The following is a 55,683-nucleotide window of genomic DNA, read 5'->3' on the forward strand; positions in this document are numbered from 1 at the left end:
CCGACTTCACGGTCTCGCACAACCGCGCGGTGCTGAAGCTGCTCGACGCCATCCCCAAGTGATCGCCGGTTCCCTGGCGACCGGGCCCGTCCGCGTCGGCGGCCCCTGCGGTGTGACGTACCCTTGAGTGCCGTGAGCGCCGACGCAGCAGACCTCAAGGAACTGTCCACGACCCTCGAAGGCATCGAGGCCGTGATGGACGTGGAGGCTCTGCGCGCCCAGATCACCGAGTTGGAGACCGAGGCCGCTCGTCCGGACCTCTGGGACGACGTGGAGTACGCCCAGAAGGTCAGCAGTCGGCTCGTCCACCGGCAGTCCGAACTCCGCAAGGTCATGAGCCTGCGGCAGCGGCTCGAAGACCTCGAGGTGCTCTACGAGCTCGGCGCCGACGAGGACGACCCGGACAGCGTCGCCGAGGCCGACCAGGAGCGGGTCGCGCTCAAGAAGGAACTCGACGCGTTCGAGGTCCGCACGCTGCTCTCCGGCGAGTACGACGAGCGTGGCGCCGTCGTCACGGTCCGTGCCGAGGCGGGTGGGGTCGACGCCGCCGACTTCGCCGAGATGCTCATGCGGATGTATCTGCGCTGGGCCGAACGTCACGGCTACCCCACCGAGGTCTACGACACCTCCTACGCCGAGGAAGCGGGCGTGAAGTCCGCGACGTTCCGCGTGGACGCCCCCTACGCCTACGGCACGTTGTCGGTCGAACAGGGCACCCACCGACTCGTGCGGATCTCCCCGTTCGACAACCAGGGCAGGCGCCAGACTTCCTTCGCCGGCATCGAGGTGCTTCCCGTCACCGAGGAGACCGACCACATCGAGGTCTCCGAGAAGGACATGCGGATCGACGTGTTCCGCTCGTCCGGGCCGGGTGGGCAGAGCGTCAACACGACCGACTCGGCCGTGCGCATCACCCACGTGCCGACGGGAATCGTCGTCTCCTGCCAGAACGAGAAGTCGCAGCTGCAGAACAAGGCCGCGGCGATGCGCGTGCTGCAGGCCAAGCTGCTCGCCCGCCAGAAGGAGCAGGAGCAGGCGGAGCTGGACGCGCTCAAGGGCTCCGGGTCGAGCTGGGGCAACCAGATGCGTTCCTACGTGCTGCACCCGTACCAGATGGTCAAGGACCTCCGGACCGACTACGAGGTCGGCAACCCGGAAGCGGTCTTGGAGGGCCAGATCGACGGCTTCCTCGAGGCCGGCATCCGGTGGCGCCGTCAGCAGGACGCCGAGACGGCCTGAGCTGGGCGTGACGGCGGCGTGACCAGCGACGCCGCGACCAGCTGCGATCAAGCTCGGAACAAGGACGGGTGAGCTGACGTCCCCCGAACGGGCGCAGGTAAACTTCCCGCTCGTGATCCGGCTCGAACACGTGTCCAAGACGTACAAGACGTCGACCCGACCCGCCCTCGAGGACTGCTCGGTGTCCGTCGACAAGGGCGAGTTCGTGTTCCTCATCGGCCCCTCGGGGTCGGGTAAGTCGACGTTCCTGCGACTGCTGTTGCGTGAGGACGTGCCCAGCCGGGGACGAGTGTTCGTCGCCGACTGGAACGTCGCCAAGCTCCCGCGGCGCCGCGTCCCGAGGCTGCGCCAGCGCATCGGCTGCGTCTTCCAGGACTTCCGCCTGCTGACGAACAAGACCGTCGCCGAGAACGTCGCCTTCGCCCTCGAGGTCATCGGCAAGCCCCGGCACACCATTCAGAAGGTCGTGCCCGAGGTGCTGCAGCTCGTCGGCCTCGACGGTAAGGCCGACCGCATGCCGCACGAACTCTCCGGTGGTGAACAGCAGCGCGTCGCCATCGCCCGTGCCTTCGTCAACCGGCCGCTGGTGCTGCTCTGCGACGAGCCGACGGGCAACCTCGACCCCGACACCAGTCAAGACATCATGCTGCTGCTGGAGCGCATCAACCGCACCGGCACCACCGTCGTCATGGCCACCCACGACCACTCGATCGTCGACTCGATGCGTCGCCGCGTCGTCGAACTCAGCCTCGGGCGGGTCATCCGCGACGACGCGCGCGGTGTCTACGGCGTCGGCCGCTGACGACCTCCCCCGATCCCCGAAACCCCGCCAGGAAAGCTGACACAAGATGCGCGCGAGCTTCGTATTCAGCGAGGTCGTCAACGGCCTTCGTCGCAACGTCACCATGACGATCGCGATGATCCTGACGACCGCCATCTCGCTGGGCCTGCTCGGTGGCGGTCTGCTGGTCGTCCGCATGATCGACACGATGCAGGAGACCTACCAGGACCGGGTCGAGGTCGTCGTGTTCATGACCGACGACGTCAGCGCCAACGACCCCAACTGCGACCAGCAGCCCTGTTCCGACCTCAAGTCACAACTGGAGACCACCTCCGGTGTGCAGTCCGTGGAGTACGAGAACCGCCAGCAGGCGTTTGAGAACTTCAACAAGGTGTTCGAGTCGCAGCCCGAGCTGCGCGACGTCGCCCGCCTGGATGCCATGCCCGCCTCGTTGCGGATCAAGCTCGCCGACCCGGAGCGGTTCCCCGCGATCCAGGCGGAGTTCACGGGACAACCCGGTGTGGACAGCATCGTCGACCAGGCCGAATACCTGGACCGGCTCTTCGACGTCCTCAACGGTGTCCGAAACGCGACGTTCTCGATCGCGCTCGTGCAGGCGATGGCGGCGCTGTTGCTGATCTCCAACACGATCCAGCTGTCCGCGTTCACGAGACGGACCGAAACGGGGATCATGCGGCTCGTCGGGGCGACCCGGTGGTACACGCAGCTGCCGTTCCTCTTGGAAGCCGTCGTCTCCGGACTCATCGGTGCGGCGCTCGCCATCGGTGGCCTGCTCGTCGCGAAGGCGACGTTCATCGACTCGATCATGGCACCCGTGTTCGGTACCGGGATCATCCCCGAGATCGGCTACTCGGACATCGCGTTCGTGGCACCGATCCTGGTGCTGGTGGCGACGGCGATCTCGGCGGTGACGGGATACGTGACCCTCCGCCTCTACGTCAGACTGTAGAACCGGTGCGAACGGCACTCTCGCCTCGTCACGTGGGGTGAAAGTGCCGTTCGCCTCGTCGGCTGCGGGGGATATGCGCTGGCGTCAACGGTTAGGCTTTCGGACATGGTGAAGGAACGTGGGCGGAAAGTGATCGCGCAGAACCGCAAGGCGCGACACAACTGGACGGTGCTCGACACCTACGAGGCCGGCCTGTCCCTCACCGGCACCGAGGTGAAAAGCCTCCGCCAGGGCAGGGCTTCCCTCGTGGACGGCTTCGCGACCGTCGACCACGGCGAGGTTTGGCTGCGCAACATCCACATCCCCGAGTACACCGAGGGCACCTGGACCAACCACGAGCCGCGCCGCTCCCGCAAGCTCCTGATGCACAAGGGCGAAATTCTGCGCCTAGTCGGCAAGATCAAGGAGAGCGGCCTGAGTCTCGTGCCGCTGTCGCTTTACTTCTCCGACGGCAAGGCGAAGGTCGAACTCGCCCTCGCCAAAGGCAAGAAGGCGCACGACAAGCGCCGCGACCTCGCCGAGCGGGACTCGCAGCGCGAGATCGAGCGCGCGATCGGCCGGGCGCGCAAGGGGCATCGCTGACGTGACGTTGCCTGAGCCGCCCCGCGCCGATGCCGACGTGCCGCGATGGCTCGACCAGCTGGGGCTCGACCGGCTCGTCGACATCCACACGCATTTTCTGCCGGAGCGGATGCTGCACAAAGTGTGGGCGTACTTCGACCAGGCGGGCACTCATTACGGGAGACCGTGGCCGATTCAGTACCGCTCGGACGAACAGACGAGGCTGCGAGCGCTCTCCGATCTCGGCGTCGGGGTGTTCGCGCCACTGGTGTATCCGCACAAGCCCGGTATGGCCGCGTGGCTCAACGAGTGGGCGGTGGACTTCGGTACCCGCACTCCCGGCGCGGTGCCGACCGCGACGTTGTATCCGGAGCCCGGGATCGTCGACTCCCTGTCGACCGCGCTCGATCACGGCGCCCGGTGCATCAAGGTCCACGTCCAGGTGGGTGCGTTCGATCCGCGCGATCCGCTGCTCGCCAAGGCGTGGGGACTGATTGCAGAGGCACAGGTCCCCGTGGTGATCCACTGCGGACACGGCCCGTTGCGTGGCGACTACACCGGGCTCGACGTGTTCGAGTCCGTGCTGCGTGAACACCCGGCACTCGTCACGGTTCTCGCGCACTCGGGGATGCCGGAGTACGGCGCGGCGCTGCAGCTCGTCGAGCGGTATCCGAATGTCTACCTCGACACGACGATGGTCGGCGTCGCGTTCACCGAGGACCTCATGCCGCTGCCGGAGGACTGGTCGGAACGGCTCGCCGACGTTCCGGAACGGATCGTGTTGGGCAGCGATTTCCCCAACATTCCCTACGCCTACGCCGAACAGCTCGACGCGATCGCCGGATGGGCCGAGAACGAGCGGCTCGGAGTGCCGTTCTTGCGTCGCGTGCTGCACGACACTCCGGCGAGACTGCTGGCCGTGTAACACATATCACGCGCCGCGCTCCTGGCCAGTGGGAAACCGACTGGCCCCGGATCGCGGACGGCGAGCACGATGCCGACCGTGCCTGCACTGCTCCTTGCCTTCACCGCCGCGCTCGGGTACGGACTCAGCGATTTCGTGGGCGGCCTCGCCTCGCGACGGACCCACGTGCTGCACGTCGTGCTCGTGTCGTATCCGGTGAGCGTGGTGCTGGTCGCGCTTGTGGCGCCGTTGGCCGGTGGCAACGCGACTGCGGCGGCGATGGCGTGGGGCGCGGCGTCGGGCGTGGCCGGTGGTCTGGCCGTCCTGTGGTTCTACGCCGCGTTGGCAACCGGTCCGATGAGCGTGGTCTCCCCGGTGACGGCGGTGCTCACGTCGGCTCTGCCGATGCTGGGCGGGCTTGCGCTGGGGGAGCGGCCGGGGCCGTGGGCGCTGGTTGGTGCCGTGCTCGCCGTCGGTGCGGTCGTTTTGGTGAGCAAGGAGGAACGCAGCACCGTCGACGAGGGAGCCCCGGCGCGGTTCACCGCGAAGGTGATGTTGCTCACTGTCGGTTCGGGTGTCATGTTCGCGCTCTATTTCATGTTGCTGCACCGCATCGAGGCAGGTGCGGGCCTGTGGCCGGTGTTCGCTTCCCGCGTGGTGGCAAGCGTGACCGTTCTCGTGGCGGCGATCGCGTTCGGGCAGCTCCGGTTCGCCCGCGGTGTCCCCGCGACCTTGGCGCTCGCTGCAGGAGCCCTTGACGTGATCGCCAACATCACGATGCTCTACGCCCTGCAGATGGGCATGTTGTCACTGGTCAGCGTGATCGCATCGCTGTACCCGGCGGCCACGGTGCTGATGGCGCGGCTGGTGCTGGGTGAGCGCTCCGGCCGGGTGCAGCAGGTCGGTCTCGTGCTCGCAGCGGTCTCGGTTGCCCTGATCGCGGGAGCGTCGTGACCCGGTAGGGAATAGTGGAATGATCGCCGGAGCGGAACACGTTATGCTGGTACGACCGAACGGGCCGAAGGACGGTCCGGGACAAGGGGGTGAACGGTTTCGACTCCGTACGTTGATCCAAGAGAAGCGTGCCGGTGGAGGCGGACGGCCACCGAAAGCGTCGACCGCAAAAAAATAAGCGCCGACAAGAGTCAGCGCGAGTTCGCCCTCGCTGCCTGAGCGAGGAGCGACTCTGTCGGACCGGGAGCGCCTCCGACCCGGAATCCGGCATCAGCTAGGAGGCTTCACCACCAGGTTCGGCCGCGGAACCGAGTGGGACATCCTACAGCGGCTGGGCCCGTCACATCGGCTTGTTCGCGTGACCGGTGGGGCCGAGTAGAGGCGTAGCGAACTGCGCACGGAGAAGTCTTGGTGAACCGACGGAGGACCCGGGTTCGATTCCCGGCACCTCCACACCGTTCGGGCCCTGGTCGGCGACGTTCCGCCGACCAGGGCCCTTTTTGCCTCAGCAGGCTGCCGACGGGCCCCCACCAGCGCACGTGGCTGCGTGAGCCTTTTTGGTGGTCAGGGCAACCAAAAAGGCTCACGCTGTTGTGCCGGTGGTGCGCCGTGGTGCGCACCGCGTTGCGGAACAACGCCACGGCCTACGGGTTCTCCATCTCGATCACGGCTTCCTACGGTTTGGCGAGCAGCGCCAACGGCGGCCCGAGCGCCGACGAGACGATCGCGTGCGCGGTGGGAGCCGGCGTGGCGTTCGTCCTCATCGGAGCGGTGTTCCTCACCGGGTTCCCGCAGGGCAGTCCGCGCGAAGGTGGACAGCTCGCGACCATCAGCGGCGGTATCGACCTGCTGGCCGTGCTCAATAACCTCGGCAGGCGTATGCCTCCACCAGCGCACGTGGCAGCGTGAGTCTTTTTGGTGGTCATAGCCACCAAAAAGGCTCACGCGGCTTTATCGGGGTGCGGCGCGCCGGTCGGGATGGTCTTCGAGGGCGTCGCGGTCCCAGCCGGCGGCCTCGGCGACGGCGTCGTAGGTGGTCTGGAAGAAGTCCAGCAGGGTGGCGTCCGGGGCGCTACTGGTGCGCACTGCTTCGTACGGCAACAGGAATTCGTTGACGCCTGTGTCGTAGTAGGCGGACGTGGGCCGGACCGGATGCTCGCGGTACCCGTCCGGTTCGGGGTAGGCGTAGGCGTAGAAGGTGCCTTCGGCGCTGCCGCCGGGCCAGAAGCCGCAGCTGGCCAGCTCGTGCGAGTAGCCCTCGACCATGACCCAGTCGGCACAGTTCGGCACCCCGCCCGGGTGCGGCGGTGCCGTGTTGCCGGAGAACCGCGTGCAGGCCATGTCCAGCGCGCCCCAGAAGACATGCACCGGGCTCGACTTCGCGATGAAGCGCGCGCGGAACTCGTTCAGCACGCGGTCGGCGGCGAGCAGTTGTCCCCAGAAGCGCGTGACGTGGTCGGGATCGTACGAGGCGAGCTCGGTGTCGTCCGGGAACGGGACGGAACGTTCGACCTCGACGGGACTGGTCATGATCGACACGTCGAGATCCATGTCCGCGAGTGTGGCCATGACCTCCTGGTAGAAGGTGGCCACCGTCTTGGGTTCGAGCGCGATGTCACGCTGTTCGCCGCTGCTGGAACGCATCCGCAGCCGGTGGTCGACGAAGTCGAACTCCATGTCGAAAAGTTGGTCGCCGTGCGGAATCGACGAGGTCGTGAGCCCGCGCGGTGTGACGTACAACGGGACTTGCCACCAGTGGTTGAGCATCGGCGCTTGCGCCATGCGGATCTTTCCGACGATCTGGGTCCACATGTGCAGCGTGTCGCGCGTATCGGCCCAATCGTCGACTCGCAGCGCCGGCCAGGATTCGGTCATGAAGGCTCCTCGGTCCGAGTTCGCTTGTCACCGGGTTTTCATGATGTGCCCACGTGCGTCCGTCGGCATTGTGCGGCGGAGTCGCGCGTTCCGGCCGGAGATGGCTGTAGCGTGAGTCGTCGCAGGGCACGTGGAGTGCGCGGGTGGACGGAACGATCTGATCCGAGGTGGTCGGTGACCGGAACAGGATGGGTCGACGCGGTGATCGGCGTCGTCGGCGGGATCGTTCTGATGTGGTTCGTCCTGGTCGTGGCGCTGCTGATGTTGCGTCCTCAGCGAGAGAGCGTGCAGGAGGCGTTGCGTCTGCTGCCCGACCTGGTGCGGTTGCTGCGACGGTTGGCCGCCGACTCGGCGCTTCCTCGTGGCGTGCGGGTGCGGCTGGCGCTGCTGTTGGGGTACCTGGCGCTACCGGTCGACTTGATCCCCGACTTCGTGCCTGTGCTCGGGTGCGCCGACGATGCGATCGTCGTCGCCGTGGTGCTGCGATCCGTCGTGCGCCGAGCCGGCCTGGACGCGGTCCGTGCCCACTGGCCCGGAACCGAGGACGGGTTCGCCGCGGTCTGTCGGATCACCGGACTTCCGCGGTGATCGCGCCTGCGCCCGCGCTGTGGCAGCGTGAGCCTTTTTGGTGGCTATGACCACCACAAAGGCTCACGCGGGTGGGAGGTTCGCCGATGTTCAGTGTCACCGTCCGGGATCACGTGATGGTCGCCCACAGTTTTCACGGTGAGGTGTTCGGGCCGGCACAGCGGTTGCACGGCGCGACGTTCGTGGTGGATGCGACGTTCCGGCGCGCCGAGCTCGACGCGGACAACATCGTCGTCGACATCGGCAGGGCGACGCAGGAACTCGGCGCGGTGCTCGCGGAGCTGAACTATCGCAACCTCGACGAGGTTCCCGAGTTCGCCGGCGTCAACACGTCGACGGAGTTCCTCGCCCGTGTCGTTGCCGACCGGCTCGCCGGTCGGGTGCACGCGGGTGCGCTCGGCGAAGCGGCGCGGGGGCTCGACGGAATCGTCGTGAGCCTGCACGAGTCGCACGTGGCGTGGGCGAGTTACGAGCGCGCGGTGTGACCACCTTCTTCGTGGTGCCGTCCACGGTCGACGATCCGACCGTCCCCAGTGGAGGGAATCGTTACGACCGAGAACTGTTCGCGAGACTGCCGGACGCACGGAAAGTGCTCGTGCCTGGTTCGTGGCCGCACCCGAACGCGGATGCCCGCGACCGGTTGCGGCAGGAGCTTGCCCAGCTTCCGGACGCCGGGGTGGTGCTCGTGGACGGGCTGGTGGCGGGTTCGGTCCCGGAAGTCGTTGTGCCGCAGGCACAGCGGTTGCGGATCGTGGTACTCGTGCACCTGCCCCTCGCGGCGGAGACGGGTCTGACGCACGAGGTCGCGGTCGATCTCGACCGGCGGGAGCATCGGGTGCTGCACGCCGCCCGGGCGATCGTAGCCACGAGCGTCTGGTCGGCTGACGCGCTGGTCCGTCGTCATGGACTCGACGCCGAGCGCGTCCACGCTGTGCTGCCCGGCGTCGACACCGCGCCGCTGGCGGAAGGAACCGACGGCGTGTCCCGGCTGCTGTGCGTGGCCTCGGTAACCCCGCGCAAAGGTCACGACGTGCTCGTGGACGCGCTCGCCGGAGTCGCAGACCGGACATGGAGATGTCGGTTCGTCGGTCCGTGGCGCGCACCGGATTTCCTCGCCGTAGTCCGGGAAAAGATCGCTCGGCACGGTCTCGACCGGCGGGTGGAACTCGTCGGCGCCCAGTCGTCCGCCCGGCTCGCGGTCGAGTACGACGCAGCCGATCTCGTGGTCCTGCCGTCGCGATCCGAGACGTACGGGATGGTGGTCACGGAGGCCCTCGCTCGCGCCGTTCCGGTCGTCGCGAGCACTGTGGACGGTGTTCCGGAAGCACTCGGCGTCACCCCGGACGGCGCGATCCCGGGGCTACTCGTAGCCCCCGGTGACGCGGTGGCGTGGTCGGCAGCACTGAACAGCTGGTTCTCCGATCCCGCTCTGCGGGAACGTCTGCGCGGTGCCGCGCGGCGACGTCGTGCCATGCTGGAATCGTGGGACGCGACGTCGGGACGGCTAGCAGCTCTGCTCGACCGGATGCACGCACCGTGAGTGCGTTCTCGGCCGAGTGGCTGTCGCTGCGGGAGGACGCGGACGCGGCGGCTCGAGCCGTAGAGCTCCTCGAACCGCTGCGGGAGCATCTCGGACGTGGGTCGATCGTCGTCCGCGACCTGGGATCCGGCACGGGTGGGATGGCGCGGTGGCTCGCCGGCAGGCTCTCCGGGCCACAGCACTGGATCCTGCACGACCACGACCCCGAGCTGCTCGCCGCCACGACCGTTCCGGACACCGCCGCCGACGGTGCGGCCGTGACAGTGGAGACCTCTCTTGTGGAGGTCTCCGACCTCGGAGACCTCCACGGCACGTCCTTGCTGACCGCCTCCGCACTGCTGGACCTGCTCACGGCGAACGAGGTCGACGCTCTCGCCGAGTCCTGTGCCGACGCGCGGTGTCCGGCGTTGCTGTCTCTGAGCGTCGTCGGCAGGGTCGTGCTCGAACCGGTCGACCCGCTGGACGCCGAGGTCGCCGAGGCGTTCGACGCGCATCAGCGACGCCGCACGGACAGCAGGCAGCTGCTCGGCCCGGATGCTGTCTCCGTCGCGACCGACTCCTTCGCGCGGGAGGGGCTGGAGGTGCGCACCGCACCCAGCGTCTGGCGGCTCGATCGCAGCGCGCAGAAGCTGACGGAGCAGTGGTTGCGCGGGTGGGTCGATGCTGCGAGTGAGCAGCGACCTGCCCTCGATCTCGACGCCTACCTGCGCCGACGACTCGACGACCTCGCCGCCGGAGCCCTGCGGGTCGAGGTGCACCACGCCGACCTGCTCGCCCTGCCGTCGCGGTGAGTCCGATGCTGTGGCGGTGGCTTCGTGCGGGTGCGGCGGTGGTGATCCTGGCCGCGCTCGCGTGGCGGCTCGGCACCGATGCGTTCGTGGACGGGATCCGCGCGGTCGATCTCTCCACCGTGTTGGCGGCGCTGGGGATCGGTGCGGTGACGACCGTGTTGAGCGCCGTGCGCTGGTGCCTCGTGTGTCGTGCGCTCGGTCTGCCGTTGGCTTTCTCGGTAGCCGTTGCGGACTACTATCGGGCGCTGCTGCTCAACGCCGTCCTGCCTGCGGGGGTTCTCGGAGACGTCCATCGCGCGGTGAGTCACGGCCAGGAGACGGGGGAGAGCGGACGAGCCGCACGCTCCGTGGTGCTCGAACGCACCGCCGGGCAGCTCGTGCTCACCGTCGTGGGCGCGTTCGTGCTGCTCGCGCACGGTGCCTCCGGACGTCTCCTGCCTGACGTGGGCGTCGGGCTCGCGGTGGTCGGGGTGCTCGTCTCGGCGGTAGTGGTTGCGGTCCGGAGGCTGCCGCCGTGGTCTCGGCCGCGCCGCACGCTCGCAGCGACCGGGGCGGACGTGCGGCGCGTACTGGCCGGGGACGTCGCCCCGGGTGTGCTGGCCCTGTCGGTCGCGGTGCTCGCCGGTCATGTCGCGTTGTTCCTGGTGGCAGCGGACGCAGCCGGGGTTACCGCTTCTGCCGTCGAGCTGGTGCCGCTGCTGCTCGTCGCTCTGTGCGCGATGGGCCTGCCGATCAACGTCGGCGGTTTCGGTCCGCGTGAGGCCGCCGCCGCGTGGGCGTTCGGCCTCGCCGGGCTCGGCGCGGCCGAAGGGCTGACGACGGCCGTCGTGTACGGCGTCCTGGCGCTGCTGGCGAGTGCGCCCGGGGTGGTGGTGCTGCTTTCCCGACTACACGGGCGTACTCAGCCCGCCCAGGCCGGATAGTCGGTCCACGCCTGCAACGTGGTGTCTGCCTCGAATCGCCGGTTCAGGCCGCTGCGGGGGTCGCGGAACTCGAGCACCGCCGACCGCAGCTGCAACGGCCGCGTGAAATCGTCCAGCGCGCGTTCGTACACCTGCGGGTAGAACGTGTCTCCGAGGATCGGCACTCCGAGGCTGTTCAGATGCACACGGAGCTGGTGGGTGCGCCCGGTCCGGGGGAGGAGCCGGTATCGACCCAAGCCGTCGCGTTGTTCCAGCAGTTCCACGTAGGTCTCGCTGTTGGGTTCGCCGGGAACTTCTTCGGCGGTGAGCACGCCGCGTTCCTTGACGATGCGGCTGCGCACCGTGCGCGGCAGTTCGAGTTTCGGGTCCACCGACGCCACGGCCTCGTACTCCTTGTGAACCCGCCGTCGCGCGAACAGTGTCTGGTACGCGCCGCGCAGTTCGGGCCGCACGACGAACATCAGCAGACCCGAGGTCATCCGGTCGAGCCGGTGCGCCGGGCTCAGGTCGGGTAGGCCGAGTTCGTGGCGCAGCCGCACCAGCGCGGTCTGCAGCACGTGCTTGCCGCGCGGGATCGTGGACAGGAACGGCGGCTTGTCCACCACGAGCAGGTCCTCGTCACGGTGCACGATCGGAATCTCGAACGGCACCGGCACCTCGTGCGGCAGGTCGCGGTGGAACCACACCGCCGAGTGCGGCACGAACGGTGCGTCCGCGGTGACCGGGCCGTGGAGGTCGACGATCTCGCCGTTGCGGAACATCGCGTCGAGCCGCTCCGGGGCGATCATCGGTAGCCGCTCCCGAAGGTGTTCACCGAGCGTGGCCCACGGCCCGTGGCCAGGCAGGCGTATCCGCGCCGGGTCGAGGCCGTGGCGCTGCGCCAACGGCGGCCGCTGTCTCCGTCGCATGCCCGCAGCGTAGGCCGACCGGCGTGCCCTTCCCTCTTCCCGGTCGGTGACGCGGCGGCACCATTCGGGTGCAGCTGAAAAGTGTTGGCGGGTGCGGCGGCCGAGCGCGAAGCTGAAGGAGTCCTCGCCCAGACGACCCGGGCACGACCGAACGCACTGTGGCAAGGGGGCGGGCTCGCCCGGGCGGGGACAGCGAACGCTGGGTTCGGCACATGCCGGCTCAGTGACTGGGGGGCGGGGCGGCGGGTGCATGCAGCAGCCGCCGCCCCATCACCGTGAGTTCGTGGCGCACGCGTTGCCCGCGTCGGCTCGTGTGCACGAGTCCGGCGGCACGGAGCAACCCGACCTGTTCGCTGGCCGAGGCGGCGGAGCGTTCCACGCGGGTGGCGAGGACACCCGTCGAACACGGGTCGTCGAGCGCGGCGAGGATCTGCGCGCGCGTCGTACCGACGACCTCCGCCAGCGCCCGCATCCGCGGGTCGCCGGGCGTGACTGTCGCGGGCCGGATGTCGACGCCGGTCACCGGATAGACCAGTACCGGTTCGAGATCGGGGTCGGCGAGCGTGACGGGCACACCTGCGCAGAAGAACGACGGGATCAGCGTGAGGCCGCGTCCCCGCAAGTCGATCTCGTGGTCCACGGGATAGTCGGCTTCGAGCACCGGCCAGTCCCAGCGGATCCGGGACGACAGACGCGCCAGCAGCGCGCCCGTCCCGCCGGCGGCGAGGTGGCCGCTGCGCGTGGTGAAGTCCGCGGCGACGTGACGTTGGATGCCCGGCCAGTACGGCTGGACGTAGCGTCGGAAGTAGTCTCGCAACGCGCTGTCGACGAGCATCCTGCTCGACCGGCCCGGGCTGGTCAGGTCCGGCGCCCAGTCCGGCAGTGCGGTGTGGCTCTCCAGCGCGCCGCTGAGCTCCTGCTGCCACTGGCGCGCGGGCGTGTCGAGCACGGCGTCCAGCGCCGCCTCGAATCCGTCGCGCGAGTCGGCGGGGGTGAGGAAGTCCGGGAAGTTGCCCTGCGGCGGGATGAGCAGCGACAGCAGGTCCCGGCTGGGGGACTCGGTGCCGGTGACGGCCTCGATCTGCCTGCTCCACGAGTTCTGCGCCGCGCTGTTGGGCTGGCCGGGACGCAGGCGGTGCACACTCAGGGTGAGCTCCCACATCGGGTCCGGGCGCGGCATCACCCGGATCCGGTGGAGGTCGTCCGGTGCGAACGTCATCCTCAGCACGGCCGCGGCTCCTCGACGGCGGGACTCGGTGGAGGCCGCGCTGTCTGCGCGACGAAGTCCAGTGTCCCAAGCCCCGCCACTCGATAAACGGGTTTCACCGGATCGAGCCGTTCGGCGCCCGAGTGTCACCGCTGCTCACGGTCGGTGATCACCACGCGCATCCGGGAACACGACAGCGCGGAGCGCGTCACGGTGGACGCACTCCGCGCTTGTTCGTGCTGAGGATCAGAATCCGTCGACGTTGAGCAGTGGCTCCTGCGTTCCGTCAGGGTCCTCGGACGGGAAGATCCAGTCGTTCGTCCCGGCCGCCTGCAGCGCGGACTGCACCTGCGCGGGCGTGTCGCCCGGGTTGGTCGCCTTGTGCAGTGCCGCCGCGCCCGCGACGTGCGGGCTGGCCATCGACGTTCCGGAGATCGTGTTCCGGCCGCCGTTCATCCACGTCGAGTCGATGCACGTGCCGGGTGCGATCAGGTCGATGTCCGGGCCGAAGTTGGAGAAGTCAGCGAAGGTGTCGTCGACGTCCTCCCGGCACGTCGCGGCCGCACCGCCGCCGGGCTGACCGTTGAAGTCGGCCAGTGCGCTGGTGGTGATGACCTCGTCGTAGGCCGCGGGTGTGGAGTTCGCGGCGTCGGCGGAGTCGTTGCCCGCCGCGACGACGAACGTGACGCCCGCGCCGACGGCGTTGCAGATCGCCTCGTGTTGCGCGTCGCCGTTGGTCCGGCCGCAGTTGCCGTCATCGGTGCCTTGGCCGCCGAGGCTCATGTTGGCGACCTCGATCTTGTCGGCGTTCGCGGCGACGTAGTCGATCCCGCAGATCACGTCGGAGGTGCTGCCCGCGCCGAGCGCGTTGAGGACCTTCACCGGCCAGATCCGCGCCCCGGGAGCCATGCCGACGACGCCGTCACCGTTGTCGAGGGCGCCGACCGTGCCCGCGACGTGACTGCCGTGCCCGTTCATGTCGTCCGGCGTGAGGCCGAGCAGCGAGCAGTTCTTCGCGCCTTCCTGATTCACGTTGAGGTCCGGGTGGTCGAGGTCGACACCGGTGTCGATGACGGCCACGTCGACGTCCACACGGTCGTCGTTGCCGTCGATGGCCGCGGTCGGGCTCTGGTCGGCCTCGGAGCGGTCGATGCCGGTCGGCGTCACCTGAGCCTGCGGGCTCGGTTGGGCGAACGCGCGGACTTCCTTGTCCTCCTGCACGTACGCGACGTTCGGGTCCGCTTCGAGGCGGTCTTTCGCCTCGCGGGTCAGCGTCGCGGAGTAGCCGTTGACCGCGGTCCGGAAGACGTTGGTGACCTCGGCGCCGAGGCCTTGCACGGCCTGCTGGGCCAATGCGGGCGCGTCGGCACCCTGCTCGAGCACGACGATGTAGTCGCCCGTCTGCTGGCTCGCGTCGTCGGCGGGCGCTGCGTACGCGGGCATCATCCCCACGCTCAGCGCGGCGCAGGCCGCGAACGCGACTGCTGCACTCTTTCTCATCGGACCTCCCGTTGCCTGCCGCCCGCGGACGGCCGTCGCGGGATCACGAGCCCTCGCCCTCTCGCATCCCCGGATTGTGGGAAGTAAACGCACCATGTGAAAGAACGGGAAGGGCGCGTGGGAACGTTACTCCGAATGCCGTGAAGATCGGTATTGTGCTGGTCCGAATGGACTAATCACGTTGGTCCTGTGTGGTCGTCACCACCGGAAGATCACCTCGTTTGCCGCGAGCCACTCGGGTTCTGCGTGTGGATCTCGAAATGGGCCGGCGGTTCTCGGAAAACGGACATTCGTTATCGGCAACCCCGTGACGAGATTCGCCTCCGCGGGAGAAGTCGGACCGTCCTCATCGGAATGGTGAACATCCGGTGGTTACCGTGCCGGAGCGAGATCGTGTCGTGCTGTTGCCGGGAGAAGCTGTCGCGAGGCCTGCCGATGATCAGTGCCTGATCGGGCGTCGGTGCAGCGTGCACGAGCAGGGAGAATGGCGGGTATGGACCCGCTGCACGACCCGGACGACGAAGAGCTCCTGCACCCTCGGCAGGCGCGGGAGCTCGCAGGCCGCGTCGAGGTGGCCCGGCTGTCCTCGGGCGCGATCCGTTACGGCAGGACCGGGCAGGTCGCGGCGGCCAGCGTGGTCCTCAACCCGGACGATCCGCTGCCTGGGGGCAACCACGCCTGCGGCCTGTGGGGAACCGGAGCGGAGGTCGCGGGAACACTGCTGCGGTTGGAGCGGACCTTCGCCGACAGCGACCGCGCCGAGGCCGTCGTCTACGCGTCCCCGACGACGGTTGGCGAGATCGAGGGCATCGCCGACGACGCCGGGTGGCGGGCAGTCGAGGAGAACGTGGCTCTCGTACACCGCACTCCGCAGGCACCCGGTACCCGCGCGCGGCTCGCCACCGGTGCGGACGCGCCCGGGATCGCCGAGCTCGTCGCCGACGACGCCGGGCTGTCCGGTGGGGCCGAGGCCCGGCTGGTGCGACTGCTCGGGCACCGGCTCGACGACCCGCGCTGTCTGCTCCTGGTCGTCGACGACGCCGACGCCGACCCGCCACGCGTCGCCGGGTTCGCGCAGGGATTCGCCGAACACGGCGTCGGCCTCGTCGAGCACGTCGTGGTGCGCCCTGGCCGTCGCCGGCGCGGAATCGGATCAACGCTGGTCGGCGCGGTCGTGGCCGCTGCGCGGGACCGCGGCGCGACACTCGTCGCCGCCCAGACGGAAGAAGGCGGGGGCGCGCAGCGTTTCGCCGAGGAGTGCGGGTTCGAGGTGACCTATCCCGTCACCACGTTCGCCCGGCGGATCGACGAACTTCTCGACTGAACGGTCGGCAGGTTCGCGACCCGCGACGCGATTGACCAGACGTCCTACCTTTGGTTGGCTGGCGTGGGTCTCGTCGTGCCGCTGACGGAGTCGCGACGTCGGGAACGGCGTCACCACTGGGGATGTGCACCGCGCTGCCGGGCCAAGACGGGGTGCGACGCGAGCGCCCCACCAGGAACGGAGGTTCGGTGTCCGACCAGCAAACCCCGGAACGCTCGAATGCGGGCTCCCGGCTGCCACGGGAGATCTGGATTCTCGCCGCGGGCAGTTTCATCGTGGCGGTCGGGATGGGCATCGTCTCTCCCGCGTTGCCTGCGTTCGCCGCGAGCTTCGACGTCGGCGTGACGCTGATCTCGTTCGTCATCAGCGCGTTCGCGTTCATGCGGCTGGCGTTCGCCCCGGTCAGCGGTCGGTTGGTCTCCCGGTTCGGGGAACGCCCGATCTACGTATGGGGCATCGCGATCGTCGGGTTGAGCACGGCGGCGTGTGCGTTCGCCGAGTCCTACTGGCAGCTGCTGGTGTTCCGCGCCCTCGGGGGAACCGGCTCGACGATGTTCACCGTCTCCGCGATCGCGCTGCTGGTGCGGCTCGCGCCGCCGGACCGCCGGGGTCGCGCTTCGGGCGTGTGGGCGACGAGTTTCCTGCTCGGCAACATCTCGGGCCCGATCGTCGGCGGCGTCATGGTGGGCTACTCGCTCCGGCTCCCGTTCGTCAGTTACGCGGTCGCGCTGTTCCTCGCCGCGTTCGTCGGCTGGATCATGCTGCGCAAGTCGACGCTCGCGGCCCGGGCAGAGGACGACGGCTCGCCCGCGATGACGGTGCGCGAGGCGCTCGGCCACCTCAGCTACCGGGCTGTCCTGTTGTCGAACTTCAGCCTCGGCTGGGGCGTGTTCGGGGTCCGGATGGCGCTGCTGCCGCTGTTCGTCGTCGAGGTCGTGCGGACCACGGAAGGCATGGCGGGTGTCGCGCTGTCCGTCTTCGCCGCCGGGAACGCCGCCGTGCTCATGGTGGCGGGGAAACTCTCGGACCAGTACGGCCGCAAACCGATGATCCTGGCCGGGTTGGCCGTGACGGCGGTCGCCACGATCGGGTTAGGATACACCACCACAGTGCCGCTGATGCTCACGGCATCACTGTTCTCCGGGGTCGGCGCCGGCCTGATGAACCCCGCCCAGAGCGCCGCCGTCGCCGACGTCATCGGATCGAAGGCACGCGGCGGCACCGTGCTGGCCACGTTCCAAATGGCCGCGGACGTCGGCGCCATCGTCGGCCCGCTGATCGCAGGAGCACTCGCCGACGCGATCTCGTTCGAGGCAGCGTTCCTCGCGACCGGCATGACCGCCGTGATCGCGCTGGCCGTCTGGGTCTTCGCACCGGAGACGATGGCCAAGCGCGAACCCGAAGGCGACGAACACACCTGCCAGGACCTCGCGCCCGAGGTCGGGCATCTCGACGACGCTCCGGAGGTCCCGAACACGGAGCGTATCGCTGGGAACCGCTCCGAGACCTGACCCGGCAGCGCGTGCGGACGGGTGATCAGCATGCCTACTGCCGCGTCCGTCTCTACGGTGACGGGACACCGGCTCGGTGCACCGAGTACCGCATGGAGGCGACATGAGCAGTGGCGGAATCGATCCGACGGCACTGTCCGAACAAGACCTGAACCGCGAACTCGCACACCTGCACGCCACCCGGCACGAGACGTTCCTGCACGGCTCGTCCGACGCGCTCCGCGAGCACACCGCTCGCACGTTCGACCTGGAGAAGGAGTACATGCGGCGCCATCCCGACCGGGCCGTCGATCCTCGGCGGACCCGGGAAGGAGCTCGAGCCGCCAGTGCGCGCGCCTGAACGCCGCACTCCCCGTGTCGTCGTCCTCGGTGGTGGGCACGTCGGTCTCACCGCTGCCTTGCGGTTGCGGTCGAAGCTGCGCTGCGGAGAAGCGCACGTCACCCTCGTCGACCGGCAACCGCACATGACGTACCAGCCGTTCCTCGCGGAGGTCGCGGCCGGGTTGCTGCGTCCGGGGAACGTCGTCGTCCCGCTGCGTGCGGCTCTCCCCGGCTGTGACGTCCGGACCGGGCACGTCACGCGTGTCGACACCTCGGCGCGGCGCGTCGATCTGGAACTCCCGGTGGGCACGCCGGAACACCTTCACTACGACGTCCTGGTCGTGGCTGTCGGCTCGATCTCGCGTGCGTCGCCGATTCCCGGACTCGCCGAGCAGGGGATCGGCTTCCGGAGCCTCGGCGAGGCGGTGTACCTGCGTCACCACGTGTTGTCCCGGTTGGACGCGGCCGCGAGCACGACGGACGCGGACCTGCGGGAGCCGCTGTTGACGTTCGTGTTCGTCGTCGGCGGCGGCTACGCCGGGGTCGAAGCCGTCGCCGAACTCGAATCCATGGCCCGTGAGGCGAGCAGGAACCATCCGACGCTGCGAACGCAGGACATGCGCTGGGTGCTGGTCGACGTCGCGGACCGGATCTTGCCGGAGGTCAGTGCTGCGATGGGCGACTACGCCCGGCAACGACTCCACGAGCGCGGAGTCGACGTCAAGCTCGGCACCCGCGTCCTGACGGTCGAGGACGGGAAGGTGGAGTTCTCCGACGGGGACACCGCGGAGGCGGACACCATCGTCTGGACTACCGGGGTCATTCCGCATCCGCTGGTGGAGACGATCGGTCTCACCCGCGACGACAGCGGGCGCCTGGCCACGACGACGAAGCTGCAGGTGCGCGGCACACACGAGGTGTTCGCCGCCGGTGACTGCGCCGCCGTGCCCGACCCGGCCGCCGACGATCCGGACGCGACGTGCGGTCCGTCGGCGCGGCACGCGGTTCGGCAGGCTCGCACGCTCGCCGACAACGTCGTCGCACTCCTGCGCGGCAGGCAGCTCACCGACTACGAGCCCACGCACGTGGGGTCGGTCGCGGGCCTCGGCCTGCATCACGGGATCGCGGAGGTCCACGGGATCACGCTCAAGGGTGTCCCCGCTTGGGCGCTGCGCCGTGCTCACCACGTGGCGAAGATGCCGACCGCGCTCGCGAAGCTGCGGGTCGTCGCCGAGTGGTTCACCCGGCCCCTGTTCCGTCGTCAGGTGACGTCGCTGGAAGGTCTGCAGGACCCGCATCGGGAGTTCCTCGTCGCGACCGGTCGGGCCGGGTGAGTCACTCCAGCCCAGGGAGCGGCGCGACGCCGTGTTCCCAGCGCACGAGCCGGAGCGGTTTGCCGTTTCCGGCGCGGGCGATCAGCGTCGGTTCGAGCACCCGCACTTCGCAGGCCACTCCGAGTCGTTCGAACAGTGCCCGGCCGAGGTCGCTTTCCAAGGCCGCGGCATCGACGTCGTCGTCACGGGGTTCGACCGCGACGCGCAGGACCGGCCGGGACAGGTCGCGCCGGTCGTCGACCACCGTGTAGTGCGGTGCGACGCGGGTGTCGGCGAGCAGTGCGGCTTCGATCTCCGTGGGGAACACGTTGATCCCGTCGATGACGAGCATGTCGTCGCGGCGGCCGACGATGCGGCTCATCCGGCGCAGCGTCCGCGCCGAACCCTCGGCGGGCCCGGACATTGCCGCGAGGTCGCCAGTCCGGTACCGCAGCAGCGGCAGCCCCGTTTTGGTCAGCGTCGTGAACACGAGTTCGCCGACGTGGCCGTCCGGTACGGGTTCACCGTCGGGGCCGATGACTTCCGGATAGAAGTGGTCCTCGGCGAGGATGAGCCCGCCTTCGGAGTCCAGCGACTCACATGCCACGCCGGGGCCCATCACTTCGGTGAGACCGTAGATGTTCAATGCGCGCAACCCGAGGAGTTCCTCGATCTGTTCGCGCATCGCGTCGGTCCACGGCTCGGCCCCGAACAGACCGACGCGCAGGGGAAGCTGTTCCGCGGTGATCCCGGCCGAGCGGAGCGCTTCGCCGAGGTAGATCGCGTACGACGGGGTGCAGCACAACACGTCCGGCCGCAGGTCGAGCAACAGCCGGAGCTGCCGGTCGGTCGAGGTCCCCGACATCGGCACCACGGCAGCGCCGAGCCGCATCGCACCCTGGTGCAGGCCCAGCCCGCCGGTGAACAGCCCGTACTGGTAGGCGCAGTGCACGACGCTCCGCGAACCGGCACCGGCGCCGCCGAGCGCCCGCGCCACGACCCGCGCCCACACGTCGAGGTCGTGCGCCGTGTACGGGGCGAGAACGGGGCGTGACCGCGTGCCGGACGAGCCGTGCACGCAGACGATGTCCTCCTCCGAGGCGGCGCGGAGCCCGAACGGGTAATACTCCTCGAAGTCCTGCTTGCTCAGCATCGGAAGCTGCGACACCGTGTCCAGGCCGACGTCCGCGCCACGGGTGACCCCACAGTCGCGCAGCCGCGCCGCCTGCACACCACCCGCAGCGAGCAGCCGATCCACCAGCCGAACGAAACGGCGTTCCTGCAGCTCACGAAGGCGCTCCGGCGCGAGCCCCTCGGCATCGGGCTCGACCAACGGGGGCGGGACCTGCTCAGCGGAGATCACCCGTACTGGTGTAGCAGCCCCACGGACACGCTGGGTAGGTCCGATAAGGCGTTACCCGACCCCCTGCGGATGCGCGCTCGGCGGCTGTTGTACGGTATTCACGCACGCGATGAACGGCACGCCGAGATCGCGACAACCGCATACGGGGCTGTGGCGCAGCTGGTAGCGCACTTGACTGGCAGTCAAGGGGTCACGGGTTCGAATCCCGTCAGCTCCACCAGCGAAAACGGGCCGTCGGAACACTCCGGCGGCCCGTTTGACATCTACGATTGACATCAGTCCTCGCTCAGCAGCCGGTTCATGCGGTTCGACATCTCGCGCTTGGAGTCATCCAGGACGTGGGCGTAGATGTTCATCGTGATCCCGATCGAGCTGTGCCCGAGCTGCTCCATCACCTCACGGTCGGTCGCCCCTTCCATCATGAGGAAAGTCGCGCAGGTATGACGCAGGTCATGCACCCGGATCCGCTCAATCTCAGCTCGCTTCAACAGCGTGTCGAAGGCCCGGTTGATGCTTCGCGGGTCAATGACGCGGTTACGGCTGGTCACGAAGATCAGATCTCGCGGTTGCTTCGGATGTGGATTGGCCTGGGCAGGCAGAGCCCGGTCGGCGACCACCTGGCGGTGCTGTTTCAAGGCTTCGATGCAGACCGCCGGCAGGTGCAGCGTGCGTCGTGAACGGCTGGTCTTAGGATCACCGAACACGATGTCGCCGTTGATCCGCTGCACGGTGCGACGGACCCGCAGTTCTCCGGTGGCCAGGTTGATGTCAGACCACGCCAGTCCGAGGGCTTCACCCCGGCGGAGGCCGGTCGCGAGGTAGATCAGCCAGAGCGCGGCCAGCCAGTGTTCGTTGGCGTGCTCGATGAACCGACGCGCGTGGCGAGGTTCCATCGGGGTGACCTCGTGTTCCTCGCTGCTGGGCGCGGTGACGAGCTTGGCGACATTGCGGCCGATGAGCTCGTCTCGTACGGCATGCTGCAAGGCCGTCCGCAACACGGCATGGATGAACTGGACCGTGCGCTTGGACAACGGTCGGCCCTTACGTCCGTTCTGCTTGGACACCTTCGCCAAGAACGTCCGCACGTCCTGGACGCCGAGCTTGTTCAGCCGCTTGGATGCCAGGTGAGGGCGGACGTAATGCGTCGTCAACGTCTCGTACGTTGCGAACGTCGACGGGCGTAGCTCATGGCGGGCGACCTCGTAGAGCCAGTAGTCCAGGTACGGGCCGAGCTTCATCGACGAGGTCACCGAGGGGATGCCCTTGCGGTTGTTGTCCAACAGCTCGATTCGGCGATCGTTGACCTCCTGCCAGCTCTTGCCGTAGACGTACTTCCGCACGCGCTCACCGGTGGCGGTGTAGACGTAAACGGCTGCGTGGTAGCGGCCGTCTTTGCGCTGGACGATGGTGCCCATGCCGTTGGCTTGCTTGCGGGGCATCAGGCCACCTCCTCGATCAACGACGCCACGTAGGCATCCAGGGCGGACCGAGGCACTCGGCGCGAACCGAACACCTTCACCGAGACGAGTTCCCCGGTTCGGATCAGGTCGTAAACTCGGGTGCGACCGATGTTGAGCAACTGCGCGACCTCCGGCACGCGCAGAAGCACCGGTTCCATAGTGGACATTTCTAGCTCCTTGCTTTCGGTGTTGGACAAGGGACTCACTGACATTCCTCCTTGGCGGTGTGTCGGTGTTCGCGGGCTTTGGCGGCGGCGGTGTTGGCCAGCTGGGCATCGGCGGTGGTGTGCCAGCCGATGCCGGCGTAGCTGAGGTGGCCGATGGTGAGGATGTCGGGTTCTTCGCCGGGTTCGATGGTGTCGTCGGGGTAGTCCTCGGTGTGGGCGTATTCGCGTTTCCAGTTGCGGCGGGCGGCGCGGAGGGTGGCGAGGGTGGTGGAGTAGCGGCGGGACTTCGTGGAGAAGTGGCCGCCGAAGCCGAGTTGGTGTGCCCATCGGTGTAGGCCTGCCCAGGCTTTTTGGAAGGCGATGCGTTCCCATACGTCTTCGTCGAGGCGTGCGATGCCATCCGGTAACTGGCCGAGGTACCAGGCGGCGGCGATGAGCCGGCCGGGGTGGGTGGTGGCATCGGCGTAGTAGCCGACGGTGTCGTGGGTCAGCCGGCGGGAGAGGTGCCCGGTGGTCTCGGTGGCTTTCGTGGCGTACTTCGCCAGATATCCGGCGACGGCGGTGTCGGTGAGGGCGCCGGTGTCGTCGAGGTCGCGGACGGTCAGCCGCACCTGCCGGGTATCGATCGAGCGCTCGCCCCACGCGAGCAGCCATCCCTCGGGTTTCTCCGGGTGGGCCGGGGTGCGATAGGTCGTGGTCTCCGCAGCTTGGCGCAGAGCGTGTTCGAAGAACGCCACGTGCACCCGGGGGGCGGGCGGGGTGATGGTGTCCGGCTCGAGGGGATCAACGCCGTCGAGGCGGATGAGGGTGTGGAAGTGCACGACGCCGCGTGCTTGGAATTCGGCGACTTTGGCGTAGGAGACGCGCAGTTTGACGCCGTAGCGTTTCCCGAGGCGTTCGACTTCGCGTCGCATGTTTTGGCTGGTGTAGCGCCACAGTTCCCCGGCGTAGGCGTTGAACACCACTTGGGCTTGGTGGTCGTAGCAGTCCAGACAGAACGGGCGGCCCGCGTAGTCGTCGCCGGTGTCGTGTCGGCGCAAGCAGGTGAACGTGACGCCGTGCTCGCAGACGTGTGGGTCTCGGCGTGGGTGGCAGGGTTTGCCGGTTTTGTGGGCGGTGTGCACGGCCCCAAAGGAGGGGGCGGCGAGGGTCAGGAAGACGGTGGGGTGTTCGGTGACGGTGTCGGGGACGCCTTTGCCGCCGAGTAGGCCGGCGTGCACGAGGTGGTAGGTGTCGGCCCGGTAGGTCTCGGCACAGTGCGGACACACGCTGGCGCGGCGGTTGCCGCAGGCGGTGTAGAGCACCCCATCCGGCATGTGCGTGGTGTCCACGTCAGTGGTGACCTCACCGGTGGCCGGGTCGGCACTCGTCGAGCGGCCGGCGAGGCGGATGGGATAGCGGCAGCCGGCGGCCGGGGCGATGTGTCGGAGCCACTTCTCGTAGCCGGGTTGCGAGGCCCGGTGCACTAAGCCGGCGACGTCGGTGTTGGGGGGTGTCTCGGCAGCGGCTCCCACCCCCAGGACCGAGCGGGTGTGCCCGGTGCTGGGGGTGAAGGTCGGCGTCGAGGCGGTCACTGGTGCTGGTTCTCCTGGATCTGGGTTCCGGTCAGGTACAGCCCGCACGAGGGGCACAACCACCGGTGTGCGGCTATGTCGGTGTGTTCGGGCGGGTAGGCGTCCACTCGGGACAGTTCGGACTCGTCGCAGTGCCAGCGGTGGGTCATTGCGATCTGGGCTTCATTCGCCACCTGCACCGCACTCACCCCCGGTCACGGGTGGTGTCGTGATGACCGGGAAACGCGGGATTGGCCTCCAGATCCCGGGTGGTGGCCCAGACGAATCCGGGAACCGGTTCGCCCTGGGTGCGGAGGACGGGGATCAGCCCGTCGGTGTGGATGCATTCGGGGGCGAAGGCGGCGTATTGGCCGGTGCGGGTCTCGACACCGAGGCGGAAGCAGTCGACCTCATTGGTGTCGGGGTATTCGGTGAACAGCCACAGTTCATCGGTGGCTACAGCGAGTGGGTAGGTGACGTACATCGGACACACTCCTCCTGCGAGTAGAAAGCACGGAATCTGTTGCGAGAGAGGAAAACGGCTAGTAGGCGATGGTGGTGCGGAGTTGGTGGGCGTAGTCCACGAGCGCGTAAATGTCGGCATCGGAAAGGTAGGCGGATTTCATCCGACGCGGCATGCCACCTTCGGCCAGCAGCAGGCCGATGCCTCGGTCTTCGGGTGCGATGTGGGTCGCGGATTGGCCCTGTTTGGCCCAGCCGTGCCCGAGAATGATGTCCGAGGAAGCTTCGGTGGTGCACCGGAACGCGCACCGGAACCCGAACAAGTCCCGCAGGCTGGTGGGGATGATGTCCGCAGACGGTCGTTGGGTGGCGGCGACGACGATGACGCCGGCGGCACGCCCCCGCGCAACCAGGTCGCGCACGAGGCGCACGAACTTCTCCTGTTGTTCCTTGCTGCCGATCGTCGCCGAGTAGTAGGCGATCTCATCGATCACCGCGACGATCACGTCGACCGGGTCGGTTTGGGTGACCTTGCGGCGGCGCACACGGTCCAACTCGTCGTAGCGCCAATCCATGACGCGCTGCAGTTCCTGAAGCCGTTGAAGGCCGGCGTCGATGTCGGGTCCGACGAACACGTCGGAGACGGACTTCCACAGGCCGAGTTCGACTTGTTTGCCGTCGAAGAGCCACAGGCGGGTGTCGGTGCACATCGCGGCGTGGGCGACGATGTTGTTCAGCGCCACAGATTTGCCGGAGCCGGGTTCGCCGCCGAGCAGAATGTTGCGGTAGATCAACTCGATGTCCACGCCATAGCCCCGCTCGTCGATACCGAGGTGCACGGGGTCGTAGATCGACAGCCCCGAGACGGGCACTGGCTTGTCCAGGGGTTGGGTGTCAGTCGACATAGTCACTCAGGTCCTCTCCGTTCACGACCACCGCAGCCACAGGCTTACGAGCGGTCTCAGACGATTGCGAATCAGCAGCCGATGCGGCCCTCGAGCCGTTGTCGGTCGTGGTCTCCGAGCTGGTCGTAGGGGCCGGCGGAGTGGGTTTGATCGGCGTCACCGTCGCCGCACCGGGATCGGCCGGTGCGTGGTGTTTGGTGAACCGCGACAGGGGTGAGCCCACGGCGGAGGCGGCGAGGGGGTCGCGGCGGATCACATCGATCGCACACACCGTCGAGAGTTTCCGGATGGTGTGTAGGCGGGCGTCGCGGGCCATGCAGGCCGGGGCGATGTAGTCCAGGGCGTCTTCGACGTCCCGAGCGGCCGAACCGGCGGGGAGCCAGACCCAGACCCGTTCCCCGGTCTTGGTGGGACGAGCCCAAAACAACAGGGGATAGTCACCGTCGCGGGTGACCGTGCGGATCTTCGTCTGCCGCAGACTCGACCGGATCCGATGCCGATCAACCACACACCACACCCGAGACACCACCATCCGACGGGTGTAGGGCACGGCGAACACGAGTAGCGGGAGTCCGATGAAGACACCACTGGTGATCCAAGGGTTGCCGACCGAATCCAGCCAGACATACAGCACCAGCCCGATCACGAGGGTCGTGATTTCGGCGCGCCAGCGCACCAGGGTTCCGAGGATGACGAATCCGACCCACTGTTTCGGTCGGGGCATCATCTCCACCACGTCCACGGTCGCGCCGCGACGGGTGCTACGAGTAGCCTTAGCCATGCTCAACGCCCTCCCAGGCAAAAGTTGAGAAACACGAAAGTGAGTGGGGAGACGGGGCCGGAGGGTGGACCACCACAGAACACCCATCCGGTCCCGTTTCACCCCGTTCGTCAGCGGTGTGCGAGTCCGAAGGCGGACTCGGCCTGCTGGATCGACTCCACACAGCCGATCAACACATCGATCACATCGAGCATCTGATCCATCGTGTGAAACCGGACCAACTGCTCACCATCAGCACCGTGCAGAATCAGCTCGCTGGTGCCGTCGGCGAACTGGACTTCGCGGACGTCGCACTGCATCAGAATCGTCCTTCCGTCTCGGGTGCGGACAGGTGCGCGGCCTCGAATCCGGCCTCCGCGAAGGCGATCTTCGCCATCAGCAGCGACGCCACACCGTCCAGATAGGCACGAAAGCGTGCCAACTCCCGGATTCCATCAAGGTCGGGCCAACTATCGGTCTCATTCATCCGGTAGGCCCGGTTCATCGAGAACACGTGCCAGGAGTGCTTCTCGGCGCACACCGCGCGCCACTGGCACCACAACTGCTCAGTCACTTCACTACGAAGCTGCGTCATCACAAGAAACCTTCCGGTGCGTTCACACAACGGGTGTTCAGGAGGCGGCAGCGCCCGACGACTTACCCGTACTGGTCGAGACTGGTGTGATCGACTTCGCGCGATACGCAGTGCCGTTGCGCCCGTTCTGCGCCCACGGAATCGCCTGAAGCTCTGCCGGGGACACCGGTTGACCCTTCGCGACCTTGGGCGGGACAGCTCCCGCGACGGTCACGTTGATCACCTCGGCCCCGCCTTCATCCACGGCAACCAGCTGCACAGCAAACAACGGCTCCTTGGTGTTGCGGTCCATCCGCTGCACACCATTCTGATCATTCTTCGGCTCCGCCTCACGCGAGACCGTGAACGACACCTGCGACACATCAATCAACAGACGCATAACAAAGCCCTCCCAGGCTTGCTCTCTTGGTTGTCGACACCCCTTCCGGGTGCGCAACACAAGGAAACCGCCGAGGAGGGCTTGGAACCCGGACAAACTGTCCGGGTGGGTTCAGGACGGGTCTGGACGGCCCGCGTATGCGTCGTTAACGGCCTGCAAAAGCGCAGGCCACGGCAGGTCTTTACTGGGTGGCGCGTTCCGCGGTTCGTGCAGTGGCCAGACGTCGTCACCGTAGACAAGATGGACGCCGGCCTTCCGGAGAGCCGCCAGATGCTGGTCCCACATGGGTTGCCGCGCGTGCGCGGCGTTGACTCGCGGGAACACGACCACCGGCACAGCCTGGGCGCCGATGGCTTCACAGGCTGCCGTCAGGAGCTGGTTGTCCGCGAGGCCAAGGGCGAGCTTGGCGACCGTGTTCGCACTCGCAGGAACGACCGCGTAAACGTCGATCGCCGGATGCGGGCTTCCTTCACCGGGCGTACGTGGCTGCGAGCGCACGACGTTCCCGGTGACTTCTTCGAGATTGCTGAGTTCGTCGTCGGCAAGCCAGGTCGCCGTCGTCGGACTCAGGGTCACGGCAACGTCCCAACCGGACTCGATGGCTGGCTCGACGAGCATCGTGCGTACACGCTCAGCACCGCCGGCGGCCGACACGAGCAGGCCGAGGGCGGGGCGGGTCACTGGATGGCCCTGCAACGTTCGGCAAGCCCGGAAAGGGGCGAGGACTTCGCGCCACCCGCGACCGGCGACCGCCGATGCATCGCCTTAACGGTCTCGCGAACCATCGGACTGTGTCGCACGAGCTGGGGAGCTGCCTGCTCGGCAGTGAGAAGCGACTGCAACGCCGGTTCATCTTCGGCCAGCATGCTTTGTGCTCGAGCCACGTCGATCATGTGTGTCACGCGTCGTTCGACCGGAAGATGCTCGACCACAATGGACGGACCGTGTTCGACGACGAACGGCACGTCCCCCAGGTCGAGCGCAGCCGACATGCGGTGAAGCTCCACGTTGGTCGGCCCGAAGCCCGTCTGCCAGTAGTTGCCGTCCTCGTCGAGGTCATGAGCGGCAGCGAAGGCCCGGTTGAGCAGCTCGGTCGCTGTCGGGCGGTCTTGGCGACGTGCCGCCGCGATGGCCGTACGAAGGTGCAGCATCCCGAATAGGCTCAACGCGGACGGGTCGCCCTGCGCCATCTGCGGAGCAAGCCACTCAGAGGCACGGTTGCCGAGCGAGAGCGCGTCATCGAAGCGCCCGACCGCCAGCAGTGCATGTGTGCCGGCGCGAGCGGCAGACGCCAACACGAGCGGATCGTCCGAGGAATCCGCGGCCTGCATCGAGCGTTCAGCAGCGATCCAGGCAAGATCCGCCTCACCCACTTTGCTCAGCGCAGTCGCCGCCAGGTGATGAGTTCGAGCCGAGACAGCCCAGCAGTGCCGCGCGTTCGCCTCTCCTGACGAGGCGGCATCCTCCAGCTGTTGTGCTACTTCGATGAGCCCGGGAAGCGCCTTGATGACGCGGCCCAGTCGACCCGCCTGGTAGTCATCCCACGCCTCCTCAACGAACCGAGTGGACGATTCGGGGTCAGCGGTGACGACTGGCGAACCGGAGCCAAACAGCGTCCGGGACAGCCGCCGAGGCGTCATGAGCGCATCACGTACGGCAGGAACGTTGTCGTTCTCCTCGTCGTCCTCCATGAGAACCGGCTGTCCAAACAAGTCGGCCAGTGTGACCCGCAGAGCCCGTGCCACGTCCGAGAGAACGTCCAGACGCCGGACGTCGCGCTCCCCGCGCTCGATCTTGCTGAGCCAGTCGACCTTCCGGCCCACCAGGTTCGCCAGAACCTCTTGGGTGAGACCACGTCGACGCCGGTAGAACTTGATGCGTTCCCCGACTGTCATCTGGTCACCAGCTCCGCGCATGAGTCCAGTTTACCGGGAGTGCCACGTGCAATCCATAGCAACGCGCGAGTCGATTCGCCTCAATTGAGCCCGAACCTGAGTTCGTTGCGTTAACCATAGTTCGCGAAACTCACGAAGGTCTTCCCAAGCGCTCACGGACAACATCCACAGGGCCGATCAGAATGAATGGAGAAAGGAGGACCAAAGTCCCTATTGGCCCCGGTGGTAGGATAGTAAATACTGCAACGAATAGCGACGCGGCAGCAAGGAAAGCGGAAAGCCACGAAGGAGTACTCGTATAAGCGCTGAGCAGCCGTAGCGCTACTCTGATTGTCATACCGCTGGGTGAACCGTTAAGCCTGGCTCTCCTGCGATGCTCTGCAGTTTTGCGAACATCTTTCCTGTACTGAGACATCCACCTTTCACTGCGTTGTTTGCAGCGGAGATGGTGGGACCGTAGAGCCCGCTCCTTGGCGATCATCGACGGCGTAAGACTGTCCGATAGAGTAGTACTTTTAAACTTGTCGATACGAACGGGAGCACGAAGGACAACCTCGTACGAAAGGAAGCAGAAAAAGATAGTAAATCCGGTCACAATCAGAAATAGTTTCGCACCCGCGTATCCATCTGAAAAGACCTGTAGCCAACCTATAAAGGTGAGCGGCGCGAAGTATGCAAAGCTGACCCAATCCGACGTTCCCAAAGAAGACCAGCTGGGCTGCTGACGGGATTCTACGCTCCAGATGAACCACAAACACACACCGATCACTACTACGCCGTGAGGGGCCGGCCTGTTTTCGGACGGCTTGTTAGTGGGTTATTTTATGCCGCGTTCGCATGGTTGTAGTACTCGGCATGGGCTTCGTTCGGGGCCTTGTATCCGATAGCGGAATGGAGCCTGCGGTGATTGTATCGAAGCTCGATATAGGAAGCAATGTCAGCCTTGGCGTGGTCTTTGGTGAGGTAGGTAACTCGATGAACGCGTTCATTTTTCAGGGTGGCGAAGAAGGATTCGGCCATGGCGTTATCGAAGCATATCCCGGTGCGTCCGACGGATTGTCGGATGCCGAGCGAGCGTAGCGTCATCGCGAAGTCGGCGGACGTGTAGTTGCTGCCCCTGTCTGAATGGAAAATCGCGCGGGCGGGAAGGGTGTGGTTGCGGGCAGCCATGTGGATCGCCTTCTCGATAAGTGGTGTGCGGTAGTGGTCGTCGATGGCCCATCCGACGACGGCTTTCGAATAACAGTCGATGACCGTGGCCAGATACACCCATCCCTGTCCGGTCGGGATATAGGTGATGTCGCCAACCAATTTCTCGCCCGGCTCACGGGCGGTGAAGTCACGTTTGAGCAGGTCCGGCAGCACGTGCGTGCTCGCCTGGGTCAGGCTCGGGCGCCAGGGCCGAGGCTGGCAGGGGACGAGCTGCTGATCCCGCATGATGCTGCGCACGAGCTCCGGCGTGGCCGGCTCTCCGCAGCGGGCCAGCCACGCGTGGATGCGCCGGTGGCCGTAGGTGCCATCGGAGTCGTCGAAACACTTCTTGATCAACGTGCCCAGGTAGCGACGGCGCCGGTCGGTGTCCGACTCGGGTCGCGACAGCCAGTCGTAGAATCCAGATTTCGACACGTTGAGCCAGGCACACATGTTCTCCACGGTGTAGCTCTTCACGCCGTGTTCGTCCGTGGTGTCCTTCTCTGCAGCGATGAACGCGTACCGCTGGCTCACCGATACTCGCTGGCAAAGAAGGCGGCTGCTTTTCCCAGAAATTCCGTCTTCATGCGCAGCTGACGATTCTCTTCTTCCAGCTCACGCAGTCGCGCACGCTCGGACACGCTCAACGACGGCTCCGGAGCATCGTGCGCGGCCTCGTACGCGTTCACCCAGTTCCGCAGGGTCTGCTGATTCAACCCGAGCTCGCGAGCAACCTCGGCCACCGTACGACCGGTCTCGGTCACCATCTTCGCCGCTTCATCCCGAAACTCGGGAGAATACGACCGACGCTTCGTTCCAGACACAGACAACCTTCCCTCGAAGGAGCGATTTTAGTTGGCTGCCTGTCCGAAAACGCCACGGCCCTCTACCGAGAATCAGCCAGTTATGCGAGTCGTTACTCAGCCAGTTTGTTCGTCTGGCGGTGGATACCAAGGCGATAGACGCGCTCCACCAAAGAACCGTAATCAAGGCGGCACTCACTTGTCTTCTCCAGAATCGACGCCAAGTATTACTTACCGAGCAGCGGCACGCAAGTAGCAACTGAGTCCCCTATTGATAAGCGTTATGGTGACACATAAGTAGGTTTTTCGAAGCTAGACAGAATCGGTAAATCCCAGGCTGATTTCCGAGGTTAACGCGAAGATACTTTGTCAGGACACGGGATCCGTAGCGCTGATCAACGCGCGCAGATAATTATGGAAGTGTGATATTTATGACTCGGTATTTGCTAGCCCATCGGTTTCCGAACCTGGCTTGGGCGGCAACTCAGAAGCCCGCGAGAAAGAGGCCGTCAGTCATAGGACCCGCGCACTCTCCAAGTTCGTTCCGTTGATTGGCGCCCTATTTTTCTCCGGTGGCGGCCGGATCAATTTCCGGAAACGCGGCACGTGCGTCGTTATTTAGTTCGGCTCCATTCGCTACAGAGTACCGCATTCCGAGATGAACAAGATCCCAAATTTTGCGATTCGCCTGAATCAGTCGCGGAGTGAATCGTACTGTCCGCGTTTCGTCGGACAGTACCAACTCGTAGCCGTTCATTCCTCGTGGCTGGTACTCAATTCCTGTAAGCTCGTACGTTTTCACCCAGTGCTTACCAATTTTTAGCCAATCCGCGCCAGCGGTCACAACCTCCGCGCGTGATGCGTAAACAAGGTAAACGAAGAGTCCACCGATGAGGACCCAGTTTGGCCAGAGGGAGAGTGCCCACAACCCGCCGTACAAGTACAGCGCAACAGCAAGAACGAAGGGAGGGGCCAGCGCGGTCAGCCAGGAGGCCAACTTGCGCTGGCGATAACGCTCCAACCCCGGTCCTTCTCCGGCCAGTGGAGGTGGTACCTGCCCCGGCCGCGTTTCGTTATAACCGCCTGGGCTCTGCGCGGGCGCCTCCGGCGGACGTGGCTCGCCTGTTTGTCGGTCCGGCCGCGGAGGAAGTTCAGCGTGGAAGCTGTCACCGGCCAAAACGTGCCTTCCTGCGCTCGTCGGTGTAGTCGTCCGGGCTATTGCCACCATCGCCACCGAGATCGCGATAGAGGTCTCGAAAATCGTGATCTTGGAAATAGGTCCAGGCGGTAGCCGCAGTGAAGCCTACACCGAGTCCGAGCGCGGTAATCGGACCTCCGGCCGCCGCGCCAACACCACCGGAGGCGGCGGCAGTCGCAACGCTTGATGCGCCAACGCTGAACGCCAATCCGCCAAAGTTGGTCCATACCGACTTGGCAACTGGTTTACCTGAAGCAATATCAGTCACCGTAAATGTTCCGGCCCCAACGACGCCAACGACGTTAAATAGTCGTCCCATCCCTGCGAGCCGACTATTTCCTTGGCCGCCGAGTGTTCGAGAGAATTGGCCAAGTATCGCTTCCCCGGCGAGGGTCTTACCGCCACCTAGAACGAGACGTGCATTGCTCTTGGCTCCTCTTTCGTCAACGCCCATGTTTGCATTGAGTTTCGTCAGGTGGGCTTCACGTTGAGCGGGTGGCATATCCGTTGAGAGTTTCTTAAACTCTTCGATGAACGTCTTTTGTTTCTGCGCATTTAGGGCAAGTGCCGAAGAAGTCCCATGAGCCACGCCCATGTAGGTGAGGCCTCGAGCGACCCAGGTCATCGGGTTAGCAATGAATGCTTCCACGATCCCATTGGCGCCTGACATGGCCTTGAGCAGGGTCCGGTGCGCGGTGCGTTCCCGACGTCGTTCGTTGTCGGCCATCGCTTGAATCTCGCGGTACGCGTCGAGTTTCTCTTTCGCCCGCTCTTGTATTTCGGACGCCGGGTTTAACGCAGGCATATCGCCGCCAACACCTTGTGGAGCAGAATCGTCTGCGCCTCCGGGCGGTTGATGAATGACAGTGCCCACGACTGTCAGGCCCTTCGCGTGCGCGAGGTCGAGGCAGTCCTGCATGCCCGACCGAACGGTTTCGATATCGCTAGCGAAGAGGTCTACACCCCAGATCAACCAGTCGACGGCTTCCGTGATCTGATCAATGTCCGAGGCACAGCCAGACACGTGATCGCGGAAGGCCTCCCCGGCACCGCCCTTCCAAACCTGCTCCGATGACGACCGCACCTTGTGCGCGGCTGTCGCGGCGTCGTGGTTCGTTGCCGAGAGCTGACTCAACCACTCGACGAGCCGGCGGCACGATTCCGGCTCAGACTTGACATGTACGTCGATGTTGCCCACAAGTTCCCCTCAGTGGTCACGGTCAGCCCGGAGGCTGCGGCATTCCCTCTGTGCCTTGGTCATCAGAACGGAGGTATTCCTCTCGGGAGGCACGAACGTCGTCGGCGATCTGGTGTAGGCCGCCACTGGCCCCGGCACTTGCCTCGGAAAGCCGACCGATTGTGTCGGCCAGCAACGTCAACGACTCGCCCGCATTGGCCATCGGGGAGGGTTGCATGCCATCCAACTTCGCGGCGCCGCCTTCCAACTGGTTCGCAAGACCCGCCATTTCGTTCGTGCTGTTCTGAATGTCTGCCACTACGTCTCCTGCGTGGTCTTCATATCGTCGTCAGGCAGCGGTACGTCTTGTAGCACGACCTGGGCGCCTGTCTGTTCGGCCAGGGTCATGACGTCGGTGTCAGCGACAGAAACCCAGGGCTGAGCTTCCCCGCAACCTTCTACGAGGCGTTCGAGGCTGGTGTACGTGAGCAGAGCGAACGCGCCCTCGGACGTGTAGCGCAACTCGAAGCGGACTTGTTGATCACCAGTCGACGCCCGTTCACTCGGGACAAAGACTTCGGTCTGCGGGGCGCCCAACACTGCTGGTGCAACAACGTGATCTTCCCCGGGCTGTGCCGGTGGCACGACCATGACCTCCTTGGATCAGCCTTAGCTGCTTGCCCACGTAGCGTACCGGGAGTGGCCATGGCGCTGTCTCAGGTTTGATCAAACCCACTTCGAGCATCACCCGTACGCACGAATGGAAGAGGCGACGATCTGTGCTGTGAGGACTTTCTGTACGTCTTCAAGCCGCCCCGGGACGGGGCGGTCGGGCGGCCGACTCCGGCGACCTGGCCCGCCGCTCGTGCCTCGCTCTGCGCCGGACGGTCGCTGCGGGTCGGCACGCCCGCCATCACGTGCGGGTCGTGCGTGAAGTGTGCAGACGTCGTCATGGTGCCACCCTCTCCGCGCCCGGGATGGTCAAAGCCGAGGTCGACAGCATCAACCCCGCCTTCGGCGTCCCGATCCCGCCAGGGGTCACCTCGACGACGAAAGGCCGGCCCCGGGTGCGGGGCCGGTAGCGTGATCGGGAGTTCCGGGTTGACGCTGCCGACCCCGGCAGTGCGGCGGGCAAGGACGCGGTGAGGGCGGCGTGCGAGTCATGTCCCGGTGCCGGCGGGCAACCACGGCCGCCGGTTGCTCGGCTGACATCCATATCGGACATCAACCGAGCCGTACGGCAATGAACTGACCTGGGATTCACTGATGTCACCCAGGACAGCCGAAGTGCCACCGTCCCAGGTCAGCAAGTTCGTCAACGGAGCTGGCAGTCAAGGGGTCAGGGGTTCGAATCCCCTCAGCTCCACCCCTCTGACCAGGGCCGACGCGATACAGCGTCGGCCCTGGTTTCGTACTGCCTGTCTAACTGCCTGTCTATCGGTTCGATCTTGTGTCCCCGAAGATGTCGTCCATGGCCGTAGCGCCCTCGACCATGACCGGACGGATCTGCTTCCGGTAGACGTGTTCGGTGACGCGCGTGCCGCTGTGTCCGACCAGTCGTGCGATGTCTTCCAACGAGACACCGGACGCAGACATGACCGAGACGAAGCTGTGCCGCATCTCGCGAGGCGTCCAGTCACCCGGGGGAAGACCAGCGGCCTTGATGATCTGTCTGAACCACCTCCGCACGTTGTGGTGGTCGAGCTGGGTACCGGCAGCCGACCGGAAGACAAGACCGTATGGCTCCCACTCTCTACCAGCCTTGGCAGCCTCGGCGCGTTGGCGAAGGCGATGAGCTCGCAGCGCGACGACGCATCGCAGTGGCAATGCCAGCGTGCGACGTGACTTTCGGGTCTTGGTGTCACCGCCTTCTCTCACCGAGTGCCAGACCTGAATGGCGCGCGGCGCGGGCGGGTCTTGTGCCGAGTCGCCATGCAGTTCAACGTGATCCCACGTGAGTGCCCGGAGTTCTTCCGGGCGAGCGCCGATGAGCAAGGACAGCTCGACGTAGGCGTGAATCTGTGTGCCTTCGGCGGCGTGTAGGACTGCTTCTGCTTGTTCGATGGTGAGCGATTTTGATGGTCTTCCTTCGAGACCAACGGGAATGTCGCACAGGCTCACCACGTTGCGCCTCACTTTGTCGCGTGCTTGCGCATAGCGAACGGCGCGGCTGAGGATCGAGTGCAGCAGCCGCACCGTTCTCGTACTTACGTTTGCGGCACGATCGGCGAGCCACCTCTCTACGTGTTCTGCTGTGAGGGCGCGGAGAGTTTTGTTGCCCAGCAACGGGATGATGTGGTTTGCGGCGATAGTGCGGTAGTTCTCCACGGTCGAGGCGGAACGTCCATTGAGGCCGTATTTCAGCCACCCCTCGACTGCGTGCTTTACCGTGTACGAGTCGGACGCCACCGGCAAGCTGCTGTCGCGATCATCCACCAGCTCCTTTAGCTTGTTCCGTGCTTCGGTCTTCGTCTTGCCGCTCGCCTGACGGGTCATGCGTTTGCCACGCGCGTCGAACCCTGTGGTGACCCAGGCGATCCAGCGCTGTCGGCCTTTGTGCCAGTGCAGACCGCCGTCGCCCCTGCTACGCCGTTTGGCCATAGTCGTCCTCCTTCGCTTCGCGCTCGAGCAGTTCGATGAAGTCTTCAATGGCACTGTGAGGTGTATCAAGGATCTTGGACAGGGCCTCTCGACTGAGAGGATGCGTCCGTGCCGGAGAAGCGTCGGAAGTTCAGCCCGCAGTTCAAGGCCGAGGCGGTGCAGCTGGTAGTGAGCACCGGTCGGCCGGTGGTTGAGGTGGCCCGGGAGTTGCAGATCAACGAGGGGACCTTGGGCAACTGGGTCAACACCTGGCGGCGGGAGAACCCGGAACCCGAGCCCGAGATGAGTCCCGTGGAGCGTGCGCGGTTGAGCGAGTTGGAAGCCGAAGTGCAGCGGCTGCGGATGGAAAACGAGTTCCTGAAAAAAGCAGCGGCCTTCTTCGCCCGGACGCAGGACTGAGTCAGCGCTGCGCGCTGATCGAGGCGGAGAAGGCCAACTACAGCATTTCCTGGATGTGTCGCATGCTTGGCGTGGCTCGGTCGTCGTTCTACGCCTGGCGCCACCGCGCCGAGACCCCGACGACCGCCCGGCGGCGGGAGCTTGCCGGACACGTGCGCCGCGTGTTCGACCAGTCCCGCCGGACGTACGGGTGCCGCCGGGTCGCCGCCCAGCTGGCCCGGGACGGCATCGAGGCCAGCGTGGGCCTGGTCGCGGACCTGATGCGCGAGCAGGGTTTGGCCGCGGTGCAACCCCGCGCGTACAAGACCACCACCGTGCCCGGTGAGCAGCCGGTGACCAGCCCGGATCTCCTCGGGCGGGACTTCACCGCCGGCACGCCCGGAACGCGGCTGGTCGGCGACATCACCTACCTGCCCACCAGCGAGGGGTGGCTGTATCTGGCCACGGTCATCGACCTGGCCACCCGCATGGTCGTCGGCTGGGCCATGGCCGCCCACATGCGCACCAGCCTGGTCATCGACGCGCTGGCCATGGCCCGCACCCACGGGCACCTCACCGCCGGGGCGGTGTTCCACTCCGACCGCGGAGCCCAGTACACCTCGAAGGAGTTTTCCCGCTACTGCAAGAAAATCCGCGTCACCACCAGCCTCGGTGGCACCGGAGTCTGCTGGGACAACGCCGCCGCCGAATCGTTCTTCGCGAGCCTGAAAAACGAGTGCTACCACCTGCACCGACACACCACCCGCGCCCGCGCACGATTCGCCGTAGCCGACTACATCGAAGTCTTCTACAACCGCCAACGACTACACAGCAGCCTCGGCTACCGCACCCCCACCGAGGCCCTACACGACCACCACCCGGCCGCAGCAGCGGCCTGACCACAACAAACCAGAGGAACTGTCCAAGATCATTGACACAGCCCAAACTGGCTTTTGTGCCCGTAGGGCACGGTCATACGGGGCACTGTGAGGGGCTCCGGCGTTCGGAGTTCGTGCCTCGCAAGGCAGGGGTTCTCGCCGCGTACGTGTGGTACTCAAGAGGACCCCAACGCCGCGAGGCGCGAACTGGGGCGGCGATACCGGACCACCCACCCAAGTTCCACAACGCCTTCTCAGACCTCGTCAGTGGCGGGCGTGTCGTTGCGCGGCCGCAGGATCGCCGCGCTCAGGGCCATCGACGCGGGCCAAGCGACCATCGTGAGAACGAAGGCGATGGGCCACGCGATGATGAACTGCTTGGGCCAGGCGGTCAGCCACTCCAGTGACGGGCCCGTGAAGACGAGGCCCATGATGCCCGACATCGTCGCGGCCATGATGAAGGTCATGACCTAGAGGGCCGTGGCGTTTTCGGACAGGCAGCCAACTAAAATCGCTCCTTCGAGGGAAGGTTGTCTGTGTCTGGAACGAAGCGTCGGTCGTATTCTCCCGAGTTTCGGGATGAAGCGGCGAAGATGGTGACCGAGACCGGTCGTACGGTGGCCGAGGTTGCTCGCGAGCTCGGGTTGAATCAGCAGACCCTGCGGAACTGGGTGAACGCGTACGAGGCCGCGCACGATGCTCCGGAGCCGTCGTTGAGCGTGTCCGAGCGTGCGCGACTGCGTGAGCTGGAAGAAGAGAATCGTCAGCTGCGCATGAAGACGGAATTTCTGGGAAAAGCAGCCGCCTTCTTTGCCAGCGAGTATCGGTGAGCCAGCGGTACGCGTTCATCGCTGCAGAGAAGGACACCACGGACGAACACGGCGTGAAGAGCTACACCGTGGAGAACATGTGTGCCTGGCTCAACGTGTCGAAATCTGGATTCTACGACTGGCTGTCGCGACCCGAGTCGGACACCGACCGGCGCCGTCGCTACCTGGGCACGTTGATCAAGAAGTGTTTCGACGACTCCGATGGCACCTACGGCCACCGGCGCATCCACGCGTGGCTGGCCCGCTGCGGAGAGCCGGCCACGCCGGAGCTCGTGCGCAGCATCATGCGGGATCAGCAGCTCGTCCCCTGCCAGCCTCGGCCCTGGCGCCCGAGCCTGACCCAGGCGAGCACGCACGTGCTGCCGGACCTGCTCAAACGTGACTTCACCGCCCGTGAGCCGGGCGAGAAATTGGTTGGCGACATCACCTATATCCCGACCGGACAGGGATGGGTGTATCTGGCCACGGTCATCGACTGTTATTCGAAAGCCGTCGTCGGATGGGCCATCGACGACCACTACCGCACACCACTTATCGAGAAGGCGATCCACATGGCTGCCCGCAACCACACCCTTCCCGCCCGCGCGATTTTCCATTCAGACAGGGGCAGCAACTACACGTCCGCCGACTTCGCGATGACGCTACGCTCGCTCGGCATCCGACAATCCGTCGGACGCACCGGGATATGCTTCGATAACGCCATGGCCGAATCCTTCTTCGCCACCCTGAAAAATGAACGCGTTCATCGAGTTACCTACCTCACCAAAGACCACGCCAAGGCTGACATTGCTTCCTATATCGAGCTTCGATACAATCACCGCAGGCTCCATTCCGCTATCGGATACAAGGCCCCGAACGAAGCCCATGCCGAGTACTACAACCATGCGAACGCGGCATAAAATAACCCACTAACAAGCCGTCCGAAAACAGGCCGGCCCCTCAACCTGGGTCAGGAAGATGCTCTTCTTGCTCATCGTCCGTTCCTTGTCAGGGACGACGACGCCCTCGGTGCTCGCAGTGGCGCCGCCGACCGTTCCGTTGCGGGAATGGGGTTGCGCCAGGGGTTCACACCGTCGGGTGCGACTGCATCTCGCAGAAGCGCGAGGGCTGGAATAACCACACCAGCCTGAATCTTCTAGGCGAGGCGATGTTAACCGATGTCATCGGCCGGTCGAACCGGGGCGGCTCGGTCGCCGATGGTGCCGTGCCAGGACTCGGTGAGGACGTCGAGCATCTGCTCGTGCTGCACACTCCAGCGGCCCGGGGTCCAGTGGCGGGCGACGCGGTCGAGCTCGGTGATGGCGGTTGCGCTGCGCAGGCCTGGTGGCCACCACGGCGACGCGGTCGGGTATGACGGCAACCGACGAGGCGCGTGCTGCGCTGGTGGCCGAGCTGGTCGAGGCCGGGCGCGGAGACCGAGTACTGCTCGCAGTGTTTCCAGGACACTGACCTGGTCCTTCGTGTTCGAGTAAGCTCTCCCACCTTCCACCCCTCTGACCAGGGCCGACGCCGACCGGCGTCGGCCCTGGTTTACTGCGATGTGGTTGATGTCGATGGCACCTACGCCAGGTGGCTCGATGGCATCGGCGCCGAGTTCGTGCTGCTGCGTCCGGACTTCTACGTCGCAGAGACTGCCCACGACCCGGTGCGTCTGCGCTCCCATCTCGGTACGGTCCTCAATGGACTGCACCTGACGACCGGTCGCCCGGTGGCGGCCGCAGCTCGATGAAAGTGATGAACCGGATGAGTCTGCATTTCGACCACGTCACCCTCGGCCAGCGGGTGCGGTTCGGGACGAACCGCGCCGCGGACAACCTCGCCGCGGAAGTGAATCGGCTCGGCGCCGAGCGAGTCATGGTGATCGCCGCACCGACCGAATCCGCCATCGCCGACTCCGTCACCGGACACATCGATGTGGCTGTGCGCCACGACGACGTCGCCCCGCACGTGCCGCTCGACAAGGCAGCGAAGGCCCGGGCGGTCGCCTCCGACAACGGCATCGATCTGCTCGTCTGTATCGGCGGCGGCTCGACCACCGGATTGGCCAAAGCCGTGGCGATGACGACCGCACTGCCGATCGTGGCTGTGCCCACCACCTACGCCGGGTCCGAGGCCACCAACGTGTGGGGGTTGACCGAATCGGCCCGCAAGACCACCGGCGTCGACGACACTGTCCTGCCGACCACCGTGATCTACGACGCGGCGCTGACGCTGTCGCTGCCGGTGGAGTTGTCGATCGCCTCCGGGCTCAACGGCATGGCGCACTGCATCGACTCGATGTGGGCGCCGCGTGCGGACCCGATCAACCAGGCCATGGCAGGGGAGGGAATCCGCGCACTCGCCAACGGCCTGCCCGCTCTCCGGCAGGATCCGCACGATCTGTCCGGCAGGGAACAGACGTTGTACGGGGCGTATCTGTCCGCAGTGGCGTTCGCTTCCGCCGGTTCCGGTTTGCATCACAAGATCTGCCACGTCCTCGGCGGCGCCTACAACCTGCCGCACGCCGAAACGCACGCCACGGTCCTGCCGTACGTCCTCGCCTTCAACGGCCCCGCAGCGCCGGAAGCCGAGGCACGCATCGCCACGGCATTCGGCGCCGCGGCGGCCATCGAGGGCCTCGATGCGCTGCGAGACAAGGTGAACGCGCCGCGAGCATTGCAGGACCACGGTATGGCCGAAGAGGCGATTCCCGAGGCCGCAGAGCTGATCCTGCCCGCCGTTCCCGAATCGAATCCTCGGCCGGTCCGTGAAGCCGATCTGGACAGACTCCTGCGCGCAGCCCACACGGGCGCCGCCGCCACTACGTGTGGAACAGCAGCGTGCAAGGCGTAGGAATCGGAACGCCGCGCTCGCGCAGACTTTGGCCCACGGTGCCTGCGGTGACGTCCATGCGTGCGGCGGCCAGCGACCCGCTCCTGGTGGTAGAGCCTGCCCGCGTCGTCGATCTGCTCCTGGCACGGGCCGGGTGGAGCCGGTTCGGGGACGCCCTGAGTGTGCTGCGAGTATCGGCGGCATCGCGAAGCCAAGGGTGACCGCGAAGACGAAGATCTTCCGAATTGAGATCGTGCTGGTCGACGTGGCGCCGTTGGTGCGTCGTGTGGTTGAGGTTCCGGGCGAGATGAGCCTGGCGATGCTGCATGCGGTCGTGCAGGAGGCGATGGGTTGGGAACACGCGCACCTGCACGAGTTCGGGGTGGGGGGCGTCCGCTATGGGATGCCGGACCCGGGCTGGGATGCCGGCGTCGCCGACGAATCGAGGACCAAGCTGTTCCGCCTGGTTGCCGCCGGTGATCGCATGGACTACGTCTACGACTTCGGGGACGGCTGGGAGCATGCCCTTCGCGTGGAGGATGTCGTCGATGCCGAGCCCGGCGTTCGCTACCCGCGATGCGTGGACGGGCAGGGGGCGTGTCCACCCGAGGATGTCGGTGGTGTTCCCGGCTACCAACTCTTCCTGGAAACCCTCGCCGATCCGGCTCATCCCGACCACGACGACCAGACCGCGTGGTGGGGTGGTGACCGGTTCGATGCCGCCTCGTTCGACCTGGCCGCCGCCGACCGGGCTCTCGAGGGGCTGGCATGGGCGCCGCTGGCGGCGGTGAAGTCCTGATCGGTCTGGGTTGGGCCGCGGCATTCTGTGCAGGAAGATCAGCGAGGCTTCCACGTTGATGCGGGAGCGTTCGCAGCGCAGAAGGTTCCGTTTACAGGCTGCTGGCGTGCTCGCCCCACAGCGTGCGGTTGATCTCGCGTTCCAGCTCGCTGACGGGCACCGGAAGCAGGGTTTGCGGGATGTGGATCGGCGTGGTCATCATCTTGAGGTTCGCCCGCAGCGCCAGCTTCTTGAGACCTGACGTCCTCGCCACTACGGCTTCCGGTTCCCGCACCTGAATGCTGAGCATCCGTTGCCAGCCCATGGAGATCTCCATGACGAGCTCGATATCGCTCCAAGGAATGAAGCCGACGGCAGCGGCTGACGCGTGGTCGTACAGACCTGTGCTGTCGAGCACCACGGCGGGCTTGGGCGCCACGAGCCGCGTCACGCCCCAGAGCAGGCAGGCGCCGAAGAACAGGATGCTGAGCGCTCCGAACGCGAGCACCAGCTCGGGCGGGCGCGAACTCGAGCCGGGTTGTGCGTTCAGCGCTGTGGAACACATCCACACACCGACCGCCACGAAGGCCGCCGCGCCCAGCACGAGCAGCGCCAGCTTTCCCCGGCTCTGGGACACGACGAACCGGTAGTCGTCCTGGCCCGGTTGCCCGGCTCGATACACCTTGCTCAACGACGACTCCCCTCATGGCTGGCTTCCACCGCAGCACTTCGACCCGACGCGAGCGCGGTCGGCAGGTCACCGTATCGATCTGGCACTGCGTGGCCCGCGTCGGCCCCGGTCGGCGAGGTTCCGGCCGTACCGACTCCGAGAGAAGCCTTCGTGTCGCTACGCGTGAGGTGTTCCTACGTCGACCCGACCAAGTACGTGGCCGTCGAGACCGTCGACATGGCACCAGTCAATCCGAGGAGAACCCAGCCCGTGCGCCGCAGCCAACCCATGATGGCGGCCCGGATCATGAGGAAGCCGATGAACCACGGAAGGGCCCACGCCGCGAAGAACAGGCCGATGAAATCGTGGCGGGTCGCACCAGGGTCGGGATCGTGGGGATCGACACCGCCCATCGTGGTGTCCACATAGGCCGCCCAGCCGGGCCAGGCCCGAGAGCATGATCAGGCCGCCGATGATGATGCCCACGATCCGCAGCGGCTTGAAGTCGACGGCGCGTGCCGCGCTGCCGTGATCAGCAGCCATCGAGCTGCGCGCCTGTTGTACTACTCAAACTGGTTCCCTCGGTGACGCCGCTGGAGCGAGCTGGTCCGCAGCATGGTGATCGTTACGACGATACGGGCGAAGCGACGAGCCCGTGGTGATCCACGTGCTTCGTCGTCGGCCCAGCGTCGGCGCCGACAACCGGTGCCACACGTCCTCAACCGGGGCAGCAGCAACACGAGTTCGCCCCGGCGCCGGAACTCGGCGCCGGGGCGAACGTTGCGTAGGAGCGGGATCAGGCGAGGTCGAAACGGTCGAGGTTCATGACCTTGTCCCACGCCGCCACGAAGTCGTGCACGAACTTCTCCTTGGCGTCGTCGGAGGCGTAGACCTCGGCGACCGCCCGCAGCTCGGAGTTCGAGCCGAAGACCAGATCCACTCGGCTGCCGGTCCACTGGACCTTGCCGGAGGCGTCACGAGCCTCGAACTGCTCGGAGGACTCGTCGGTCGGCGTCCACGTCGTGCCCATGTCGAGGAGGTTGACGAAGAAGTCGTTGGTGAGCGCACCGGGCTTGTCGGTGAGCGCACCCAGTTTCGAGTCTCCGTGGTTCGCGCCGAGCACGCGCAGACCGCCGAGGAGCACCGTCATCTCCGGTGCGCTCAGGGTGAGCAGGTTCGCCCGGTCGACGAGCAGGTGCTCGGCCGGAAGCGCACGGCCCTTGCCGAGGTAGTTGCGGAACCCGTCCGCGGCAGGCTCGAGGTAGGAGAACGAGTCCACATCGGTCTGTTCCGCCGTCGAGTCGCCGCGGCCCGGGGTGAACGGAACCGTGAGGTCGAATCCGGCGGACTTGGCGGCCCGCTCGACACCGACGCACCCGGCGAGCACGACGAGATCCGCGAACGAGATCTGCTTGGCGCCCGCGTTGAAGGACTGCTGGATGCCCTCCACCGTGCTGAGCACCGTAGCGAGCTCGTCCGGCTCGTTGACCTCCCAGCTGCGCTGCGGCTCGAGGCGGATACGTCCGCCGTTGGCGCCGCCGCGCTTGTCGCTGCCGCGGAACGTCGAAGCCGAGGCCCACGCGGTGGAGACCAGCTGCCGCACCGTCAGCCCGGAGTCGGCGATCGTGGCCTTCAGCTCGGCGATCTCCGCGTCACCGACCAGCTCGTGGTCGGGCTTGGGAACCGGGTCCTGCCAGATCATCTCCTCGGAGGGAACCTCCGAACCGAGGTAGAGGTCGGCTGGGCCCATGTCGCGGTGGGTCAACTTGAACCAGGCGCGGGCGAAAGCGTCCGCGAACTCCTCCGGGTTCTCCCAGAATCGCCGCGAGATCGGCTCGTAGATCGGGTCGAGCTTGAGCGAGAGGTCCGTGGTGAGCATGTTCGGCGCGATCTTCTGCGACGAGTCGTGGGCGTGCGGGACGGTGCCCTCACCGGCGCCGTCCTTCGGCTTCCACTGCCAGGCGCCACCCGGGCCCTGGAACAGCTCCCACTCGTAGCCGAACAGGTTGCTGAAGAAGCCGTTGCTCCACTGGATCGGCGTCGACGTCCAGGTGACTTCGAGACCGCTGGTGATGGCGTCGGCGCCCTTGCCGGAGCCGTAGCTGCTCTGCCAGCCGAGGCCCTGCGCTTCGAGCGGGGCCGCTTCGGTGTTGGGGCCGAGGTTCGAGTCCGGTGCAGCGCCGTGGGTCTTGCCGAACGTGTGGCCACCGGCGATCAGGGCGACGGTTTCCTCGTCGTTCATCGCCATCCGGCCGAACGTCTCGCGGATGTCGCGGGCCGCGGCCACCGGGTCCGGCTTGCCTTCCGGGCCCTCCGGGTTCACGTAGATCAGACCCATGTGGGTCGCGCCCAGCGGCTTCTCCAGGTCCCGCTGCTCCCCGCCGGAGATGCGCTGCTCGCTACCGAGCCAGGTGGTCTCGGAACCCCAGTACACGTCGCCTTCGGGCTCCCATGCGTCCTCCCGGCCACCGGCGAAGCCGAAGGTTTTCAATCCCATCGACTCCAGCGACACGTTGCCGGTCAGGATCAGCAGGTCGGCCCAGGACAGCTTGCGGCCGTACTTCTGCTTGACCGGCCACAGCAGCCGGCGAGCCTTGTCCAGGCTGACGTTGTCCGGCCAGCTGTTCAGCGGCGCGAACCGCTGCTGGCCGCTGCCTGCGCCGCCGCGCCCGTCGCTGACGCGGTAGGTGCCCGCGCTGTGCCAGGCCATCCGGATCATCAGCGGGCCGTAGTGCCCGAAGTCGGCGGGCCACCACTCCTGTGAAGTCTTCAGCACCTCCTCGATGTCGCGCTTCACGGCGGGAAGGTCCAGCGTCTTGAACGCCTCGGCGTAGTCGAAGTCCTCGCCCATCGGGTCGGTCGCGGCCGGGTTCTTGGCGAGGATCTTCAGGTTGAGCCGATTCGGCCACCAGTAGTTGTTGCCGTCTCCCCGCGTCGGGTGCGGCAGCTGGTCGCCGTGCGCGACCGGGCAGCCGCCGGTGGTCGCCTCAGCGCTGTCAGTCATCGGAGCTCCTTCGTGGATCATTCGGGCGTTCGGGAAGCGATTCGGGGACGCAGGCCGAGCACAGCCCCCAGTAGATGACCTCGGCTTCGTCGATCTCGAAGCCGTGGGCATCGGACTCGGTCAAACAGGGCGCCGCGCCCACGGCGCAATCGACATCGGCGATCGCGCCGCACGACCGGCACACGACGTGGTGGTGGTTGTCGCCGACGCGTGTCTCGTAGCGGGCCACGGTTCCCATCGGCTGAATCCGTCGTAGTAACCCCGCGATCGTCAGCGCGCGCAGCACGTCGTAGACCGCCTGGTGCGAGACCTTGGGAAGATCGTCGCGCACGGCGCCGATGATCGTGTCCGTGTTGGCGTGCGGATGGTCGTGCACGGCGGAGAGCACCGCTACCCGAGGACGCGTCACGCGAAGCGAGGCCTCGCGCAGCATGCGCTCGTAGTTCGCGGCTGCCGTGGACATGCGCCATAGTCTGCTCGATTTTCTGGAATCAATCAAGTGTCGCTGGCGGGTCCGTCGCGGCCCCTGCGCCTCGGCTCGTCGCACGCACCGTGGAGTCCACAGTCGACGGTTCGGGGCTGCGAGCGATGGGTGCCCGCGCTGCGGACGCGCGGGTCGCCCCACGTGGGACAGTTAGTTGAAACTTCATATAAGTCCCGTATCGTGGGCCCGGCATCCTCTCCGCGGCCCTGCACCGTCCGACTCGAAGGGGGCGACTCATGAGCATCGCGGCTGTTCGGCTCAACCACGCCGTGCTGTTCGTCACCGACCTGGAACGTTCCGTGCGCTTCTGGAACGACGCTTTCGGCATGGAGATCGTCGCCAGGGAGCCGCGTGCCAACGCCGCGTTCTTGCGGTTGTCGCGCTCGGGGAACCATCACGACCTCGGGCTTTTCGGCCTCGGCGAGACAGCGTCGCCGAAGCCGTCGCGCAGCGTCGGTCTGTATCACCTGGCCTGGCAGGTCGACACCATCGACGAGCTGGAGCAGGCTCGCCAGACCCTTGCCGAACTCGGTGCTTTCCACGGTGAATCCAGCCACGGCGCGACGAAGAGCGTCTACGGCGCGGACCCGGACGGAAACGAGTTCGAAGTCATGTGGATGCTGCCTCGCGAAGACTGGGGCGCCTACGAGAACGCGGCGCCGGTGGACAGGCTCGACATGGCGGGCGAGGTGCAACGGTGGAGCGGCGTGCGCACGGCCGGTCGCGTCGCCGCCGGAGACCTGAGCTGAGTCCACGGACACAGCGTTGTTGTCCGGAAATCCCGGCCGAGACCACGAACACCGCAACGAAGGAGAAGTCATGCCCGCACCGTCCGGCAGGATGCACGACCTGGCGATCCTGCTGGCCCGGCTCGTTGTCGGCGCCGTGTTCGTCGCCCACGGTTGGCAGAAGTTCTTTCAGTGGGGGATCAACGGAACAGCCGAGTCGTTCGGCCAGATGGGCATTCCCCTTCCCGGGGTCGCGGCGTGGGCCGTGGCACTGATCGAAACGCTCGGTGGCCTCGCGCTGATGCTCGGCGCGGCATTGCCGGTGGCCGGTGTGCTGTTGGCCCTCACCATGCTCGGAGCACTGTTCGTGGCGCACCTCTCGAGCGGCTTTTTCGCCAGCGACGGAGGATTCGAGTACGTGCTGGTCCTGGCCGTGGTCGCGTTGGTGCTCAGTTCCCGAGGCGGAGCATGGAGCGTGGACAGGGTGCTGCTCCGGCGCAGCGCAGCGACCACGACCTGATCGCCGTTCCGGCGACTCCCAGGCTCTCGTCAAGCGGCGAAAACCTGGGAGTCGTCGGCGAACGCCTTGAACTCCAGGGCGTTTCCCGCCGGGTCGAGGAGGAACATCGTCCACTGCTCGCCGCGCTCGCCCTCGAAGCGCACAGTGGGCTCGATGACGAACTCGGTTCCTGCCGCGTGCAGCCGCTCGGCGAGTGCGTGGAACTCGGGCACCGTCAAGATCAGTCCGAAGTGCGGTACCGGGACGTCGTGGCCGTCGACCGGATTGTGCACTCGCTGCGGCCGATCGGGCGCCAGATGAGTGACGAACTGGTGGCCGTGCAGGCTCCAATCCACCCAGCTTTCCGAGCTTCGGCCCTGCTCCAGGCCGAGGACCTCGCCGTAGAAGTGACGTGCGGCGTCGAGGTCGTCGACCGGCATGGCGAGATGGAACCGGGGGATCGGGGAGTCGAGAACAGTCATGGTCGCCTGCCTTTCCGTCGCCGCTGACCTTACGCGTGAGCCTTTTTGGTGCCTATAGCCACCAAAAAGGCTCACGCGAGGTTCGTCGGCGTTCGCCGGTGCCTTGCCGAGCTGGTGCGTGGCTCAGATCCCATCGACCGCACGGCGTGATCGGAAGTTCGTGGGTAGGTTTCGCGCGTGGCCAGCGTTGCGGTCGGGGGCGTGAGTCTTTGTGGTGGTCATAGGCACCAAAAAGGCTCACGCCGCGGTTAGCGCATGACGACGGTGTAGGCGGCGAAGCCGGCTACGACGAGCAGAACGGCCGCGGCCGCGATGATCATCGCGAGGCCGAGCCAGCGGCGTACGGCCCCGGAGTCTTCCTGGTCGAGGTCCGGATCGGTGGTGCTCGTTCGCGGTGTGCCGGTGTCGGACTGTGGCGGAGGCTGCGGCGGCAGTGCCTTGGTTCCGTCGGAGCCGGAGAGGTTCACCGTGCGGTCCTCCGGGCTCGCCGTCTTCGCACTCACGGCGGAGAGCAGTTCCGAACGCAGGTGCGTCGCCGACCGGTGCCGCTCGTCCGGATCCTTGGCGAGCGCGCGCAGGATCACCGCCTGCAGTTCCGGACTGACGTCGGGGTTGATCTCGCGCGGGGGCACGGGGGTGGAACGCACGTGCTGGTAGGCCATCGCGACGGCCTCCGTACCCGGGAACGGCGGGTCTCCCGTGACCATCAGGTAGAGGCAACATCCCAGTGCGTACAGGTCCGTCCGCGCGTCCAGCTGCCCGCCCTGCACCTGCTCGGGCGCGATGTAGGCCGGGGTCCCTCGCACCTCGCCGGTGGTCGTGCGGAACGCGCTGCCCGCCATTCGCGCCAGGCCGAAATCGAGCACCGTCACCGTGTCGTCGCCGCGCAGCATGATGTTGCCCGGGCTGATGTCCCGGTGGATCACGCCGGTTTCGTGCGCGGCGTTCAGCGCGCGGCACACCTGCTCGGCGATGGTGACCGCCACGTCGTCGGCCAGCGGGCCGTCCCGTCCGACACGACTGCGCAGCGATTCTCCGTCAAGGTGTTCCATCACGACGAAGACGGACTCGGTCGGCGGCGAGCCGGCTTCCGACACGCCGATGTCGTGGACGGCCACCACGTTCGGATGATCGATGGCCGCGGCGGCCCGTGCCTCTCGGCGAAGCCGTTCCCCGTGTTCGGGATTGTCGTGCGGCTCGGCGGGAATCAGCTTGATCGCCACGGTTCGGTCGAGTTCGCGATCCCGTCCCAGGTGTACTTCGGACATGCCGCCCGTGCCGAGCAGCCGCGTGATCTCGTAGCGGCCACGGAGAACTCGCGGGCGCTCGGGTCCGGCGTCGTCGATCGCGGCCATCTCGTCTCTACAGGTCCTTGGTTCGTTCGGGTTCGCCGCCCTCGATCATCTCGTCGAACAGGTAGCGGTAGTCGACCATCGCCTGCCGCAGCCGTTCGGTCGACGCGCCGTCCTGCTCGTTGTCGACCGCCACCGAGTGGGCCGCGCGGAAGTGCTCGACGAGTTCGGGATAGTCGACCGAGACGAGCTTCGCGCGGTCCTCGAACTGCTCCACCGGATACCCGCGGTCGCGCATCACCTGCAGTACCAGGAGGTCGGCATCGCGCAGACCCGCACTGGGCGTGTCGACGAACTTCGCCTGCGCGGACTCCCAGGATTTGCCGAAACGCTCGCGTTGTTCCGGAGTGAGGTGGTGGATCGAGAGTTCACGCCGACGCTGCAACCGTGCCTGCAGCTCCGCCTCGCCCTTGTGCCGGCCGTGGGCGTGCACGACCCGGTCGTACTCGCCTCCGAAGTGGTCGCGCAGCGCTGTCGTGCGCCGGTTCGCCCGGGCTCGGCCCATCAGGTAAAGGACGATTCCGATGGCCAGCACGACGGCCGCGACGATCGCGATCACCAGTACGACGTTCGTCTGCACGAAACCTCCCTCGTCCGACGGCGGCGGAGATTTCTGCCGATCGTAGGCAGGCCGACGCCCCGTACCTGCGTCGTACCCTCGAAAGAGTGACCGCAAACAAGAGAGTGTGCGGGTCGGCCTGGGTGGGTGGTCGGTGACAGGGACGCTGATCTCGCGGTCGGCTGCGGGGTCGTCGACATCAGGAGGCGCACCACCTCGTGTCGACGCTGTCCGCGCCGGCCACGAGGTGAGCACCCGCTCGAGTCAGAACCAGTGACTTCGCCCGCCGACCTTCGTTCCGACTCGGCCCAGGACGGCGAGGACGACGCCCACGACGAGTAGCACGCCGCCGATCGTCGTCAGGATCGAGATCTGTGCGAGCAGACCGATAATCAGAAGGATGACACCCAGGGTGATCATTGAATGCACTCCGTTGTCGTCGAAAGCGGTTTCTGGGCACGGTGTACCCACTGAAGCGCCCTGAATCACTCCAACGAGTGTTATTTCTGGCTGCTGGCAGCCACACATGCTTCTCACGTCCGTTGACCAGCGAGAGTGACGGAGCTCCGCCTCCCGGACTACCGTGGCTCTTCGGGGCCACGGACCTCGGCGGTGCCGGGACCGTGGTCGGGCAGCACCGAGGCGGCTGTGGTCTCGCGGTGCAGCCGCAGGAACTCGAGATGCCGCTCGTACTGGTCCAAGACGTCGCCGAGTAGCTGTTCCTTGCTGTACCCCATGACGTCGTAGCCCTGACTGCCCTCGGTCAGATGCACCTCGAATCGCACGTAGGTGTCGGCTTCGCCGCCCGACGACGCGGCGAAGGAGGGCGTGGACGTCTCACTCGGCCACAGTCGGTAGCTGAACTCCTCTTCCGTGCCCATCGGAACCCGCAGTTCCAGGTGCGGCACGCCGATCTCCTCGTCGACCCATTCGGTGACCGACGCGCCCGCACCCTGCACGCGCAGTTCCTCGGCCACCTCCCGCAGGACCGGCCCGGACACCCGCTCGGTGAACCCGGTGGCGGTTCGCCGGTCGGGGTAGCTCATCACCCTGGCCAGCCGCTGCCGCCAGTTCCGGTTCGCGCCCGCGCGATCGCTCGTGGTTCGTTCGGACAGTGAGGACGGCAGCGTCGTGTGGAACGCGTCCTGCCGGAACCGCTCGACCCGCAGGGCCCGGTACACCCCCCACATGATCAGGAACATCACGAACGAGAACGGCAGGCCCATGATGATCGTCGCGTTGGTCAGCGCCTCCACGCCGCCGACGAGGAGCATCCCGATGGTGAGCAGACCGGTGGCCGACGCCCAGAAGACGCGCAGCCATGCCGCGGAGTCGGTCAGCGGGGTCGGCAGGTGCGAGCACAGGTTCGACATCACCAGCGAGCCGGAGTCGGCCGAGGTGACGTAGAGCAGCAGCCCGACGAAGGTGGCCAGCCCGGCGCTGAACGTCACCCCCGGGTACTGCGCGAGCAGCTCGTAGAAGCCCTGTTCCGGGGCGTTCATGGCGGTCTCGCCGAACTGTGCGTTGCCCCGGCGCACCACACCCAGCGCACTGTTGCCGAAGACGGACAGAAAGGTGAGCGTGAACAGGAACGGCACGATCAGCGTCGCCGCGACGAACTGCCGGATGGTGCGTCCCCGCGAGATCCGGGCGAGGAACAGTCCGACGAACGGGGCCCAGGCGATCCACCACGCCCAGAAGAACAGCGTCCAGGAGTTGAGCCACTCGGTCGGCTGATCGTAGGCGAACGTGTTCAGCGTCATCGCCGGGAAGCGGCTGAGGTAGTCGCCGATGTTGAGGATGAGCCCGTTGAGCAGCCGGATCGGGTTCTCCAGGACCAGCACGTAGAGCATCAGTCCGACCGCGAGCACCACGTTGAGCTGGGACAGGCGCCGGATGCCGCGGTCGACACCGGCCACCGCCGACACGGTGGTCATGACGACCGCGAGCACGATCAAGCCGATCTGGGCCGGAACTCCTTCGGGGATGCCGAACAGGAAGTTCAGGCCGAAGTTGAGCTGCACGACGCCGATCCCGAGCGACACGGAGATGCCGAAGACCGTGCCGACCACGGCCGCGAGGTCGACGGCGTCACCGATCCGGCCGTGCACGCGCTTGCCGATGAGCGGATACAGGGCGGAGCGGATGGCCAGCGGCAGGTGGTACCGGAAGGCGAAGTACCCGAGCACCAAGCCCATCAGCGCGTACATCGCCCAGCCCGTGATGCCGTAGTGGAACAGAGTCCACACGACGCCTTGCCTGGCGGCCTCGACGGTCTGCGGCGAGCCCTCGGGTGGCGCGAGGTAGTGGCTCACCGGGCCGGAGACGGAGAAGAACATCAAGTCGACGCCGATCCCCGCCGCGAACAGCATCGAGGCCCATGCGAACACGCCGAAGTCCGGAGTGGAGTGCTGCGGCCCGAGCTTCACCGTTCCGTATCGGGACGCCGCGACGAACACCACGAACGCGAGGAACAGCGTCGCGGCGAGGAAGTAGTACCAGCCGAAGCCCCTGGAGATCCAGGTGACGACGGTGCCGATCGTGGTCGAGGCGCCTTGGGGCGTGATGATCGCCCAGACCGAGACGGCGAGGATCAGAACCGAGGAACCGACGAAGACCAGCGGCTTGAGCCGAGCCTCCTGCGTGTCGTCCGGGATCGGCTCGGCCGCCGTGCTGTCGTTGTCGCTCTGGGTCGACACACCGCTCACCCTTCCTGCGGATATCGGTCGAACGTGTGATCCGGCTCATCATGCACGCCGGTCCGCGCTGTGTCAGGCGCTCGTCGGGAAGTGCGGTTGCCGCGTGCTCGTCCGGCCGACATGAGGGCTGCAGCCTTGCTCCCGGGTGGCGCGTGCTGACACGCTGGCTAAGCGGTCGCTCAGTTGATCATGTGCGTCCGTGAGTCGCGCGGCAGCGACGGTTCCGACCGTCGCGGACGTCGGAACCGTCGCCGACCAGCTCCTCTCGATCCCAGGGAGTTCCTCCGATGGAAGACGACACCACAGCAGCGGACCTGCGCCGCAGGGTCGCGAGCGTGCTCGCCGAGCACGACCCCGCCACGAGTGACCCACTGGAGTTCCACCGCGCCCGCTTCGACGCCGGGTTGGCATGGGTGCACTTCCCCGAGGGGTTCGGCGGTCTCGGCCTGGCGCGCGAGCTGCAACCGTTCGTCGACGGACTCTTCGAGGAAGGCGGCGCGCCGGACAACAACTCGAAGATCAACGGCATCGGGCTCGGCATGGCCGCGCCCACGATCCTCGCCGCCGGGTCGGAGGAACAGCGCCGTCGCCACCTCCGGCCACTGTGGACCGGGGAAGAAGTGTGGTGTCAGCTGTTCAGCGAGCCGGACGCGGGATCCGACCTCGCCGCGCTCGGCACGCGCGCGGTCCGCGACGGCGACGACTGGGTCGTCAACGGGCAGAAGGTCTGGACCTCCGTCGCACACCTCGCCCGGTTCGCGATCCTGATCGCACGCACCGCACCGGAGCTACCCAAACACCAGGGGATCACCTACTTCATCTGCGACATGACGGCGCCGGGAGTCGAGGTGCGGCCGCTGCGGCAGATCACCGGTGAGGCCGAGTTCAACGAAGTCTTCCTCACCGACGTACGCATCCCGGACGGTCAACGCCTCGGTGCGGATGGGGACGGCTGGCGCATCGCCAACATCACCCTCAACCAGGAGCGTGTCTCCATCGGAGGCAGGGACACTCCGCGCGAGGGCGGAATCCTCGGCATGGTCGCCGACACCTGGCGTCAGCGCCCGGACCTGCGCACGCCGGAACTACACGACCGGCTGCTGACGATGTACGTCGAGTCCGAGGTCGCCCGCCTCACCGGCGTCCGGATGCGGCAGAAACTCGCGGAGGGCAAGCCAGGGCCGGAGGGGTCCGCGCTCAAGCTCACCTTCGCCCGCCTGAACCAGGAACTCAGCGGGCTGGAACTGGAACTGCTCGGTGAGGACGGGTTGCGCTACGAGGACTGGACGATGGTGCGGCCGCAGAAGGTCGACTTCACCCAGCGCGATGCCGGTTACCGGTACCTGCGCGCGAAGGGCAACTCCATCGAGGGCGGCACCTCGGAGATCCTGCGCAACATCATCGCGGAACGCGTACTGGGCCTGCCCGCCGAAGCCCGCGCGGACAAGGACATCCCGTGGAAGGACCTGCCCCGATGAGCGCCGACATCACGCTGCTCGAGTCCGACGTCGAAACGTCGTTGCGCAGCACCGTGCGGGAAATGCTGGCCGACCGCTGTGATCCGAACGCGGTGCTGAGCGCCTACGAGGGCGACCGCGCACTCACCGCCTCGCTGTGGAAGACGGTGGCCGTCGAACTCGGGCTCGCCGGACTGGTGATTCCCGACGAACGCGGCGGGGCCGGTGCCTCCGTGCGCGAGGCCGCGGTGGTGCTGGAGGAACTCGGCCGCGCGGTCGCGCCGGTTCCGTTCCTCTCCAGCGCGGTCGAGGCTGCCATCGTGCTCCGGGAGGGGAACTCCGCCCTGGTCGAGCAGGTGGCGTCGGGGGAGCGGACCGCCGCGCTCCTGGCCCCGTTCTCCACCGCCCCGGACGCCGACTTGCCCCGGATGAGCGTGGACGGAAACGAGCGGCTGAGCGGACGCGTGACGAGCGTCGCGGGCGCACTCGAATCCGACACGCTGCTCGTGGCGGCGGACACCGTCGAGGGCACAGCGGTGTACGCGTTGCGAACCTCGGACGTGGCGGTGGCTTCGTTCGTGTCCTTGGACATGACGCGGCCGCTGGCGGACATCACCGTCGACTCCGTTCCCGGCGAGGTGGTCGTGCCCCCGAACTCCGGCGAGGCGGCGTTCCGGCGGGCGCTGCGGGCCGGGGCCGCACTGCTCGCATCCGAACAGGTCGGGGTGACGGCATGGTGTCTCGAGTCGACCATCGCTCACCTCAAGGAACGCAAGCAGTTCGGCCGCACCGTGGGCGGCTTCCAGGCCCTCAAGCATCGGCTCGCCGACCTGTTCGTCGAGGCGGAGTCGGCGTCGGCGGCCGCGCGGTACGCGGCGGGCGCACTGGCCGCGGATTCCGACGACGCGGCGATCGCGACCGCTGTCGCGTCCTCGTACTGCGCCGAGGTCGCGGTCCACGCCGCCGAGGAGGCCGTCCAGTTGCACGGGGGGACCGGCATGACCTGGGAGCACCCCGCACACCTCTACCTCAAGCGGGCCAAGGCGGACGAGATCGGGCGGGGCAGCCCCGGCCACCACCGTCGCGTGCTCGCCGACCTGGTGGACATTCCAGCGAGCTGAGAGCGCCCTGCGGAACTTGGGGAGGTCGCCGCCCCGTGCCGCGGCTGGTCACGCATGAGGCGTGCCCTACGGGCACACACGCCAGTTCCCCAATGCCCTTTCAGGCGTGGGCGAGTCGATGGAGCAGCTCGCGCGCGGACCGGGCGAGCGGGCGCAGGCTGAGCAGCAACACGGTCCAGCCGACTCCCAACAGCAACCCGCCGAAGACATCCGAAGGAGAGTGCACGCCGAGCACGATCCGCGAGAGCATGGCCGTCGCGGTCAGCGCCATCGCCGCCAACAACACCGCAGCGCGTCGCCGGGAGCCGGTGAGTAGCGGCAGGATCAGCAGGGCGATCATCAGATACACCGCCGCCGCTTGGGCCGAATGACCGGACGGGAACCCGAAGCCGTCCTCCACACCGACCAGCGGCAGCGCGGGCGGACGCGGCCGAGCGATGATCCATTTGGTCAGCCCGACGAGGGAGCCGACGCCAGCCGAGGACGCCACGAGCAACACGAGCGGGGACCAGGATCGTTTCCGGCGTACCAGCAGCACACCGGCCACGACCGCCAACGGGAACACCACCAGGGTGTCGCCGACCCAGGTCAGAACCGACCAGACCGCGATCGCCGGTTCCGACCGAACCTCGCCCACCAGTTCCAGCAGACGCCGGTCCAGGGCCACCACCGGTCCTCGGTTGTACACCTGGCCGGCCAGAGCCGTGAATCCCGCGGCGCACAGGGCACTGATGAGCACACCGAGGGCTCCCGAAACCCAGGGCCATCGCCGCAGAATCGTCCGCAGGTCCCGCGTGACGGACGGCCGTTCGGCTCCGTGCGTGTTCGAGGAGTCGTCGCCCGCAGCCGCCATTCCGACCTCCACACGCACGAATGAGTCACAGCGTCCCGAGATCGAGCGTTTCGGCGATCGCACGTCCCGGTGCCGGTGAGCACGTCCTCGGGTGAACGACCAGTCGTGCCCGTGCCGACCTCGAACAGGGACGAGGCTCGTGACTTCGTCACGGGCGTCAGCGGCACCTGCCCTTGTGGACGAGGATAGGGCACAGGTGCTGGTGCCCGTTCGAACCCATCGGAGACACCCTCGAAGGGTGCACGGGGTGACCTGTGTGGGGAGGTGGGCGGTGGAAGCTCACGTGGCCGGCCGGCCCGCGTAGGCGGCGGGAGATCCGCGCGAACATCACCTCGGTGCCATGATCCGAGGTTCATTGAATTCGACCTCAGGTTCACCTAG

Annotated in this window: 61 protein-coding genes, 1 tRNA gene and 1 other RNA gene (1 of these 63 only partly in view); 28 read left to right on the top strand and 35 right to left on the bottom strand. The window is 66.7% G+C overall.

All coding sequences use genetic code 11. The features are described 5' to 3' along the window. The 9 genes from GIY23_RS04810 to GIY23_RS04850 all read left to right on the top strand — a co-directional run. Nucleotides 1-62, top strand: the end of a protein-coding gene (locus tag GIY23_RS04810) for a PadR family transcriptional regulator (protein ID WP_154075551.1). The gene continues 436 nt to the left of window position 1, outside the view; 62 of the gene's 498 nt are visible here — the last part of the coding sequence; its start codon lies beyond the left edge, outside the window; the stop codon is at nt 60-62. 70 nt (nt 63-132) lie between these two features. Then, a complete protein-coding gene (gene prfB / locus GIY23_RS04815; protein ID WP_154075552.1) occupies nt 133-1,239 on the top strand; it encodes a peptide chain release factor 2 in 1,107 nt (368 codons plus the stop codon). A gap of 112 nt (nt 1,240-1,351) precedes the next feature. Then, nucleotides 1,352-2,041, top strand: coding sequence for a cell division ATP-binding protein FtsE (ftsE, locus tag GIY23_RS04820; RefSeq protein WP_154075553.1), 690 nt, complete (start codon nt 1,352-1,354; stop codon nt 2,039-2,041). Between the two features lie 46 nt (nt 2,042-2,087). Beyond that, the gene (ftsX, locus tag GIY23_RS04825; RefSeq protein ID WP_154075554.1) at nt 2,088-2,990 is read left to right on the top strand and encodes a permease-like cell division protein FtsX; all 903 of its coding nucleotides are present in this window, start codon (nt 2,088-2,090) and stop codon (nt 2,988-2,990) included. Nucleotides 2,991-3,095: 105 nt separating this feature from the next. Further along, the gene (gene smpB / locus GIY23_RS04830; protein WP_154075555.1) at nt 3,096-3,572 is read left to right on the top strand and encodes an SsrA-binding protein SmpB; all 477 of its coding nucleotides are present in this window, start codon (nt 3,096-3,098) and stop codon (nt 3,570-3,572) included. 1 nt (nt 3,573) lies between these two features. Next, a complete protein-coding gene (locus tag GIY23_RS04835; protein WP_154075556.1) occupies nt 3,574-4,476 on the top strand; it encodes an amidohydrolase family protein in 903 nt (300 codons plus the stop codon). 78 nt (nt 4,477-4,554) lie between these two features. Continuing rightward, nucleotides 4,555-5,409 (top strand): EamA family transporter, encoded by an 855-nt coding sequence (locus GIY23_RS04840; protein ID WP_222850239.1) that lies wholly within the window; start codon nt 4,555-4,557, stop codon nt 5,407-5,409. 85 nt (nt 5,410-5,494) lie between these two features. Then, nucleotides 5,495-5,865, top strand: a transfer-messenger RNA (tmRNA) gene (gene ssrA, locus GIY23_RS04845). 156 nt (nt 5,866-6,021) lie between these two features. After that, nucleotides 6,022-6,318 (top strand): nucleotidyl cyclase domain-containing protein, encoded by a 297-nt coding sequence (locus GIY23_RS04850; protein WP_154075558.1) that lies wholly within the window; start codon nt 6,022-6,024, stop codon nt 6,316-6,318. 42 nt (nt 6,319-6,360) lie between these two features. Here the strand turns inward: GIY23_RS04850 and GIY23_RS04855 are convergent, their stop codons facing one another. Further along, a complete protein-coding gene (locus tag GIY23_RS04855; RefSeq protein ID WP_154075559.1) occupies nt 6,361-7,284 on the bottom strand; it encodes a DUF5996 family protein in 924 nt (307 codons plus the stop codon). 174 nt (nt 7,285-7,458) lie between these two features. On the opposite strand from GIY23_RS04855, the gene GIY23_RS04860 reads away from it, so the two are divergent. The 5 genes from GIY23_RS04860 (at nt 7,459) to GIY23_RS04880 (ending at nt 11,126) form a co-directional block, all read left to right on the top strand. Continuing rightward, the gene (locus GIY23_RS04860) at nt 7,459-7,872 is read left to right on the top strand and encodes a DUF1232 domain-containing protein (protein ID WP_154075560.1); all 414 of its coding nucleotides are present in this window, start codon (nt 7,459-7,461) and stop codon (nt 7,870-7,872) included. 86 nt (nt 7,873-7,958) lie between these two features. Further along, nucleotides 7,959-8,357 carry a 6-pyruvoyl trahydropterin synthase family protein gene (locus GIY23_RS04865; protein WP_154075561.1) on the top strand — a complete coding sequence of 133 codons (399 nt, stop codon included), beginning with the start codon at nt 7,959-7,961 and terminating at the stop codon, nt 8,355-8,357. Then, entirely contained in the window at nt 8,354-9,412 is a 1,059-nt protein-coding gene (locus GIY23_RS04870) for a glycosyltransferase family 4 protein (protein WP_228717551.1), read from the top strand. The genes GIY23_RS04865 and GIY23_RS04870 overlap by 4 nt, the downstream gene beginning before the upstream one ends. Continuing rightward, complete coding sequence (locus GIY23_RS04875; protein ID WP_154075563.1) at nt 9,409-10,203, top strand: SAM-dependent methyltransferase; 795 nt, start codon at nt 9,409-9,411, stop codon at nt 10,201-10,203. Before GIY23_RS04870 ends, GIY23_RS04875 begins: the two co-directional genes overlap by 4 nt. Before the next feature lie 5 nt (nt 10,204-10,208). Then, on the top strand, nt 10,209-11,126 hold the full coding sequence (locus GIY23_RS04880; protein WP_154075564.1) for a lysylphosphatidylglycerol synthase transmembrane domain-containing protein: 918 nt from the start codon (nt 10,209-10,211) through the stop codon (nt 11,124-11,126). On the opposite strand, the gene GIY23_RS04885 is transcribed toward GIY23_RS04880, so the two are convergent. The 3 genes from GIY23_RS04885 to GIY23_RS04895 all read right to left on the bottom strand — a co-directional run bounded on the left by GIY23_RS04885 (nt 11,105) and on the right by GIY23_RS04895 (nt 14,741). After that, nucleotides 11,105-12,034 carry a pseudouridine synthase gene (locus GIY23_RS04885; protein ID WP_154075565.1) on the bottom strand — a complete coding sequence of 310 codons (930 nt, stop codon included), beginning with the start codon at nt 12,032-12,034 and terminating at the stop codon, nt 11,105-11,107. The two genes, GIY23_RS04880 and GIY23_RS04885, sit on opposite strands and share 22 nt — an antisense overlap. A gap of 220 nt (nt 12,035-12,254) precedes the next feature. Further along, nucleotides 12,255-13,262, bottom strand: a complete 1,008-nt coding sequence (locus tag GIY23_RS04890; protein ID WP_154075566.1) for an ArsR/SmtB family transcription factor — start codon at nt 13,260-13,262, stop codon at nt 12,255-12,257. A 225-nt stretch (nt 13,263-13,487) separates the two neighbouring features. After that, a complete protein-coding gene (locus tag GIY23_RS04895; RefSeq protein WP_154075567.1) occupies nt 13,488-14,741 on the bottom strand; it encodes a S8 family serine peptidase in 1,254 nt (417 codons plus the stop codon). A gap of 484 nt (nt 14,742-15,225) precedes the next feature. On the opposite strand from GIY23_RS04895, the gene GIY23_RS04900 reads away from it, so the two are divergent. The 4 genes from GIY23_RS04900 (at nt 15,226) to GIY23_RS04915 (ending at nt 19,231) form a co-directional block, all read left to right on the top strand. Then, on the top strand, nt 15,226-16,065 hold the full coding sequence (locus GIY23_RS04900) for a GNAT family N-acetyltransferase (protein WP_228717552.1): 840 nt from the start codon (nt 15,226-15,228) through the stop codon (nt 16,063-16,065). A gap of 188 nt (nt 16,066-16,253) precedes the next feature. Beyond that, the gene (locus tag GIY23_RS04905; protein ID WP_228717553.1) at nt 16,254-17,576 is read left to right on the top strand and encodes an MFS transporter; all 1,323 of its coding nucleotides are present in this window, start codon (nt 16,254-16,256) and stop codon (nt 17,574-17,576) included. 103 nt (nt 17,577-17,679) lie between these two features. Next, the gene (locus GIY23_RS04910) at nt 17,680-17,916 is read left to right on the top strand and encodes a DUF6158 family protein (protein WP_154075569.1); all 237 of its coding nucleotides are present in this window, start codon (nt 17,680-17,682) and stop codon (nt 17,914-17,916) included. Beyond that, the gene (locus GIY23_RS04915; protein ID WP_154075570.1) at nt 17,903-19,231 is read left to right on the top strand and encodes an NAD(P)/FAD-dependent oxidoreductase; all 1,329 of its coding nucleotides are present in this window, start codon (nt 17,903-17,905) and stop codon (nt 19,229-19,231) included. The genes GIY23_RS04910 and GIY23_RS04915 overlap by 14 nt, the downstream gene beginning before the upstream one ends. Before the next feature lies 1 nt (nt 19,232). On the opposite strand, the gene GIY23_RS04920 is transcribed toward GIY23_RS04915, so the two are convergent. Beyond that, nucleotides 19,233-20,573, bottom strand: a complete 1,341-nt coding sequence (locus GIY23_RS04920; protein ID WP_228717554.1) for a phenylacetate--CoA ligase family protein — start codon at nt 20,571-20,573, stop codon at nt 19,233-19,235. A 144-nt stretch (nt 20,574-20,717) separates the two neighbouring features. Between GIY23_RS04920 and GIY23_RS04925 the strand changes: the two genes are divergently transcribed. After that, nucleotides 20,718-20,793, top strand: a tRNA-Ala gene (locus tag GIY23_RS04925). 55 nt (nt 20,794-20,848) lie between these two features. On the opposite strand, the gene GIY23_RS04930 is transcribed toward GIY23_RS04925, so the two are convergent. The 18 genes from GIY23_RS04930 to GIY23_RS05020 form a co-directional block, all read right to left on the bottom strand. Next, complete coding sequence (locus GIY23_RS04930) at nt 20,849-22,012, bottom strand: tyrosine-type recombinase/integrase (RefSeq protein WP_222850240.1); 1,164 nt, start codon at nt 22,010-22,012, stop codon at nt 20,849-20,851. After that, on the bottom strand, nt 22,012-22,200 hold the full coding sequence (locus tag GIY23_RS04935) for a helix-turn-helix domain-containing protein (RefSeq protein ID WP_154075571.1): 189 nt from the start codon (nt 22,198-22,200) through the stop codon (nt 22,012-22,014). The genes GIY23_RS04930 and GIY23_RS04935 overlap by 1 nt, the downstream gene beginning before the upstream one ends. A 35-nt stretch (nt 22,201-22,235) precedes the next feature. Continuing rightward, nucleotides 22,236-23,774 carry a replication initiator gene (locus tag GIY23_RS04940; RefSeq protein ID WP_154075572.1) on the bottom strand — a complete coding sequence of 513 codons (1,539 nt, stop codon included), beginning with the start codon at nt 23,772-23,774 and terminating at the stop codon, nt 22,236-22,238. Further along, nucleotides 23,771-23,953 carry a hypothetical protein gene (locus tag GIY23_RS04945; RefSeq protein WP_154075573.1) on the bottom strand — a complete coding sequence of 61 codons (183 nt, stop codon included), beginning with the start codon at nt 23,951-23,953 and terminating at the stop codon, nt 23,771-23,773. The genes GIY23_RS04940 and GIY23_RS04945 overlap by 4 nt, the downstream gene beginning before the upstream one ends. A gap of 5 nt (nt 23,954-23,958) precedes the next feature. Then, nucleotides 23,959-24,237 carry a hypothetical protein gene (locus GIY23_RS04950; RefSeq protein ID WP_154075574.1) on the bottom strand — a complete coding sequence of 93 codons (279 nt, stop codon included), beginning with the start codon at nt 24,235-24,237 and terminating at the stop codon, nt 23,959-23,961. Between the two features lie 58 nt (nt 24,238-24,295). After that, nucleotides 24,296-25,120, bottom strand: coding sequence for an FtsK/SpoIIIE domain-containing protein (locus tag GIY23_RS04955; RefSeq protein ID WP_154075575.1), 825 nt, complete (start codon nt 25,118-25,120; stop codon nt 24,296-24,298). Next, nucleotides 25,110-25,901: a hypothetical protein gene (locus GIY23_RS04960; RefSeq protein WP_228717555.1), complete on the bottom strand. Its 792-nt coding sequence runs from the start codon at nt 25,899-25,901 to the stop codon at nt 25,110-25,112. Before GIY23_RS04960 ends, GIY23_RS04955 begins: the two co-directional genes overlap by 11 nt. Before the next feature lie 110 nt (nt 25,902-26,011). Then, nucleotides 26,012-26,200: a hypothetical protein gene (locus tag GIY23_RS04965; protein ID WP_154075576.1), complete on the bottom strand. Its 189-nt coding sequence runs from the start codon at nt 26,198-26,200 to the stop codon at nt 26,012-26,014. Continuing rightward, nucleotides 26,200-26,475 (bottom strand): hypothetical protein, encoded by a 276-nt coding sequence (locus GIY23_RS04970; RefSeq protein ID WP_154075577.1) that lies wholly within the window; start codon nt 26,473-26,475, stop codon nt 26,200-26,202. The genes GIY23_RS04965 and GIY23_RS04970 overlap by 1 nt, the downstream gene beginning before the upstream one ends. Before the next feature lie 37 nt (nt 26,476-26,512). Further along, on the bottom strand, nt 26,513-26,854 hold the full coding sequence (locus GIY23_RS04975; protein WP_154075578.1) for a hypothetical protein: 342 nt from the start codon (nt 26,852-26,854) through the stop codon (nt 26,513-26,515). A 111-nt stretch (nt 26,855-26,965) separates the two neighbouring features. After that, nucleotides 26,966-27,508 carry a flavoprotein gene (locus GIY23_RS04980; protein WP_267313236.1) on the bottom strand — a complete coding sequence of 181 codons (543 nt, stop codon included), beginning with the start codon at nt 27,506-27,508 and terminating at the stop codon, nt 26,966-26,968. 23 nt (nt 27,509-27,531) lie between these two features. Next, nucleotides 27,532-28,770: a helix-turn-helix domain-containing protein gene (locus tag GIY23_RS04985; RefSeq protein ID WP_154075580.1), complete on the bottom strand. Its 1,239-nt coding sequence runs from the start codon at nt 28,768-28,770 to the stop codon at nt 27,532-27,534. Between the two features lie 801 nt (nt 28,771-29,571). Next, nucleotides 29,572-30,707, bottom strand: a protein-coding gene (locus GIY23_RS04990; RefSeq protein ID WP_154075325.1) for an IS3 family transposase whose coding sequence is annotated in 2 segments (ribosomal slippage) — nt 29,572-30,509 and nt 30,509-30,707 — 1,137 coding nt in all. Because the reading frame shifts where the segments join, the coding sequence is not laid out codon by codon here. A gap of 595 nt (nt 30,708-31,302) precedes the next feature. Beyond that, nucleotides 31,303-31,764 (bottom strand): hypothetical protein, encoded by a 462-nt coding sequence (locus GIY23_RS04995; protein WP_154075581.1) that lies wholly within the window; start codon nt 31,762-31,764, stop codon nt 31,303-31,305. Between the two features lie 145 nt (nt 31,765-31,909). Further along, nucleotides 31,910-33,139, bottom strand: a complete 1,230-nt coding sequence (locus tag GIY23_RS05000; protein WP_228717556.1) for a hypothetical protein — start codon at nt 33,137-33,139, stop codon at nt 31,910-31,912. A 22-nt stretch (nt 33,140-33,161) separates the two neighbouring features. Beyond that, nucleotides 33,162-33,437, bottom strand: coding sequence for a hypothetical protein (locus tag GIY23_RS05010; RefSeq protein WP_228717557.1), 276 nt, complete (start codon nt 33,435-33,437; stop codon nt 33,162-33,164). After that, nucleotides 33,437-33,769 carry an SAV_915 family protein gene (locus tag GIY23_RS05015; protein ID WP_154075582.1) on the bottom strand — a complete coding sequence of 111 codons (333 nt, stop codon included), beginning with the start codon at nt 33,767-33,769 and terminating at the stop codon, nt 33,437-33,439. The genes GIY23_RS05010 and GIY23_RS05015 overlap by 1 nt, the downstream gene beginning before the upstream one ends. 783 nt (nt 33,770-34,552) lie before the next feature. Beyond that, nucleotides 34,553-35,719: a tyrosine-type recombinase/integrase gene (locus tag GIY23_RS05020; protein ID WP_154075583.1), complete on the bottom strand. Its 1,167-nt coding sequence runs from the start codon at nt 35,717-35,719 to the stop codon at nt 34,553-34,555. Nucleotides 35,720-35,827: 108 nt separating this feature from the next. Between GIY23_RS05020 and GIY23_RS05025 the strand changes: the two genes are divergently transcribed. After that, nucleotides 35,828-36,996, top strand: a protein-coding gene (locus GIY23_RS05025) for an IS3 family transposase (protein WP_154075584.1) whose coding sequence is annotated in 2 segments (ribosomal slippage) — nt 35,828-36,089 and nt 36,089-36,996 — 1,170 coding nt in all. Because the reading frame shifts where the segments join, the coding sequence is not laid out codon by codon here. Between the two features lie 233 nt (nt 36,997-37,229). On the opposite strand, the gene GIY23_RS05030 is transcribed toward GIY23_RS05025, so the two are convergent. Beyond that, nucleotides 37,230-37,442, bottom strand: coding sequence for a DUF2798 domain-containing protein (locus tag GIY23_RS05030; RefSeq protein ID WP_154075585.1), 213 nt, complete (start codon nt 37,440-37,442; stop codon nt 37,230-37,232). A gap of 126 nt (nt 37,443-37,568) precedes the next feature. On the opposite strand from GIY23_RS05030, the gene GIY23_RS05035 reads away from it, so the two are divergent. Continuing rightward, a protein-coding gene (locus tag GIY23_RS05035; RefSeq protein ID WP_154075325.1) for an IS3 family transposase occupies nt 37,569-38,704 on the top strand; the annotation gives its coding sequence in 2 pieces (ribosomal slippage) (nt 37,569-37,767 and nt 37,767-38,704; 1,137 coding nt in all). Between the two features lie 251 nt (nt 38,705-38,955). On the opposite strand, the gene GIY23_RS05040 is transcribed toward GIY23_RS05035, so the two are convergent. Further along, nucleotides 38,956-39,165, bottom strand: coding sequence for a hypothetical protein (locus tag GIY23_RS05040; RefSeq protein WP_154075586.1), 210 nt, complete (start codon nt 39,163-39,165; stop codon nt 38,956-38,958). A gap of 180 nt (nt 39,166-39,345) precedes the next feature. Here GIY23_RS05040 and GIY23_RS05045 point away from each other — a divergent pair, with 180 nt between their 5' ends. The 3 genes from GIY23_RS05045 (at nt 39,346) to GIY23_RS05055 (ending at nt 41,415) form a co-directional block, all read left to right on the top strand. Beyond that, entirely contained in the window at nt 39,346-39,534 is a 189-nt protein-coding gene (locus tag GIY23_RS05045; protein WP_187352028.1) for a hypothetical protein, read from the top strand. Nucleotides 39,535-39,539: 5 nt separating this feature from the next. Further along, the gene (locus tag GIY23_RS05050; RefSeq protein WP_222850241.1) at nt 39,540-40,637 is read left to right on the top strand and encodes a maleylacetate reductase; all 1,098 of its coding nucleotides are present in this window, start codon (nt 39,540-39,542) and stop codon (nt 40,635-40,637) included. A gap of 196 nt (nt 40,638-40,833) precedes the next feature. After that, nucleotides 40,834-41,415, top strand: coding sequence for a plasmid pRiA4b ORF-3 family protein (locus GIY23_RS05055; RefSeq protein WP_154075587.1), 582 nt, complete (start codon nt 40,834-40,836; stop codon nt 41,413-41,415). A 91-nt stretch (nt 41,416-41,506) separates the two neighbouring features. Here the strand turns inward: GIY23_RS05055 and GIY23_RS05060 are convergent, their stop codons facing one another. From GIY23_RS05060 to GIY23_RS05075, 4 genes are all read right to left on the bottom strand, one after another. Next, entirely contained in the window at nt 41,507-42,076 is a 570-nt protein-coding gene (locus tag GIY23_RS05060) for an STM3941 family protein (protein WP_323847501.1), read from the bottom strand. Nucleotides 42,077-42,258: 182 nt separating this feature from the next. Continuing rightward, entirely contained in the window at nt 42,259-42,477 is a 219-nt protein-coding gene (locus GIY23_RS05065) for a hypothetical protein (RefSeq protein WP_154075589.1), read from the bottom strand. Nucleotides 42,478-42,860: 383 nt separating this feature from the next. Further along, on the bottom strand, nt 42,861-45,068 hold the full coding sequence (gene katG / locus GIY23_RS05070; RefSeq protein WP_154075590.1) for a catalase/peroxidase HPI: 2,208 nt from the start codon (nt 45,066-45,068) through the stop codon (nt 42,861-42,863). After that, nucleotides 45,061-45,501, bottom strand: coding sequence for a Fur family transcriptional regulator (locus GIY23_RS05075; RefSeq protein WP_154078628.1), 441 nt, complete (start codon nt 45,499-45,501; stop codon nt 45,061-45,063). The genes katG and GIY23_RS05075 overlap by 8 nt, the downstream gene beginning before the upstream one ends. 287 nt (nt 45,502-45,788) lie before the next feature. Here GIY23_RS05075 and GIY23_RS05080 point away from each other — a divergent pair, with 287 nt between their 5' ends. Then, entirely contained in the window at nt 45,789-46,301 is a 513-nt protein-coding gene (locus tag GIY23_RS05080; RefSeq protein ID WP_154075591.1) for a VOC family protein, read from the top strand. Nucleotides 46,302-46,371: 70 nt separating this feature from the next. Continuing rightward, nucleotides 46,372-46,800 (top strand): DoxX family protein, encoded by a 429-nt coding sequence (locus GIY23_RS05085; RefSeq protein ID WP_154075592.1) that lies wholly within the window; start codon nt 46,372-46,374, stop codon nt 46,798-46,800. Between the two features lie 29 nt (nt 46,801-46,829). Here the strand turns inward: GIY23_RS05085 and GIY23_RS05090 are convergent, their stop codons facing one another. From GIY23_RS05090 to betT, 5 genes are all read right to left on the bottom strand, one after another. After that, the gene (locus GIY23_RS05090; protein ID WP_154075593.1) at nt 46,830-47,261 is read right to left on the bottom strand and encodes a VOC family protein; all 432 of its coding nucleotides are present in this window, start codon (nt 47,259-47,261) and stop codon (nt 46,830-46,832) included. Nucleotides 47,262-47,509: 248 nt separating this feature from the next. Further along, nucleotides 47,510-48,616 carry a serine/threonine-protein kinase gene (locus GIY23_RS05095; protein ID WP_154075594.1) on the bottom strand — a complete coding sequence of 369 codons (1,107 nt, stop codon included), beginning with the start codon at nt 48,614-48,616 and terminating at the stop codon, nt 47,510-47,512. A gap of 7 nt (nt 48,617-48,623) precedes the next feature. Continuing rightward, nucleotides 48,624-49,193, bottom strand: coding sequence for a hypothetical protein (locus tag GIY23_RS05100; RefSeq protein ID WP_154075595.1), 570 nt, complete (start codon nt 49,191-49,193; stop codon nt 48,624-48,626). Between the two features lie 243 nt (nt 49,194-49,436). Continuing rightward, a complete protein-coding gene (locus tag GIY23_RS22610) occupies nt 49,437-49,592 on the bottom strand; it encodes a DUF6131 family protein (RefSeq protein WP_187352030.1) in 156 nt (51 codons plus the stop codon). 158 nt (nt 49,593-49,750) lie between these two features. Next, nucleotides 49,751-51,871 (bottom strand): choline BCCT transporter BetT, encoded by a 2,121-nt coding sequence (gene betT, locus GIY23_RS05105; protein WP_407646831.1) that lies wholly within the window; start codon nt 51,869-51,871, stop codon nt 49,751-49,753. Between the two features lie 287 nt (nt 51,872-52,158). Between betT and GIY23_RS05110 the strand changes: the two genes are divergently transcribed. Continuing rightward, nucleotides 52,159-53,349, top strand: coding sequence for an acyl-CoA dehydrogenase family protein (locus GIY23_RS05110; RefSeq protein ID WP_154075597.1), 1,191 nt, complete (start codon nt 52,159-52,161; stop codon nt 53,347-53,349). Then, complete coding sequence (locus tag GIY23_RS05115) at nt 53,346-54,449, top strand: acyl-CoA dehydrogenase family protein (protein WP_154075598.1); 1,104 nt, start codon at nt 53,346-53,348, stop codon at nt 54,447-54,449. The genes GIY23_RS05110 and GIY23_RS05115 overlap by 4 nt, the downstream gene beginning before the upstream one ends. 100 nt (nt 54,450-54,549) lie before the next feature. On the opposite strand, the gene GIY23_RS05120 is transcribed toward GIY23_RS05115, so the two are convergent. Next, nucleotides 54,550-55,302 (bottom strand): phosphatase PAP2 family protein, encoded by a 753-nt coding sequence (locus GIY23_RS05120; protein ID WP_154075599.1) that lies wholly within the window; start codon nt 55,300-55,302, stop codon nt 54,550-54,552. Nucleotides 55,303-55,683 lie beyond the last annotated feature (381 nt).

Origin of the sequence: Allosaccharopolyspora coralli (assembly GCF_009664835.1) — a bacterium.
Lineage (GTDB): Bacteria > Actinomycetota > Actinomycetes > Mycobacteriales > Pseudonocardiaceae > Allosaccharopolyspora > Allosaccharopolyspora coralli.

Coding starts and splice junctions, on each gene's coding strand:
- GIY23_RS05090 (WP_154075593.1), bottom strand. CDS start 47,261: ATGACTGTTCTCGACTCCCCGATCCCCCGGTTCCATCTCGCCATGCCG.
- GIY23_RS04880 (WP_154075564.1), top strand. CDS start 10,209: ATGCTGTGGCGGTGGCTTCGTGCGGGTGCGGCGGTGGTGATCCTGGCC.
- ftsX (WP_154075554.1), top strand. CDS start 2,088: ATGCGCGCGAGCTTCGTATTCAGCGAGGTCGTCAACGGCCTTCGTCGC.
- GIY23_RS05015 (WP_154075582.1), bottom strand. CDS start 33,769: ATGGTCGTGCCACCGGCACAGCCCGGGGAAGATCACGTTGTTGCACCA.
- GIY23_RS05080 (WP_154075591.1), top strand. CDS start 45,789: ATGAGCATCGCGGCTGTTCGGCTCAACCACGCCGTGCTGTTCGTCACC.
- GIY23_RS04895 (WP_154075567.1), bottom strand. CDS start 14,741: ATGAGAAAGAGTGCAGCAGTCGCGTTCGCGGCCTGCGCCGCGCTGAGC.
- GIY23_RS05110 (WP_154075597.1), top strand. CDS start 52,159: ATGGAAGACGACACCACAGCAGCGGACCTGCGCCGCAGGGTCGCGAGC.
- GIY23_RS05030 (WP_154075585.1), bottom strand. CDS start 37,442: ATGACCTTCATCATGGCCGCGACGATGTCGGGCATCATGGGCCTCGTC.
- katG (WP_154075590.1), bottom strand. CDS start 45,068: ATGACTGACAGCGCTGAGGCGACCACCGGCGGCTGCCCGGTCGCGCAC.
- GIY23_RS04950 (WP_154075574.1), bottom strand. CDS start 24,237: ATGTACGTCACCTACCCACTCGCTGTAGCCACCGATGAACTGTGGCTG.
- GIY23_RS05075 (WP_154078628.1), bottom strand. CDS start 45,501: ATGCTGCGCGAGGCCTCGCTTCGCGTGACGCGTCCTCGGGTAGCGGTG.
- GIY23_RS04975 (WP_154075578.1), bottom strand. CDS start 26,854: ATGCGTCTGTTGATTGATGTGTCGCAGGTGTCGTTCACGGTCTCGCGT.
- GIY23_RS22610 (WP_187352030.1), bottom strand. CDS start 49,592: ATGATCACCCTGGGTGTCATCCTTCTGATTATCGGTCTGCTCGCACAG.
- GIY23_RS05020 (WP_154075583.1), bottom strand. CDS start 35,719: ATGGCCAAACGGCGTAGCAGGGGCGACGGCGGTCTGCACTGGCACAAA.
- GIY23_RS04965 (WP_154075576.1), bottom strand. CDS start 26,200: ATGCAGTGCGACGTCCGCGAAGTCCAGTTCGCCGACGGCACCAGCGAG.
- GIY23_RS05085 (WP_154075592.1), top strand. CDS start 46,372: ATGCCCGCACCGTCCGGCAGGATGCACGACCTGGCGATCCTGCTGGCC.
- GIY23_RS04865 (WP_154075561.1), top strand. CDS start 7,959: ATGTTCAGTGTCACCGTCCGGGATCACGTGATGGTCGCCCACAGTTTT.
- GIY23_RS04985 (WP_154075580.1), bottom strand. CDS start 28,770: ATGCGCGGAGCTGGTGACCAGATGACAGTCGGGGAACGCATCAAGTTC.
- GIY23_RS04900 (WP_228717552.1), top strand. CDS start 15,226: ATGGCGGGTATGGACCCGCTGCACGACCCGGACGACGAAGAGCTCCTG.
- GIY23_RS04855 (WP_154075559.1), bottom strand. CDS start 7,284: ATGACCGAATCCTGGCCGGCGCTGCGAGTCGACGATTGGGCCGATACG.
- GIY23_RS04960 (WP_228717555.1), bottom strand. CDS start 25,901: ATGGCTAAGGCTACTCGTAGCACCCGTCGCGGCGCGACCGTGGACGTG.
- GIY23_RS05065 (WP_154075589.1), bottom strand. CDS start 42,477: ATGGGCGGTGTCGATCCCCACGATCCCGACCCTGGTGCGACCCGCCAC.
- GIY23_RS04970 (WP_154075577.1), bottom strand. CDS start 26,475: ATGACGCAGCTTCGTAGTGAAGTGACTGAGCAGTTGTGGTGCCAGTGG.
- GIY23_RS05095 (WP_154075594.1), bottom strand. CDS start 48,616: ATGGCCGCGATCGACGACGCCGGACCCGAGCGCCCGCGAGTTCTCCGT.
- GIY23_RS04885 (WP_154075565.1), bottom strand. CDS start 12,034: ATGCGACGGAGACAGCGGCCGCCGTTGGCGCAGCGCCACGGCCTCGAC.
- GIY23_RS04930 (WP_222850240.1), bottom strand. CDS start 22,012: ATGCCCCGCAAGCAAGCCAACGGCATGGGCACCATCGTCCAGCGCAAA.
- smpB (WP_154075555.1), top strand. CDS start 3,096: ATGGTGAAGGAACGTGGGCGGAAAGTGATCGCGCAGAACCGCAAGGCG.
- GIY23_RS05050 (WP_222850241.1), top strand. CDS start 39,540: ATGAACCGGATGAGTCTGCATTTCGACCACGTCACCCTCGGCCAGCGG.
- GIY23_RS05120 (WP_154075599.1), bottom strand. CDS start 55,302: ATGGCGGCTGCGGGCGACGACTCCTCGAACACGCACGGAGCCGAACGG.
- GIY23_RS04935 (WP_154075571.1), bottom strand. CDS start 22,200: ATGTCCACTATGGAACCGGTGCTTCTGCGCGTGCCGGAGGTCGCGCAG.
- GIY23_RS04910 (WP_154075569.1), top strand. CDS start 17,680: ATGAGCAGTGGCGGAATCGATCCGACGGCACTGTCCGAACAAGACCTG.
- GIY23_RS04955 (WP_154075575.1), bottom strand. CDS start 25,120: ATGTCGACTGACACCCAACCCCTGGACAAGCCAGTGCCCGTCTCGGGG.
- GIY23_RS05115 (WP_154075598.1), top strand. CDS start 53,346: ATGAGCGCCGACATCACGCTGCTCGAGTCCGACGTCGAAACGTCGTTG.